This is a genomic window from Aquimonas voraii (assembly GCF_900101825.1).
Lineage (GTDB): Bacteria > Pseudomonadota > Gammaproteobacteria > Xanthomonadales > Xanthomonadaceae > Aquimonas > Aquimonas voraii.
In genome coordinates, this window is record NZ_FNAG01000007.1 from 113,215 (window position 1) to 164,467 (window position 51,253).

The window sequence follows — 51,253 nt, forward strand, 5'->3', positions numbered from 1 at the left end:
AATCCCGAGGAGCTGGGAGCGGCCGCGGTCGACTACCTGTTCTATTCCGGCTACGTCACCCTGGCCTACTGGTCCGCACGCGCGGTCGCCGCCGCCGATGCCGGCGGCCACGCCGACGACTTCCGCGTTGCCAAGCGCGAGACGGCGCGCTTCTTCTTCAAGCGCCTGCTGCCGCGCACGCTCAGCCACGCGGCGACCCTTCGCGCGGGCAGCGACAGCCTGATGGCGCTCGACGAAACGCTGTTCGCCATCGCCTGAGGCTTGGGGCGTGCCGGCAGCCGCCGGCCCGCCCTTCCCCCGTCCGCGCGGACGGGGTAAAACAGTGCTTCCTCCACTGCACGCTTGCACGCGAACCAATGCACATCCAGGCCGGTGACACCGAGCTTCTGATCCGTTCCGCCGAAGCCGACGACGACGAGTTCATCCTTGGGCTGGTCGAACGCCTCGTCGATTTCGAGCTGCCCAAGTGGCGCAAGAAGAACGTGGTCTCGGAAGGCATCCGCCGCGACCTGGTCAAGCATCTGGAGAACCAGCCCCCGGGTTCCTTCCTGTTCGTGGCCGAAGACGCCGGGAGCGGCAAGCGCCTGGGCTTCCTGCACCTGCAGACCGTGACCGACTTCTTCACCGGCCACCTCAACTGCCACATCTCGGACATCGCCGTCGCCAAGGGCGCCGACGGCCAAGGCATCGGCCGCGCGATGATCGGCTACGCCGAGGATTTTGCCCGCGAGCATCGCTGCGAGCGGCTCACGCTCGCCGTCTTCCCCGGCAATGCGCGCGCGCGCGAACTGTACGAGGGCGTCGGTTTCGGGGTCGAACTGCTGCGCATGGCGAAGCCGCTCTGAGCTCCCGCGGCAGCCACTGGAGCGCCAGCACCCAACGGTGCCTGCGCGCTCACCCACCGCTCGCCCAAAACCGATATGCTCCGGCCATCCTCGCGCGTGCCCGGGCAATGGCATGGCGCATGGCCTGCTGAGCGTGCGTCGCTACGCGTGCGGCTTTGAGCGACGTTCCATCTTCCGGCTATGGCCCGGCCTCGCCTCCGCGAGGCCGCGTCGTCCCTGAAGTCCGGAAGGAGCGCAGCATGCAGCGAGCGGCAGCCCAGCTTCACGCCCTGGAACGCACCCGCGTCCTCTCTTTGGATGCGCACGGACGCATCCTCGACTGGATGAGCTGGCAGGAGGCCGTCTGCCTCTATGTCCGCGAGGCAGTGGCCTGGACCCTCGGCCAACCCTGTGCCGTCGTCCATGGCGGCTACAGCCGGGCGAAGGGCAGCCAGAGCATCATCGAGTTGCACCCGATCGTCGCAGCCCGCGGACACGCCCGCCCCGCCGCCATCGACCCCTCGCCGACCCTCAACAACGGCGCGCTGTTCGCCCGCGACCGCCACCTTTGCCTGTACTGCGGCGGCCACTTCAACCGCCATGAACTGACCCGCGACCACGTCGTGCCGACCTCGCGCGGCGGCCGCGACGTCTGGACGAACGTGGTCTCCGCCTGCGTCGCCTGCAATCTGCGCAAGGGCAACCGGACCCCCCAAGAAGCCCGCATGCCGCTGCTGGCGGTGCCCTACCGGCCGAGCTGGGTCGAGCACCTGATCCTGTCGAACCGCAACATCCTCGCCGACCAGATGGAATTCCTGCGCAGTCACCTGCCCAAGCGCAGCTTGAATCCGCCGGTGAATTGACGCTCGCAGCGCTTTCATCAACACTGCGCGGCTGTTTCACGCGGCCCGACAGTGCCGGCGGCGCGCGCAGCAAAGACCGAAACCAGATTCCCGTGCGGCCCCGCCAGCGCCGCACGCCAGGGGGGAAAATCATGGCCCAGATCCGCAAGTTCAGCCTGTCCGGCTTCAGCCGGGCGGACGAGGCGAGCTTCAGCGAGCTGTTCAAATCCGCCGCGCGCCGCGCGGCGACGGGCGCCAGCCTGGTCGCCGAAGCCGAAGCCGAAGCCCTGATCATCGACGCCGATTCGATCTACGGGCAGATGGGCCTGATGCAGGCGCAGAACTCCGGCAAGCTGCTGATCGCGATCACCGCCGGCAGCCGCGTCGACGCCGACCACCGGCTCAGCAGCCCGGTCAGCGAAGAGGCTCTGGCCGAACTCCTTGGCAGGGTCTCCGCCGGAGCCTCGCGCCCGGACGCCACCGCGGGCGCACCGTCTCCGGCAGCGGCTGCGGCGTCCGCCACCAGTGCGCGACTCGAAGCCAGACCGAGCCCAGCTCCGGCGCCACGCGTGCAAGCGGCGGCCAAGGCTGCGCCGCCGCCCGCACCGGCACCGGCACCGGCACCGGCACCGGCACCCCAGGCTGCCACGGGCGGCGAAACCGCGAAAAGCGAAGCGCCGAGAGAGCGCAGCCTGTTCGAGCACCTGCAGCCGGGCATGCTCAGTCAGCCGGTGATGATCGAGCGCGGGGCGGCACCCCCTCTGGTGATCGACCCCGCCAACCGCAGCTATCTCGGCGGCGCTTCGCTCAAGCCCTATGTCGAGTACCTGTCCGCACCCATCCCGGCCCAGGCCATCAAGCCCGTGCCGACGTCACGCCTGACCGAACTGGAAGCACAGCTCGGCGGCCGCCAGCCGATCCAGCGCCTGCTGTGGCTGGCTGCCCTGCATGCCGGGGAAGGCCAGCTGATCGGCTTCGACCCCGCCACCCGCTTCAAGCTGGGCAAGTGGCCGCAGATCGAGCGCGAGTTCCCCAAGCACTTCCGTATCGCCACGGTGATGATGAAGGCCCCGGCCACGGTGGACGAGATCGCCGCCGCTTCGGGCGCCAGCCGTGAGGAGGTTTGCGACCTGCTGAACGCCTACCTCGCCACCGGCTTCGCCGAACCGGAACAGGTCCAGGCCAGCGTCGCGGCTGAGACCGCGCGAACCGGACTGCTGGATCGACTGCGTGGATTGAGGGGCTGAAGCGCCGGGATTGGGGATTGGGGATTGGGGATTGGGGATTTGCGAGCCCATGGTGCCACCCCGAGGTCTCTAGATTCCGCTGCGCTCGTCCACCCAGCCGGGTGTGTTTGATGCCCCAGGCTGAACGCGAGCACACCGCAGCTGCGCTTTGATCGAATCCCGAATCCCCAATCCCGAATCCCACGCGCCCCTCGGGGCGCGCCGCTGTTGCCCTCCCCCCCGCGAGGCCGGACAATTCGCGGATGATCGACCCCAATCGCTATCCCCTGCTGGCGCGCATCGACGCGCCCGCGCAGCTGCGTGAGCTCTCCGAAGACCAGCTGCCCCAGGCCGCCGCCGAACTGCGCGCCTACCTAATCGAATCCGTCGGCAAGAGCGGCGGTCACTTCGGCGCCGGGCTCGGCGTGGTCGAGCTCACCGTCGCCCTGCACTGGGCCTTCAACACACCCGACGACCGTCTGGTCTGGGACGTCGGCCACCAGTGCTACCCGCACAAGATCCTCACCGGCCGCCGCGACACGATCCACACGGTCAAGCAGAAGGACGGCGTCGCACCGTTCCCGAAGCGCGAGGAAAGCGCCTACGACACCTTTGGCGTTGGCCACAGTTCGACCTCGATCTCGGCCGCGCTGGGCATGGCCATCGCCTGTCAGGCCAAGGGCGACCCGCGCAAGGTCGTGGCCGTCATCGGCGATGGCGCGATGACCGCGGGCATGGCCTACGAGGCGCTCAACCACGCCGGGGGCATGGAGCCCCCCCCAAACCTGCTGGTCATCCTCAACGACAACCGGATGTCGATCTCCGAGAACGTGGGCGGCATGACCAAGATGTTCGGCCGCATCAGTGCCAGCCGCACCCTCAATGCCATGCGCGAGGGCGGCAAGAAGCTGCTGGGCTCGAAGCGCAGCAACCCGGCGGCGCGCTTCGTGCGGCGCTGGGAGGAGCACTGGAAGGGCATGTTCGTGCCCTCCACCCTGTTCGAGGAGATGGGCTTCCATTACACCGGGCCCATCGATGGTCACGACCTCGGTCAGCTGGTTGGCGCGCTGAACACGCTGAAGACCCTCGACGGCCCGCAGCTGCTGCACGTCATCACCACCAAGGGCAAGGGCTACGAGCTGGCCGAGGGCGATCAGATCGGCTACCACGCGGTCGGCCCCTTCGATCCGGACAAGGGTCTGGTGGCCAAGGGTGGCGCCAAGAAGCCCACCTACACCGACGTGTTCTCGGACTGGCTGTGCGACATGGCTGCCGCCGACCCGCAGCTGATGGGCATCACCCCGGCGATGCGCGAGGGCTCGGGCCTGGTGCGCTTCAGCAAGGAATACCCCGCCCGCTATTTCGATGTCGCGATCGCCGAGCAGCACGCGGTCACGCTCGCAGCAGGCATGGCCTGCGAGGGCGCGAAGCCGGTGGTGGCGATCTACTCGACCTTCCTGCAGCGCGCCTACGACCAGCTGATCCATGACGTCGCCCTCCAGGACCTCGACGTGCTGTTCGCCATCGACCGCGCCGGCGTGGTCGGACCGGACGGTGCCACGCACGCCGGCACCTTCGATCTGTCCTACCTGCGCTGCATCCCCAACATGCTGGTGATGGCGCCGGCTGACGAGAACGAGTGCCGGCAGATGCTGAGCACCGGCTTTCGTCATCAAGGCCCGGCGGCCGTGCGCTACCCGCGTGGCACCGGTCCCGGCGTGGCGGTTCTGCCAAACCTCGACACCCTGCCGATCGGCCGCGCCGACCTGCGCCGTCGCGGTCGCCGCCTCGCGATCCTGAGCTTCGGCGCCCTGTTGCCTGCGGCACTGGCGGCAGGCGAGTCGCTCGACGCCACGGTCGTCAACATGCGCTTCGTGCGCCCGTTGGACCGCGAGCTGGTGCTGGAGCTGGCGCGCAACCACGAAGCTTTCGTGACGCTCGAAGACAACGCCGTGCTCGGCGGCGCCGGCAGCGGCGTAGCCGAGCTGCTGGCTGCCGAAGGCGTGCAGCTGCCGGTGCTGCACCTTGGCCTGCCCGACGAGTACCTGGAGCATGCCGGCCGCGAGGAGCTGCTGGCCATGGTCGGCCTGGATGCGGCAGGCGTGCTCGCCAGCATCCGCGCGCGCTTTCCGGAAGTGGCGCCGGCCAAGGTGGTGGGCGGCTGAGCCTGGCGCTTCACCATGTTCCAACGAAAACGCCCCGCATCAGCGGGGCGTTTTCATTTGCAGCAATGCTGGTGCCGAGCTTCAGGCCGCCTTGGCCTGCTCACCCGGCGCGCTGGCGCGCATCAGGTGGTCGAAGGCGCCCAGCGCCGCGGTGGCGCCTGCGCCCATGGCGATGATGATCTGCTTGTAGGGCACGGTGGTGCAGTCGCCGGCTGCGTACACCCCAGGCAGCGAGGTCTTGCCGTGGGCGTCGATCTCGATCTCGCCGCGCGGCGACAGGTTGAGCGTGCCGCGCAGCCACTCGGTGTTCGGCAGCAGGCCGATCTGCACGAAGATGCCTTCCAGCTCGATGTGCTGGATCTCGAGACTGCCGCGGTCCCGATAGTTCAGGCCGGTGACCTTCTGGCCGTCGCCCAGCACCTCGGTGGTCTGCGCGTTCACGAGAATCTGGACATTCGGCAGGCTGCGCAGCTTGCGCTGCAGCACTTCGTCGGCGCGCAGCTTGCTGTCGAATTCGATCAGGGTGACATGGCTGACGATGCCGGCGAGATCAATCGCCGCCTCGACGCCGGAGTTGCCGCCGCCGATCACCGCCACGCGCTTGCCGCGGAACAGCGGACCGTCGCAGTGCGGGCAGTAGGCCACGCCCTTGTTCCGGTACTGCTCCTCGCCGGGCACGCCCATCTGCCGCCAACGCGCGCCGGTCGACAGCACCACGCTGCGCGCCTTGAGCGAGGCGCCGCTTTCGAGCTTGATCTCGACCAGACCATCGGCACCGGCCGGCATCAGCTCGGCGGCGCGCTGCAGCGGCATCACGTCGACCTCGTACTCCTTGACGTGCTGCTCCATCTGCGCGACCAGCTTCGGCCCTTCGGTGTGGTTGACCGAGATGAAGTTCTCGATGCCCAGCGTGTCCATCACCTGGCCGCCGAAACGCTCGGCGACGAGGCCCGTTCGGATGCCCTTGCGGGCCGCGTAGATCGCCGCGGACGCGCCGGCCGGGCCGCCGCCGACGACCAGCATGTCGAAGGCGTCCTTGGCGGCGATCTTCTCAGCCGCGCGAGCGACGGCACCGGTGTCGAGCTTGGCCAGGATCTCGGCGAGCGTCATGCGGCCGCTGGCCCAGGGCTGGCCGTTCAGATAGACGCTCGGCACGGCCATCACCTGGCGCTGCTCGACCTCGTTCTGGAACAGCGCGCCATCGATGGCGACGTGCTTCACGCTAGGGTTCAGCACGGCCAGCAGGTTCAGGGCCTGAACGACATCCGGGCAGTTCTGGCAGGACAGCGAGAAGTAGGTTTCGAACACGTAGTTGCCGGCGAGCGCCTTGGCCTGCTCGATGACCTCGGCCTCTTCGCGCGGCGGATGGCCGCCCACCTGCAGCAGGGCCAGCACCAGCGAGGTGAACTCATGGCCCATCGGCAGGCCGGCGAAAGCGACCGCGGTATCGGTGCCGGCACGACGGATCTCGAACGAGGGCACGCGCTCGGCGGCGAGCGTGCCGACCGTGACCTTGTCCGAGAGCGCAGCGATGTCTTCGATCAGGGCGCGCAGTTCCTGCGAGGACTCGCCAGCGTCGAGGGCAGCGTTCACCTCGATCGGCAGCTGCAGCTTCTCCAGGTAGGCGGCGAGTTGGGTCTTCAGGTGGGCGTCGAGCATGGCGGTACTCCTGGGGACGGGAGGCTCGGGGACAGGCGGGCTTGCGCCTGCGATCTCAAAGGACTGGAGACGGCAGGCGCAAACGCGCTTGACGGAGACGGGACAGGGCCCGGAGAACCCTGCCCCGACTCTCGCCGGGACAGGTGAGGCGGCACCGATGCGATGCCTCGGGCCCGGTCGCCGCGCCGGGATGCGGTCGCGGCGACGGGCCTCTTGGACGTGCTGCTTAGATCTTGCCGACCAGGTCCAGCGACGGAGCCAGGGTCTTGGCGCCTTCCTTCCACTTGGCCGGGCAGACCTGGCCGGGGTTGGCGGCGGTGTACTGCGCCGCCTTCAGCTTGCGCAGGGTCTCGGAGACGTCACGCGCGATCTCGTTGCTGTGCACTTCGGCGGTCTTGATCACGCCTTCCGGGTTGATGATGAAGGTGCCGCGCAGGGCCAGGCCTTCTTCTTCGATGTGCACGCCGAAGGCGCGGGTCAGCTGGTGGGTCGGGTCGCCGACCAGCGGGAACTTGGCCTTGCCGACCGCCGGCGAGGTCTCATGCCACACCTTGTGCGAGAAGTGGGTGTCGGTGGTGACGATGTAGACCTCGGCACCCGCCTTCTGGAATTCGGCGTAGTTCTCGGCGGCGTCCTCGACTTCGGTCGGGCAGTTGAAGGTGAAGGCGGCCGGCATGAAGATCAGGACCGACCACTTGCCCTTCAGGCTGGCGTCGGTGACTTCGATGAACTTGCCGTTGTGGAAAGCCTGGGCCTTGAAGGGCTGGACCTGGGTGTTGATGAGAGACATCTGAGATCTCCTGGGGTGGGGGTTGGGAAAGTTGGATGAATCGAACAGGACGCAATGGTAGGCAGGGCCTATCATTGGGTAAAGAAGATTGTGTGAATTGCTGCGATAGCGAAAACCTATCAAAGCAGCTGTGGAGGACTTGATAAGGGCGCTCTTCCGGCCCTCAGGCGAAAATCCCGAGAGCCATCACCCAGAAGACAGCCTCGGTAAGCCCAAGCCATAGGGCGCGTCAATGCTTCAGCGCAGCGTGGGCAGGGCGCTTGCTGGAGCGCAACAAGCGTCGGGGCCTGCGGCCAGAAGCGCCAAGGCAGACTCCCCCTGCGCCACCGCAAACCTGACGGCATGCCGTTAGAGACCCCCGGGTGGCGGGGCGAGCAGCGGCCAGGACTCAGCCGGCTTCCAGGCGGTAGCCGTGCTGATAGACGGCGTTCAGGCGCCAGCCGTGCTCGCCTGCAAGTTCCAGCTTCTTGCGCAGGCGGCTGATATGGGTGTCGACGGTACGGGTCGCGACGTCGCTGCGGATGTTCCACACGCCTTCCAGCAGGGCTTCGCGACTGACCACGCGACCACGGCGGCGGAACAGGAAGGCCGCGAGGTCGAACTCGCGCTCGGTCAGACTGATATCGCGGCCGTTCATGCTGATGCGCCGGCGGCTGTAATCGATCACGTAGGGCGGCAGTTCCTCGACGCTGGCCGCGTCCTGGCCGAGGCCCACGCGACGCAGCATGGCATCGACGCGGGCCAGCAGCTCGCCCTGACGAGGCGGCTTCGACAGGTAGTCGTCGGCGCCGGCGCGGAGGCCGGCGACCACGTCGGCTTCGTCGTTGCGCGCGGTCAGGAAGATCACCGGCAAGCGGGTGTGTCCGTCGCGGCGCAGCCAGGTGAGGATGTCGAGCCCACTCTCGTCGGGCAGGTTCCAGTCAAGGAGGAGGAGGTCCACCGACTCCATGCCGAGGCGTCGACGGAAATCGCCCGCATCCTCATAGTGGCGCACGGTGAAGCCGGCCTGCTCCAGCCAGAACCCGTAGAGTGCTGCCTGATCCGGATCGTCTTCGACCAGCCCGACCAAGCCTGCCGCTTCAGCCATGTACCCGCTCCCGAAAGCTGTGGCCCGGAGGTGCGCCGCGACCGGCGCCTGCAAAACGCAGACCAGCGGCTGAGATCGCGCGACGGAGGTCCGGGCTAAAAAAATGTGACGGCACTATAGCGGCTCACTCCGTCTCCTGCAGCAGTGACGAATAGCCCATACGGAAGTCACTGAATCGCGGGAGGAAACCGGCGCGAAGCAGGCGTTTCGGGAGGATTCTCCGGCCGCTGTCCGGCCCGGGCGCCAGACTCGGGGGCTGCCGCCCGAGGCGGGTGGCCAGCCAGGTCAGCACTTCATCCTCGCGTGTCGGGCAGCCATCGCTGACGATCACGCTCCCGGTCAATCCGGGACGATCCAGGCAAAACTCCAGCGCGGCGGCGGCATCCTCGGCATGGATACGGTTGCTCCAGTGCGGCCGGGCCGCGGTTTCACTGACCGCTCGCCGCAGCATCATCCGGCGCCCCGGACCGTAGATGCCGCTGAAGCGCAGCGCGAGCATGGAAGGCACACGCACCGCCAGCGCCTGCTCGGCCTCCAGCAGCACGCGCCCGTTGAAGCCATCGGGAACCGCCGGGGTATCGTCATCGATGAAGCGGCCGTCATCGCCGCCATACACCGCCGTGCTGGACGCGAACAGCCAGCGCGGGCAGCGCCCCCCCAGCGCGTCAGCCAGGTTGAGCGGCGCCATGATGTAGGCGCGGCGATAGCCGGCTTCATCACGGCTGTCAGGCGTGAGCGTGCACACCACCGCATCCAGGGCTTCGGGAAGCCCGTCCAGCGTCGTCGGGTCGAGCAGGTCGGCGCGCAGCAGGGTGAGGCCAGGCAGCCCCTCGCAGGGTGATCGGCGCAGTCCGAAAACCGTGTCGCCGCGCGCCAGCAGCCTGCGCGCCAGCCGCTGCGCGAGATCACCGAAGCCTGCGAGCAGGATGCGCCGACTCATGGGGCGATGAGGCCGAGGGCGCTCCGCGCTCAGGCCGCGGCCGGCTCACCTGGGCCCGCGGCCGGCGGCGGTCGCCGAGGCGTCTTCGGCAGATAGCGCAGCCAGATCAGCCAGACCGCCAGCGCATCCAGCACGATCAGCGCCTGCCACAGGTAGAGATGGAACCAGTCGAAGGCGACCTGGCTCCACTGGCCCATGTAGAACAAGCTGATGATGCGCACCAGGTTCAGCGCCTGGATGCAGAAGAAGCCGATCACCGCCCCGATCAGTTTGTGCTTCCAAGGCGAGGGAAAGGCGATCAGCGCCGAGATCAGGATGATGACCGCCTCGATGCCGTCGCAGCCCGGCGCGATCGCCACCGCGAAGCCATTGGTCGTGCTCTGGATGATCACGCCCTCGGCATGCACGTTCGGGTCGAACATCATGATGAGGTGGGCGCTGATGTCGGCCAGCACCCCGGTGAAGGGCTCGGTGACGTACTTGGTGCCGAAGGTGCTGATGCGCGCGGCGAACAGCGTGACCAGCAGGCCCATGAAGATCAGGAAGAAGCGGAGCATCGGGAACACCCGGGTAAGACCAGCCGGCGATGCTAGCATCCGCCCATGAATCCCGCGTCGAACCTCATCCTCGTCGGGCCGATGGGCGCCGGCAAGAGCACGATCGGGCGGCGCCTGGCCAAACGCTTCGGCCTGTCCTTCATCGATCTCGACCGCGAGATCGAGCAGCGCTGCGGCGCGCGCATTCCGCTGATCTTCGAGCACGAGGGGGAGGCCGGCTTCCGCGAGCGCGAACATGCGGCGCTTGCGGACGTGCTGGCGAGCCATGCCGCGGGCCTGCTCCTCGCCACCGGCGGTGGCGCCATCCTGAGGGCCGACAATCGCGCCCTGCTGCGCGCCGGCGGCTTCGTGGTCTGGCTGCGTACGAGCGTCGCCGAACAGCTGAAACGACTGCGCAACGACGGCAGCCGCCCGCTGCTGACGGTGCCGGATCGCGACCAGCGGCTGGCCGCCATGGCCGAGTTGCGCGACCCCCTCTATCGAGACGCCAGTGATCTCGTGTTCGAATCGAACCAGCCGCATGTCGGCGCTGCCGCCGATCGCCTCGCCCGCGTGCTCGACCGCCGCTGGCAGCGCCCCGCTACATCCCTGCCTCTTTCCGGACTCGAATCCCGTGCGCAGCCTTGAGGTCAAGCTCGCCGAGCGCAGCTATCCGATCCACGTGGGCCCCGGCCTGCTGCAGGACGCTGCACTGTGGCGTCCGCTGCTGCCCGGCCGGCAGGTGCTGGTGATCAGCGACGACCACGTCGCCCGCCACTACCTGCAGCGCGTGCGCGCCGGCCTCGACGGACTCGACCACGCCAGCTTCGTGCTGCCTCCCGGCGAGGAGGAGAAGACGCTCGCCCGCTTCGGCGAGGCCATCGATGCGCTGGCCGGGCTGCGCGCCAATCGCGATGCCTGCGTGATCGCGCTCGGCGGTGGCGTGGTCGGCGACCTCGCCGGCTTCGCTGCGGCCTGCTGGATGCGCGGCATCGCCTTCGTGCAGATGCCGACCACCCTGCTGGCCATGGTCGATTCCTCGGTCGGCGGCAAGACCGCGGTCGACCTGCCGCAGGGCAAGAACCTCGTCGGCGCCTTCCACCAGCCGCGCGCGGTGATCGCCGACACCGACACCCTCGCCACCCTGCCCGATCGCGAGCTGCGCGCGGGCCTGGCCGAGGTGGTGAAGTACGGAGCTATCTTCGATGCGGGCTTTCTCGACTGGCTGGACGAGCATGCCGATGCGCTGCTGGCGCGTGACGCCGATGCCCTGGCCGAGGCCATCCTGCGCAGCTGTCGCTACAAGGCCGACGTGGTTGCCCGCGACGAGACCGAACAGGGCGAGCGCGCCCAGCTGAACTTCGGCCACACCTTCGGCCATGCGCTGGAGACCGCCGGCGGCTACGAGCGCTTTCGTCACGGCGAGGCGGTGGCCCTGGGCATGGTGATCGCGGCACGGCTCTCGGCGCAGCTCGGTCGCGCGCCGGCTGCGGACGCGCAGCGACTGTCGGACCTGCTCGCTCGCTTCGGCCTGCCGGTCGAGATCCCGGCCGGGTTCGATCCGGCCTACCTGCTGCAGCTGATGCGGCTGGACAAGAAGTCCCTGTCCGGCCGGCTGCGCCTGATCCTGTGGCGGAACGCGGGCGCGGCCGAGATCGTGTCCGGCGTCGAGGACGCAGCCATTCTCGCAGCGCTCGCCGACAGCGCAGGCTGACCCTCCGAGCCAGTTCGCGGGCCGCGGCCAGAGGCTTGCGCGCGCCCTCCGCAGTGACTCGGTTCATTCATTGAACAGTTGAGCGAGGTCCAGAAGGCCGGGCATGGCCATGCTGCAATCGTCTGGCCGATCCTTGGAGCCCCCGCATGCCCGCCGCCACGCCTCGGACAGCGCCCACCGCCGCCGGAACGCCCCCGCCCTGGCACGCGCTGAGGTCTGACCAGGCCCTGCAGGCCTTGGCCAGCAGCAGCGAAGGCATCGACAGCGCGGAAGCCTCGCGCAGGCTGGCGGCACAGGGTCCCAACCGGCTGCCCGAACCGCCCCGCCGCAGCGCGCTGCGGCGCCTGCTCGTACAGTTCAACAACCTGCTGATCCATGTCCTGCTGGCGGCGGGCTTTGTGGTACTGCTGCTCGGGCACACCGTGGATGCCGCGGTCATCTTCGGCGTGGTGGTGCTGAACGCCGTGATCGGCTTTCTGCAGGAGGGCCGCGCCGAGAATGCGCTGGCGGCGATCCGCGGCCTGATCGATCCGCGCTGCCAGGTGCTGCGCGACGGCCAGCGCGTCTCGCGGCCGGCGGAAGACCTGGTCCCGGGCGACGTGGTGCTGCTGGAGGCCGGCGACCGGGTCCCGGCCGACCTGCGCCTGCTGCTGGCCAACCGCCTGCGCATCGACGAAGCCCTGCTGACCGGCGAATCGGTCGCCGCCGAGAAGACCATGGTTCCGGTGCCCGCCAACAGCGCGCTCGGCGACCGTCGCTGTCTGGCCTTCAGCGGCACCCTGGTCGCGACCGGCAGCGCGCGCGGCCTGGTGGTTGCGACCGGCGCCGCCACCGAGCTCGGCCACATCAGCACCTTGCTCGGCGCGGTGCAGACCCTGCGCACACCCTTGGTCGAGCGCATGGACCGCTTCGCCCGCCAGCTCACGGTGTTCATCCTGGTCGTCTCGGTGCTGGTGCTGCTGCTGGCGGTCTGGCTGCACGGTACCGACTGGACCGAGGCCTTCCTTGCCGTGGTGGGCCTTGCGGTGGCGGCGATTCCCGAAGGCCTGCCCGCGGTCATGACCATCACCCTGGCCATCGGTGTGCAGCGCATGGCCGCGCGCCACGCCATCGTCCGCCAACTGCCGGCGGTGGAGACGCTGGGCTCGGTGACGGTGATCTGCTCGGACAAGACCGGCACGCTGACCCGCAACCAGATGAGCGTCGAGCGCCTGCTCGCGGCCGAAGGTGAAGCCCGCATCGAGGGCCTCGGCTACGCGCCACACGGCGAGGTGCACTGGCAGGGCGCCGATCCGCCGGCCGAAATCGCTGCCCGCGCCGCGCGCGTGGCCCTGCTCTGCAATGACGCCCGCCTGCTGGCCGAGGAATCCGGCGACTGGGGGGTGCTCGGCGATCCGATGGAGGGCGCGCTGCGCGCCTTCGCGCAGCGGCTTGGACTCGACGAGACCGCCGAGCAGAACGCCCACCCTCGGCTCGGTGAGCTGCCCTTCGACAGCGCGCATCTCTACATGGCCACCGAGCACCGCATCGGCGACGCGCGCATGGCCCTGGTCAAGGGCGCGCCCGAGCGCGTGCTCGCGCTGTGTGCCGAGGTTGCCGTTGAAGATGACGCGCGCCCGCTGGACACCGAGCACTGGCGGCGGCGGATCGAGACCCTCGCGGCCGGCGGCCTGCGCGTGCTGGCCCTCGCGGAAGCGCCGCTGGAGGAAGGCCTGGCGCTCGAGCATGCCGCATTGCCCGGCCGCTGCCGCCTGCTCGGCCTGGTCGGCCTGATCGACCCGCCGCGCGAGGAGGCCGTCCAAGCCGTCGCCGAATGCCGCAGCGCCGGCCTGCGGGTGAAGATGATCACCGGCGATCACGCCGCCACCGCGCTGGCCATCGCCCGCGAGCTCGGCCTGCATCAGAGCCCGCGGGTCATCACCGGCCCCGAGCTGGACGCGCTGGACGCAACCGATTTCGCCGAGGCCGCGCGCGCCATCCAGGTGTTCGCAAGGGTCACGCCCGAACACAAGCTGCGCCTGGTCGAGGCCTTGCAGGCGCAGGGCGAGGTGGTGGCGATGACCGGCGATGGCGTCAACGACGCGCCGGCGCTCAAACGCGCCGAGGTCGGCGTGGCGATGGGCATGAAGGGCACCGAGACCGCCAAGCAGGCCGCCGAAATGGTGCTGGCCGACGACAACTTCGCCACCATCGTCGCCGCCGTACGCGAGGGCCGGGTGATCTTCGACAACCTGCGCAAGGTCATCGCCTGGACTCTCCCGACCAATGGCGGCGAGGCGCTGGCCATCCTCGCCGCGCTGCTGTTCGGCCTGGCCCTGCCGGTGACCGCCGTGCAGATCCTGTGGATCAATCTCGTCACCGCGGTCGCGCTGGGCCTGACGCTGGCCTTCGAGCCGGCCGAGCCCGGGGTCATGCAGCGCGCGCCGCGCGGCCGCAGTGCGCCCCTGCTCGACGGTTTCCTGCTGTGGCGGCTGGTCTTCGTCTCGCTGCTGGTGGTGATCGCTGTCTTCGGCGTGTTCCACGCCAGCCAGGCCGCCGGCTACAGCCTGGAGCTGTCGCGCACGCTCGTGGTCAACACCATCGTGGTGCTGGAGGTCTTCTACCTGTTCGCGGTGCGCTACATCGGCGGCAGCTCGCTGAGCTGGCAGGGCGTTCTAGGCACCCCGGCGGTGCTGATCGGCGTCGGCTGCGTGGTGTTGGCACAGCTGGCCTTCACCTACCTGCCCGCGCTGCAGGCCCTGTTCCACACCGAGGCCGTATCGCTGCGCGACGGCCTGCTGGTGATCGGCATCGGCGTCCTGCTGCTGGCGGTGCTGGAGATCGAGAAGTGGCTGTTCCGGCATCTGGGGCACAGCCGCAGCGGCTAAACTGCGCGCCATGCGAATCTTCCTGCAGCAGCCGCCGGCCGCCGGCGAGCCCACCCGCTACCTCAAGCTCACGCTGGAAAAAGACCTGCTCGGCAGCTGGTGGCTGCACCGCGAGAGCGGCCAGGTCGGCGGCCGCGCCAGCACCAAGCGCGAGGTCTATCCCGGCCAGACCGAGGCGCTCGCCGCCTTCGAGGCCGCCCGCGATGCCCAGTTGAAGCGCGGCTTCCGCATCACCTTTTCCGAAGGCGCGGAGGCGCCGCGTCGATGACTTTCGAACCCCTGAAGAACGACCGCTTCCTGCGCGCCCTGCGCCGTGAACCCGTGGACTGCACGCCGATCTGGATCATGCGCCAAGCCGGCCGCTACCTGCCGGAATACCGCGCCAGCCGCGCCCGCGCGGGCAGCTTCCTGGCCATGGCCAAAAACCCCGACTTCGCCTGCGAGGTCACCCTGCAGCCGCTGGAGCGCTTCCCGCTGGACGCGGCCATCCTGTTTTCCGACATCCTGACCGTGCCTGACGCGATGGGCCTCGGCCTGTATTTCGCCGAAGGCGAAGGGCCGAAGTTCGAGCGCCCCGTGCGCAGCGAGGCCGACATCGCCAAGCTCGCCGTGCCCGACATGGCGCAGGACCTCGGCTATGTGATGGACGCGGTGACCCTGATCCGCCGTGAACTTCATGGGCGCGTGCCGCTGATCGGGTTCTCCGGCAGCCCGTGGACCCTGGCCTGCTACATGATCGAAGGCGGCGGCTCGGACAATTTCTCGAAGATCAAGGCGATGGCGCTGAACGCGCCGGCCGCCCTGCACCGCCTGCTGGAGGTCACCACGGATGCCGTGATCGCCTACCTCGCCGCGCAGCGCGCCGCTGGCGCACAGGCCCTGCAGGTCTTCGACACCTGGGGCGGGGTCCTGAGCCCGCGCCTGTACCGCGAGTTCTCGCTGCGCTACCTGAAGCGCATCGCCGAAGCCCTGGACCGCGGCGAAGGGGCGGAGCGCACGCCGCTGATCCTGTTCGGCCGCGGCAACGGCGCCTACCTCGGTGAACTGGCCGACACCGGCGCCGAGGCCCTAGGCGTGGACTGGCTGACCGATCTTTCCGAGGCACGCGCGCGCACCGGCGGCCGCGTGGCGCTGCAGGGCAATCTCGACCCCTGCGTGCTCTATGCCGAACCCGAAGTCATCCGCAGCGAAGTCGCGGCGACGCTGGCCTCTTACGGCGAAGGCCCCGGCCATGTCTTCAACCTGGGTCACGGCGTCTCGCCGGACATGAACCCGGAGCACGTGGCCGCGCTGGTCGAGGCGGTGCATACACTCAGCGCCAGGCCGCGCTGAGCGCCCTGCTTACGCGCCGTGGCAGCGCTCCTCCTGTCCACCCGGCTCGGCTCACTGTTCGCGAGTCCGGCGCATGCCCGGACTCGCTGGCGCAGGATCACGCGCTTGCATGCGTGATCTGCGGGGCGCGCCTTCCTGGGCGCGCAGACGCACTCGATCCCCCAGCCGTGTCCTAGGCGTCGGCGCGAAGTGCGGCGCGCAGGGCCTCGGCCTCCGCCGGCTTGCGCAGGAAGCGATCGAAGCCCGCGCGCGCGGCCTGGGCCTCGCTTTCGGCATCCGCGCGGGCGGTCAGCGCGACCAGGCGCGGGACCCGCCCCTTCAGCAGCCCGGCAAGCTCGAAGCCATCGACGGCCGGCAGATCGATGTCGAGCACCGCGACATCGAAAGCCTGCGTCTCCAGCAGCGGCAGCGCTGCGAGGGCGTGCGCGGCGCGCTGCACGCGGCAGCCCCAGGCCTGCATCAACCCGACCAGCGCTTCGGCCACATCGGGATGGTCCTCGACCAGCAGCACCCTGAGGCCCAGCGCCGTCGGCGCGATCTCAGGTTCGGGCGCGGGCTGGCTCGCGGTCGCGGGGCCGTGCACCGGCAGGCTGAGTTCGAGGGTGAAGCAGCTGCCAATGCCGGGCTCGCTGCTGGCGCCGACCCGCCCGCCCATGGCCTCGGCCAATTGGCGGCTGATCGACAGGCCGAGGCCACTGCCGCCGTGCTCGCGGGCGGTGCGCTCGCCATCGACCTGCGCGAAGGGCTGGAACAGAGCGGACAGCTGCGAGGCGCTCAGGCCCGGCCCGGTGTCCTGCACCGCGAAGCACAGCCGGAGGCGCCCATCGGTCTCGAACCCGTTCGCCGTCAGCGCCAGCTGCACCCGCCCCTCGCGGGTGAACTTGATCGCATTGCCCAGCAGGTTCAGCAGGATCTGCTGCAGGCGCAGCGGATCGACCTCGACCCGCAGCGCGGCCGCGGGGTCGAGCTGCAACGCGAACTGCAGGCCCTTCGCCTGCGCCAGCGGACGCTGCAGCTCCGCCACCTCGGCCAGTAGACCCGGCAGGTCGACCGGCTGCGGAAGCAGCTCCAGCCGACCGGCCTCGATCCGCGCCATGTCCAGCGCCTCGTTCACCAGCCGCAGCATCATCTGGCCGGACCGGCGGACCGCCTCGGCCTGGCGCCGCTGCTCGGGACTCAGAGGCGAAGCCAACAGCAGGGCGTTCATACCGAGCAGGCCGGCCATCGGCGTGCGCACCTCATGCCCGAGGGTGGCGAGGAAGCGGCCCTTGGCCTCGGAGGCCTCCTGGGCCAGGCGCTGGGCCTGTTCCGCCATGCGCAGACGGTAGCGGGCAGCCAGCCGGCGTCGATAGCCCAGCACCGCCAGCGCCGTGCTCGCCAGCGCCAGCAGGGCATAGGCCAGCCAGGCGGCGGGCGTCCACCACCAGGGCGAGGCGACCATGATGTCGCGACTCTGTACCGGCAGCCAGCGACCGTCCGCGCCCGCGGCGCTCACGTGCAGGCGGAAGCGACCCGCCGGCAGCTGCGCGTAGGCGCGCTCGGGCACGTTGCCGGTCTCGATCCAACCAGGGTCGACGCCTTCGAGCTTGAAACGGTAGGCATGCGTGCGCGGATCGGCGAAGGACAAGAGTCGCAGGCCGATGCGCAAATCGCGATCGCCGTGGCGGAGCTGGATCGGTCCCGCCGGCAGCTCGATGCGCTCGCCCCTGCGGATCACCGAGGCCTCATGCCAGTGCAGGGGCGAGGGCTTGGCCGGGCCACGCAGGCGCGCGGGGTCGAACACCACCACGCCGCCCAGGGTCAGCGCCGCGATGTAGCCGTCGGCGGTCAGCAGTGGCGCCTGACGGTTGCGGAACTCGCTGCTCGGCAGGCCATTGCGCTCGGTGAACTGGCGCAGCTCGGCGAGTTCGCCCTCGCGCGGTGGCCGATAGCGGAACAGGCCGCGCCCCGTGGTCAGCCAGACTTCGCCCTCGGGCAGCACGACCAGCCCTCCGGACTCGACCTCGGGCAACCCGGCCTGGGCGCCGATGCCCTCGATGCGCGCCAGCGCAGATCCATCCCAGCGATGCCGTTCCAGGCCGGTCAGGTGGTGCAGCCAGAGCTCGTCGCCGCCGCTGAAAGCGAAGCCGAAGATGCGGGTCGCTGGCGAGCCGGGCACCGGCACGAACTCGCCGCCCTCCGGCGGGCGGCGATACAAGCCGCCGGGGCCGGCCCACCAGATCGCGCCGTCCGGTGCACGCGCCAGATGCTCGGTCTCGACCAGGGCGCCGCCGGACTCGGGGCCGCCGAACCCGCGCAGCACACGCCCCTGCGGATCGCGCAACTGCAGCCCCCCGCCAATCACGCCCAGCCAGATGCCCTCGGGCGTTTCCAGCAAATGGTCGACCTCACCGCTCGGCACGGGATCCTCGCCGGCGGTGCCGAAGCGCTGTTCGCGACCGTCGGCGAAGCGGATCAGCAGGCCATCCATGAGGCCCAGCCAGAGGCTGCCGTCAGCGCGCTCCAGCACCGCGCGTGGACGGTTGGGCGGCAGGTCATCGCCTGCCCGCAGGGTACGGATCTCACCGCTGACAAGGTCGAGACGCTCGAGCTCGAAGGCATGCCCCACTACCAGCAGGCCGCCGTCGCGCGCCTCGGCCAGGCTGAGCGGCACCGAGCCACCGCGTTCGGGCTCGCGACGCAGCACGCTGAAATCGCGCCAGGCCGGCGGCAGGCGTGCCAGACCACCGCCGTCGGACGCAAACCACAGGCCGTCCTCATGATCGCGCAAGATCGACATCACCATCCGCCCGGGGAACGCCCCGCGCAGGCCGGGCTGCACCTCGGCGGCGATCCAGTCGTGCCCGCGCAGGCTTTGCAGCCCGGTCGACATTCCAACCCAGAGGTGGCCGTCGCCCTCGTCGAGGATCGAAAGCACGTTGGCGCTGGGCAAGCCACTCCAACGCTCGAAGCGGGCCGTCTCGCCGACCAGTTCCAAGCGCCAGAGCGCATCCGTGGTACCCACGTGAAGGCCGCCGTCGGCGCGCTCGGCGAGCTGCCAGACCCAATGCCCGCGCGCCGACTCGGACGGCGGGCGATGGCAGTCGAAACCCGCACCGCGCGGCCGGCACAGGCCGCCGGTCGTGCCGATCCACAGCGTGCCGTCGCGGGCATGCAGCAAGGACAGCACGGTGTCGCCGCCGAGGCTGTCGGCGCGCGCCGGATCGTGGCGGAACACCTCCAACTCGCCGCGCGCGATGTGCATGCGGTAAAGCCCGGTGCGGAAGCCGCCGAACCAGAGGCTGCCGTCGCCATCGCTGCTGATCGCGAACACGTCGTCGGCTTCGATGCGCGGATCGGTGCTGCGATTGAAGTGGCGGAAGCGCGCCGGGCGCTGCGATTCCAGCCGGCTCAAACCACCGCCCTCGGTGGCCACCCAGAGCCGGCCCTCGCGATCCACATGCAGGGCCTGGGCATTGTTGGCCGGCAGCGAGTACGGGTCGTCGGAAGCGTGGCGGAAGATCTCGAAACCGACGCCGTCGTAGCGGGCCAGGCCCTCGACGCTGCCGATCCACAGGAAGCCCTCGCGATCCTGCGCCAGCGCGTACACCTTGCTGGAGGGCAGGCCGTCGGCGGTGCCGAAGCTGTCGAACAGGGGCGTCTCCGGCAGCGGCGGCGCCGCCCAGGCGGACGCGCCGACAACAAGGAGAAGACTCAAGGCGCAGAGGCAACGCGGAAAGCGCATCGGTTCAAGACCTGATCAATCGCTTGAGCGCGCATCCTGCCACAGGCCCTGCTGCAACGCGCCGTTGCAGCAGGGCAACGGGCCCTGATGCCACGGTGACGGCCGCGGTCCGTAGAATCGACCCGCCGCCTCCACGAGACCGTATCCGCGTGCGCCGACCCGGTGATCCCCTGCGACTGCTGCTGGCCCTGCTCGCCCTCGTGGCAACGGCGGCCCTGCTGTACCTGGGCCTGGCCCTGCTGGAGCGCAGCCTCGACGTATGGGCGCAGCTGCAGGCGCTGCCGGCTTGGATCCGCGGCGCGCTGCTCGCTGTATTGGCAGTGTTTGGTGCGGCCGGCGCCTGGCTCGCCCTGCGCCTCTTGCGCGGCGGCCCGGGCCGGGCGCCGCGCGCCGAACCGATCGATCGCGCGCGCATCGAAGCGCGTCTCGAAGCGCTCGAGGCGCTGGGCGAGCCGGCCGATTTCGCCCGCGGCGAGCTGACGGAGCTGGACGCAAGGCGTGCCCGCGGGGTGCTGCAGCTGGCCCTGTTCGGCGACATCTCCGCCGGCAAGAGCAGCCTGCTGCGCGCGCTGGTGCCGGGCGCTGAAGTCGCCGTCGACGTGCGCGGCGGTTCGACCACCGACGTCCGCCATCACCGCGCCCTGTTCGAAGGCCATCCGCTTGAGCTCGCCGACGTGCCCGGCACCCACGGTGCGGACGGCCAACCGCTGTCGGAACTCGCCCGTGCCGAGGCCGCGCGAGCGCACGCCCTGCTGTATGTCTGCGAGGGCGACCTGACCCGCGGCCAGGATGCCGACCTGCGCGCGCTCGCCCGCTTCGGCCGCCCGCTGTTCCTGCTGCTGAACAAATCCGATCGCTACGCCGACGGCGAGCGCACCGCCCTGCTGGCGCATCTGCGGCAGCGCTATGCGGACCTTGGACTGCGCGTGCTGGCGGTCAGCGCTGGACATCGCGAGCAGCTGCAGCGGATCGAGACCGACGGCCGCGAGACCACGGTCGAACGCGAACGCCCCGCCGATCTCGGCGAGCTGCCGCAGGCCCTGCGTGCGCTGGCGCGCATCGAAACCGGACAGCTCGAGCCCGCTCGCGAAGCGGCAACGCTGGCCGCGCTCGACGCGCGCATGGCCGCCGCCGAGCTGGCGGCGCGCGGGCGCGAAGCCGAGGCCATCCTGCGCCGCTACACCCGCCGCGCGCTGGTGGCAGCACTCGCCACCGTTGCCCCCGGCACCGACCTGATCATCCAGGGCGGGCTGGCCGCGGCGATGCTGCACGAGCTCGCCCGACTGCACGGCCGCAGCCTGCGCGATCTCGACGTCGATGCCTTCCTGAAGGCCGCCGGCGGCCGCGTGCGCAGCCATAGCGCGGTGCTGCTGGCGATCGCCGGCAATGCGCTGAAGGCCTTTCCCGGTCTGGGCACGCTCGGCGGCGGCCTCGTTCATGCGGTCGCCTATGGCCTGCTGTTCGATGCGCTGGGACGGGCGGCCGCCGAGGCCCTCGCCCAGGGCAGTGCGCTCGACCGCAGCGCCACCCTGGATGCCTTCGAGAAGCAGCTGGCCGCGCCGCGCGCAGAAGCCCTGAAGCGGCTGGCGGCGCTGGGCATCGAAGCGATTCGCGGCGAACGTGAGGTGCAGCGATGAAAGGCATCGTCAGCGCAGCGATCCTTCTGGCCGCGGCCTGCGCCGCCCAGGCCGAGCGCTATGTCATCGACCCGGTGCACAGCCGCGTGCTGATCCGCGTGTCCCATGCCGGCTTCGCCCAGGCCATGGCCACGCTGTCAGCACCGCGGGGCTTCATCGACTACGCCCCCGAAGCGCCTGAAACCGCCACGGTCGAGGTTGAGCTGCCGCTCGATCGGCTCGACTTCGGCGATGCCGACTGGAACCGCCGCATGGCGCGGCGCGACTATTTCGACAGCGAACGCCATCCGACCGCGCGCTTCATCTCGACCACAGTGCAGCCGGGCGCGAACGGGGAACTCCGCATCGAGGGACAGCTCGAACTGCGCGGGGAGCGCGTGCCGGTCACCCTGGCCGCGCGCATCAACCGCCTCGGCCGCGATCTGCCCTACGTCCCGCGCCACAGCCTCGGTGCCTCGGCCACCGCCACCCTCGACCGCCGCGACTTCGGCATGGACCGGCATGCCGGCGCAGTCGGCAACGCGGTCGAGGTGTGGATCGAAGTCGAAGCCCGCCGGCAGCGTCGCAGCGAGCGCGATGGCGACGAGCGCGGCAGCGCAAGCGCAGGCAAAGCCGACGCGCGCGATGCGCCGGACAGCGCTGACCCGAACGAGGCCAAGGCGCCGACTCCGGCGGACTCAGCACCCGCAGCTCCACCGCCACCCGACACCGACGAGGCCCACGACCATGCCACTGCGCAGCACTGACGCCACCTGGGGCTGGGGCAGCCAGTTCTTCCACTGGGCGACCGCGCTCGCCATCCTCGCCACCGCCTTCGTCGGCCTCACCATGGAGGACGTCGATGCGCTCTGGTACTACAGCCTGCACAAGTCGCTGGGCATGAGCGTGCTCGGCCTCGTGGTGCTGCGCCTGCTCTGGCGGCTGGTCGACCGCCGCCCGCCCTACCCCGCCGGCATGCCTGCCTGGCAGCGCCTGGCCTCCAGCGGCGCGCATGCGCTGATCTATGTCGCCATGCTGGTGATGCCGATCTCCGGCTGGCTGTACAACTCCGCCGCGCGCCGGCCGCTCGACTGGTTCGGCGTGTTCAAGATCCCCAGCCTCACCGCACTCGACCGCGAGACCCAGACCTACAGCCTCATCGGCTTCGACGCGCCGGGTTTCATCGACACGCCGCAAAAACTGCGCGCGCTGGCCGGTGACGTGCACGAGAGCCTGTTCTATGCCGGCGCGGTGTTGATTGCGCTGCACGTGGCCGCCGCGCTCAAGCACCACTTCTTCGATCGCGATGCGACCCTGGCGCGGATGCTGCCGGGCCTGTCCTCGCCCGCAGCGCCGGCGAGCCCGGCGTCGGCGAGCGACGCCGGCCCGTCGGCGCAGCCCGAGGCTGCGTCCACGGCACACCCCACGCGCGTATCCGAAGCGGGCGCGGACGCCGCCAAGCGCACTCCCGCCCCCTGACGCCCCATCCCCCCTTTGCCCAAGGAATCCGCATGAACCGGCTGTTCGCCCTGTTGCTGCTCACCGCTGTCGCCCTGCCCACCCTCGCCAGCGACTGGACCGTCGACCCCGCGGCTTCGAAGCTCGCCTTCGTCGCCGAATACAGCGAAGGCCCCATCGACGGCCGCTTCAACCGCTTCACCCCCAGCATCCGTTTCGATGCCGCGGATCTCGCGTCGGCGCGTTTCGATGTCGAGATCGAACTCGCCAGCGTCAGCACCGGCGATGAGGAGTGGGACGGCTATCTGGTCGGCGAGGATTTCTTCAACGTCGAAGGCTTTCCCAAGGCGCGTTACCACGCCGAGCGTTTCGAAGCGCGCGACGGCGGCTTCGTCGCGCTGGGCACGCTGGAGCTGCGCGGCGTGCAGCAGCCGGTCGAACTGGTCTTCAGCTTCGAGACCGAAGGCGACAGCGCCACGCTCAAGGGCAGCGCCCAACTCGACCGCATCGCCTTCGGCGTCGGCGGCGGTGACTGGGAGGACCCCGACACCATTGCCCACGGCGTCAAGGTCGAGACCGAGCTGAAGCTCAGCCGCTGATGGCCTCGCGCCTGAGCCGCTGGATGCAGCGCCTCGCCGCCCCTTTCCGGCGCGGCGAGGAGGCCACGGCCAAAGCCGAGGGCGACCCCCTGCTGCGCGCGGCCGACAGCCTGCGCAGCCTGCTTGACGACCCCGCGATTCCGGCCGAGATCCGCAGCGAGCTGGCGGCGGATTACGCCGAGGTCGAAGCCATGCTCGGCCGACTGGAGCAGGGCCAGATCCACCTCGCCGCCTTCGGCCGGGTCAGCGTCGGCAAGAGCTCGCTGCTCAATGCGCTGGCCGGCACCCAGGCCTTCGAGACCGGTGTCCTGCACGGCACCACCACCGCGCGCGGGCAGCAGGCCTGGCGCGAAGCCGCCGCCCATGGCGTGCAGCTGATCGATACGCCGGGCATCAACGAGCTCTCGGGCGAAGCGCGCGAGAAGCTGGCCTTCGAGGTGGCGCGGCGCTCCGACCTGATCCTGTTCGTGGTCGATGGCGACCTCACCCAGGTCGAGCTCGACGCCCTGCGCCTGCTCGCTGCCCAGCAGCGCCCGCTGCTGCTGGTGCTCAACAAGGCCGACCGCTACCGCGCCGACGAGCTCGACACCTTGCGTGCGCGCCTGCTCGAACACACCCGCGGCATCGTTCAGCCCGAGAACCTGCTGCTGGCCCGCGCCCAGCCCGCGCCGGAGCGCGTGCTGCGGGTCGACGCGCAGGGTCGCGAACAGCTCGACACGCGGCCGCGCGAGGTCGATGTCAGCGAAGTGCGCGCGCGCGTGTTTGCAATTCTGGAATCCGAGGGCAAGGCCCTGGCCGCGCTGAATGCCGCGCTGTTCGCCGGCGACCTCGCCGACAGCGTCGGCGAGCGCCTGACCCGCCTGCGCGCCGAGCTGGCCGCGCGCATTACCCGCAGCTACTGCCTGGCGAAAGGCGTGGCCGTGGCGTTGAACCCGGTGCCCGTCGCCGACCTGCTCGCCGCGGCGGCGCTCGACGTCGCCCTCGTCGTGCATCTGTCGAAGATCTACGCGCTGCCGATGAGCCGCGCCGAAGCCAGCCGCCTGCTGGCGACGGTCATCGCCCAGCTGGCGGCCCTGATGGGTGCGATCTGGGGCGTGCATCTGGTGGCCTCGGCGCTGAAGGGCATGAGCGCCGGCCTCTCCACCGCCCTCACCGCTGCCGCCCAGGGCGCCCTGGCTTGGTACGCCACCCTGCTGGTCGCACGTTCGGCCGAACGCTATCTGGCCCAGGGCAAGAGCTGGGGCGACAAGGGGCCGAAACGCGTGGTCGCCGAAATCGTTGAAGGCCTGGACCGCGACTCGGTGCTGCGCGAAGCGCGCAAGGAGATCCTGCGCAGGTTGCGCAAGCGCGGGGATTAGGAGCGAAACGGCGCTCGCCGAGCATGGGTCCGCATGCCGCTGGGCGCCCGGGCACTCTGCGCCAGCGCGAGGGCATCGGGGATTGGAAGCCCGTACCCGGCCACTTTCGCGAATCCCGAATCCCGAATCCCGAATCCCGAATCCCGAATCCCGAATCCCGAATCCCGAATCCCGAATCCCGGCTTCAAAAAGTGAGGGCGAAGCCGGTCGCCCGGCTTCGCCCTCTGGCCAGACTGTCGCAGCCCCCGCGAACGACAGTCGTGCTCGGTGCGGAAGTGCGGCTTCGGGTGCCGGCTTCCGATGATCAGGGCGTCCCTGCCCGCTCCGCTTCCTCCCCCTGAGCGCTGCGCTGACCCAATCCCCCGACCGGCCAGCGCGGCGCGTCGACTCAGTTGTACGCCGACTCGCCGTGGGCGCTCAGGTCGAGACCCTCGCGCTGCTCGTCGTCGCTGACGCGCAGACCCAGCACCACACGGATCAGGCTGAGCGCCACGAAGGTGACGACCGCCGACCAGACGATGGTGATGATCACGGCCTCGGCCTGGATCAGCACCTGCGCGGCGATCGAGAAGTCCTCGGCGCCACCGCCGCCCAGACTGGGCGCTGCGAAGACGCCGGTCAGCAGCGCACCGACGATGCCACCCACGCCGTGGACGCCGAACACATCCGCGGTGTCGTCGACATTGAGCAGGCGCTTCAGGCCGGTGACGCCCCAGAAGCACACCACGCCGGAGATCAGGCCGATGACGATCGCGCCCATCACCCCCACGCTGCCGCAGGCCGGCGTGATCGCCACGAGACCCGCCACGGCACCCGACGCGCCACCAAGCATGGAGGCCTTGCCGCGCAGGATGCCCTCGGCCGCCGACCAGGCCACCACCGCTGCCGCCGTCGCCATCAGCGTATTGATGAAGGCCAGCGCGGTGCCACCATTGGCTTCGAGGTTCGAACCGGCGTTGAAGCCGAACCAGCCGACCCACAGCAGGGAGGCACCGACCATGGTCAGCACCAGGTTGTGCGGCGTCAGATGTTCACGCCCATAGCCGAGACGCTTGCCGACCATGTAGGCCGCGACCAGGCCCGCCACGCCGGCGTTGATGTGCACCACGGTGCCGCCGGCGAAGTCCAGCGCGCCCTTCTCGAACAGGTAGCCGCCGCCGGCCCAGACCATGTGTGCGATCGGCAGGTAGCAGAACGAGAACCACAGCACCGCGAACACCAGCACCGACAGGAACTTCATGCGCTCGGCAAAGGCACCCACGATCAGCGCGCAGGTGAGCCCGGCGAAGGTCGACTGGAAGGCCACGAAGATCAGCTCGGGAATCATCACGCCGTCGGTGAAGGTGGCCGCCAGCGAGTCCGTGGTGATGCCCTTCAGGAACAGCGCATCGAGGCTGCCGATCCAGGCGTTGCCGCCAACGAAGGCGAGGCTGTAGCCGTAGACCGCCCACAGCACGAGGATCAGCGAGAACACGGTGGTGACCTGCATCAGCACCGACAGCATGTTCTTGGAGCGCACCAGGCCACCGTAGAACAGGGCCAGACCGGGCACCGCCATCATCACCACCAGCAGGGTGGCGACCAGCATCCAGGTGATGTCGCCCTTGTCGACGGTGGGCGCGGGCGCAGCCTCTTCAGCGGCTGCAGCCGGCGCGGGCTCGGCCGCTGCCGCCTCGGCGACGGGTGCGGGCGCTGCTTCCGCGGGTGCGGCCTGCTCCGCAGCGGGTGCAGGTTCAGCAACAGGTGCGGCGTCCTGCGCAATGGCGAAGTGGGTGAATGACAGCAGCGCCGCCAACAGCAAAGGCGACAGCGCGCGACGCAGACGGGCGGACAGGTGGCTCGTGGTCATGGGTTTCTCCTGTGCGCGCGGATCAGACCGCGTCCGTGCCGGTTTCGCCGGTGCGGATGCGGACCACCTGTTCGATGGGCGTGACGAAAATCTTGCCGTCACCGGTCTTGCCGGTGCGGGCGGCCTGGCTGATCGCCTCGATGACGACTTCAACCCGATCCTCGGACACGGCCGTTTCGATCTTCACCTTGGGCAGGAAGTCGACGACGTACTCGGCGCCGCGATAGAGCTCGGTGTGGCCCTTCTGGCGACCGAAGCCTTTGACCTCGGTGATGGTGATGCCGGACACGCCGGCCTGCGACAGCGCTTCACGCACTTCGTCGAGCTTGAACGGACGGATGATGGCGGTGACCAGCTTCATCGGCGGATCTCCTGATGCTGCCTGCGCATGGGCGCTCCCCTTGTGTGTGAATCCCCGACGAGGGCTTCAGCACAGGGCGTGCCAGCTCCTGCAGTGCAGCACAAATCTCCCCAAGTCTCTGTTTTTTAGACTTATGACGCGTAGGGCATAGCAGCAAATTGCCCCAGTTTGGTGCAGCCCCGCAGGCAGCTCACCGTACTGGGGCGAATTGCCGGGGCACTCACTGGACCTTTGCCCTACCGACGCTCGCCGTGTCGATGGCTACCATCGCGGGCATGAGCACCCTGCTGATCGCCGACGACCACCCGCTGTTCCGTGCTGCGCTCACCCAGGCCGTGCGCGGCTTGGACGATTCGCACATGGTGCTGGAGGCCGACAGCCTGGATGCCGCGCGCGCGCAGCTCTTGGCGCATCCCGGGATCGACCTGCTGCTGCTCGACCTCAACATGCCGGGCAGCCAGGGCCTGATGGGCCTGGCTGCCCTGCGCGGCGAGTTCCCCGGTGTGGTCGTGCTGATGGTGTCCGCGCAGGACGACCCCGACATCGTGCGCCGCGCCCTTGCGTACGGCGCTGCCGGCTATGTACCCAAGAGCCTCGATCTGGAGGGCATCCGCGCCGCGCTTGATGCCGTGCTGTCCGGCGAGACCTGGCTGCCGCCCGCGCTGAAATCCGCCGTCGAAGCCCAGCCCGCGCGCGACGAAGACCGCGACATCTCCAGCCGCCTGGCGCGGCTGACCCCGCAGCAGATCCGCGTGCTGCAACTGCTGGCCCAAGGCCGGCTCAACAAGCAGATCGCCGACGCGCTTGGCATCCAGGAGCGCACCGTCAAAGCCCACGTCAGCGCGATCTTCGAGCGTTTGGGCGTGCGCAACCGGACGCAGGCCGGGGTGCTGCTCGGATCGCTGGAGTTGGGGCGGTAGGTTGGAAGCTGGGATTGGGGATTCGGGATTGGGGATTCGACAGAGCTCTCGTCTTGGCGCTCCCCTTGCCGCAAGGGCAGTTGTTGTTTGCCCACCCGACGCCACCAACTGCGCAAGCGCTGCGCCTGTCTGGAAAAATCACCCAGGACCAGGCACAGCGGAGCACAGGCGCAAGGCACTCGATCCCCCGCGCGCTAGCATCGGCGAACGCCCGCTTCTACGAATCCCCAATCCCGCTTCGCCTGAGCGATCCGCTCAGGCAAAGTAAGGCATCTCACCCTTCGCATGATCCGTCGCGTCGCGCACCGCGCGCACTTCCGGTACGCGCTGCATGAGCGTCTTCTCGACGCCATTCTTGAGCGTGTAGTCGACCTGCTTGCAGCCCTGGCAGCCGCCGCCGAAGCGCAGCACGACGATGCCGTCGGCGGTGATCTCTTCAAGGCTGACGCGGCCGCCATGGCTGGCCACGCCGGGGTTGATCTCGGTATCGATGACATGCTGCACGCGCTCGACCAGGCTGGCCTCGGCACCGGGCGGCACGCCCTTGATGCGCGGCGCGCGTACGGTCAGCTGGCCGCCGGTGGCTTCGCTGACGAAGTCGATCTCGGCGTCGGTGAAGTACTCGGCACTGGCCGCGCGCAGATAAAGAACGAAGCCCTCGCACTGCACTTCCCACTCATCACCGTCGAGATCGACCGCCTCGACAAACTCCAGCTTGGCGTCGGCGCTGGGCGTGCCGGCGCGCACGGCCGAGAGTCGGATGCCGGCGATGTCACCGCCCTGCTGCTGGATCAGACGGACGAAATACTGCTGGGCGGCGGTGGTGATCTGGATCATGGCGCGACGGCACCCGCGGAAATGGGACCGAAATGGTACCGCATGCTCCGGGACGCTTCGTGAGCCGGATCAAGCCCAGCGCAGGACGAACCGATCGCGGCCCTGGATGGGATCCACACGCGCATCGGGCGCTTGCCGACCGCTGGCTATACTCCGCGGCCTTGCTTCCAACGGATGCGACACGCCATGACCACGCTCGCCGAACTCGCCGCCCAGCGCTGCCGCCCCCTGCGCGGGGCCGAACACTTGGTCGATGCCGGCCGTATCAATGCGGCGCTGGCCGCCCTGCCCGGCTGGGAACGAGTCGAAGACGGTGCAGCGATCCGCAAGACCTTCGCCTTCGACGACTACTACCGGACCATGGCCTTCGTGAACGCGCTGGCCTACATCGCCCACGCCGAGGATCACCACCCCGACCTGTCGGTGCACTACAACCGCTGCGTGGTGCGCTATTCCACCCACGATGTCGGTGGGCTGTCCGATAACGACCTCATCTGCGCGGCCAAGGCCGAGCGGCTGTTCGGCGCCGGCTGAAGGCCGGGTCGGCCCGACATGCCGCCGGGGCCCAGGTTCGGAAAGCTCATCGCCGCACTCAGGCTCGGTGCCATGCTGCTCGGCCTGCTCTGGCTGCTGTCCTGGGTCAGCGCGGCGCAGCTGGAGGCCGAGGCCCGCGCGCAGTCCGCGCTGTATGCCGACGATGGGTCGCCCTTCCACTGGAACTTCCGCGATCCCGAGGTATTGGTTGGTCCTGTGCTGGGCGGGCAGCTGCGCCCGCGCGGCAGGTACTCGGCCGACGCCCTGAGCCTCACCCTGACCCACGGCGACGCCAACCTCGGCCTGCGTTTTTCCGGCCGGCGCGTCGATCCGCACACGCTGCCGCGCTTGCGGCTGAGCCTTGGCAGCGCTCAGCCGCTGCAGTGGCGACTGGCGGCGACCAGCGACCTGCGCCCCGACCTGCCGGTCGGCCCGTGGATGCCCTGGCCTCCCGCCTCCGGAGCCGGCACGGCGGAGGGATTCGACCCGGCTTCGAACACCTTCGAAACGGATCTCGGCCCACTGCTGCCGCCGCTGGATGCGCCGATCGCCCAGCTGCGCCTGCATCTCAAGGGCGTGCCGGGCCAGACGGTCGAACTGCGTGCGCTGAGCCTGCACCCGCGCTGTGTGGAGGAGCGCTGCCTGCCGCCGCGCCGGGAACTGCCGCATCGCCTGCTGCCTTCGCAGCTGCTCGCCGACCGCGATGCCGCCCTGCTCGATTCGCCGCAGTCGCGGGTCGGCGCAGACGCACCGGAATGGCTGGTGGGCGGCGTGCTGGCGATGCGCGCGCTGACCCTTCCGCAGGCCGTCGTGCTTGCGCTGCTGGTGCTGGGTTGCGCGCTGTCGGCGCGCTGGCTGGCGCCACCGGGGCGTCGGCGGCTGGCGCTCGCGATGGGCGCGGGCCTGCCCATCCTGCTGCTGTCGCTGGGCCTGCCGCGCTTCCCGCCACAGCCAGCCGACGGCGTGCTGATCCTCGGCTGGGTGCTGGCGCTGTGGTGGCTGCGCCCGCTCGGACCGCGCACGCAGTGGGAACGGACGCCCACCTCGACGCCTGGGTCCACGCTGCTGGGTACACGTCGCGCCTGGCGCTCGGCGCTGGTGGTCACCGCCGCGGGGCTGGTGCTGCTCGGCCTGCTGAGCCTGGCGGGCGACGGGCCCGAGGCCGCCGGCCTCGACGTCGAGCGGGCCCGACGCTATCTGGGCTGGGCCGCGCTGCAGCAGGCCTGGCTGGCGCTGTTCCTGCTGCCGCATCTGCGCGAACCCGGCAAGGACGTGCAGACGGCCGCGGTGGCCGGGCTGCTGTTTGCCGCCCTGCATCTGCCGAACGCCGAGCTGATGGCGCTCTGCCTCTTCGGCGGCTGGGCCTGGGTCAGGATCGCGCTGAAGCACGGCAGCCTGCTGCCGCAGATCCTGTCGCACGCGTCGCTGGGACTGGCGGCCAGCGCGCTGCTGCCGCAGGCCGTGCTGCGCTCGCTGGAAGTGGGCGGCCGCTATGTATTCGCGCCGCTGTAGAGCGGCTCAGCGGTCAAGCGCGTCCAGCACGGCCTGCAGTTCGGCAGGCAGCGGCGCGCTGAGCGAGTACGGTTCAGTGCCGTCCTTCAGCGCGAACTTCAGACTCGCCGCGTGCAGGAACAGGCGCTTCAGGCCTACGGACTTCAGCGCCTTGTTGGCCTCGCGCTCGCCGTACTTCTCGTCCATCGCCACCGGATGGCCGCTGTGTTGGGCATGCACGCGGATCTGATGAGTCCGGCCGGTGTCGATCCGCACCTCGGTGTAGCTGTGACCACCGTGCAGGGCGAGACGGCGGAAATGGCTGAGCGAGGCCTTGCCCTCGACCGGGTCGACCCTGACCATCCGCTCGCCGCCCTGCAGCTCGAACTTGCGCAGCGGCGCGTTCACGCTGAAGGGCTTGGGGCCGATATCACCCACCAGCAGGGTGAGGTAGCGCTTCTCCAGCTTGCCCTCACGGATCAAGCGCTGCAGTTCGGTCAGCGCCGAGCGCTTCTTGGCCACCACCAGCAGGCCCGAGGTGTCGCGATCCAGGCGATGCACCAGTTCCAGCGGCTCGCCCGGTCGCAGCTGGCGCAGCAGTTCGATGGCGCCGAAGCTGATCCCGCTGCCGCCGTGGGTGGCAATGCCGCTGGGCTTGTCCAGCGCGAGCAGGGCGCGGTCCTCGAACACGATGCTGTCGCGGATCCGCTCCAGCTGGCTGCGCGGTGCCTCCTGTGGGGCCTCCGGCTCGGCCAGGCGTACCGGCGGAATGCGCACGGTTTCGCCGCCTTCGAGCCGGGTATCGGGTTTGGCGCGGCCGCCGTTCACCCGCACCTCGCCGGTGCGCAGAATGCGGTAGATCAGGGAGCGCGGCGCGCCCTTGAGCTGGCCCAGCAGGAAGTTGTCGAGACGCTGGCCGGCGCGGTCGGCCGGCACCTGCACCAGGCGAACGCCGCCCGCTGTGGGCAGCTTGGCGGTTTCGTTTGCTGCGGCCACACCCGGCTTGCTAGACTTCACGCGCGATAAGGTCCTGATTTTTCAGCGCCCTTGTCGTTTCCGGGGCTGCTCCATGGCTCACTCGGCGGCTCGCGCTCCGTGCATCGGAGGGCGCGTAGGCCGGGTGTCGATCCGCTACAAGGCGGGCGTGCATGGTAGCGGCTGCGGCGGTATCCAGCTTGATCAGGATGTACGCGGCAGGGGGCGAGGCCCCTGCGCTGCGCGGGGCCAGGGATGGCTCCGGTACGAAATCGGCGCACGTTGCTGGCCCTGCGGGGCGGCGTCTCGCCTGTTTCGAGTGACCAAGAGTCGAGTGCGCGCCGCCCTCGTTGGCGGGCGCCGCGCGATCACGGTCGCCGGTGGCGGGAAGGATCCCGCGCCGGCATTCGCAGCATCGCGGCAGCCGCTGCAGCCACCGCTTCCCTCGCTGGGCGAGGTTCTGGCCGGGTGTGCAGCGGAACGGTGATCGGAACGGGCGCGGCGGGGCTCCCGCAGCGCGGTCCGGTCGGTGGTACCCAACGGCAAGAACAACGTGTGGCGCTCCCGCGGGCCTTGATGGGCCCGACAACGGTCGCAGCGCTGGTGACTCCGCTTCGGGCGCGCGGCCTTCGCGTGCCTTGGCCGGGATTTCCGGCGTTCCCCGCGTGAGCGCGCGAGGAATGACGTCCAATGAAGAGAATGCTGATCAACGCGACTCAGGCGGAAGAGTTGCGTGTGGCCATCGTCGACGGCCAGAGCCTGTACGACATCGACATCGAACAGCCCGCGAAAGAGCAGAAGAAGTCCAACATCTACAAGGGCCGCATCACCCGGCTCGAGCCTTCGCTGGAGGCCGCCTTCGTCGAGTACGGCGGTGAGCGCCACGGCTTCCTGCCGCTGAAGGAGATCTCCCGCGACTACTTCCTGCCCGGCACCGACCCGAACAAGCACGGGATCAAGGAGCTGCTGAAGGAAGGCCAGGAAGTCGTCGTCCAGGTCGACAAGGAAGAGCGCGGCAACAAGGGCGCGGCGCTGACCACGTTCATCTCGCTGGCCGGCCGCTACATGGTGCTGATGCCCAACAGCCCGCGCGCCGGCGGCGTCTCGCGCCGTATCGAGGGTGAGGACCGCCAGGCCCTGAAAGAGGCCATGGACAAGCTGAACATCCCCGACGACATGGGGATCATCATCCGCACCGCCGGCGTCGGCCGCGACGCCGAAGAGCTGCAGTGGGACCTCGACTACCTGCTGCAGGTCTGGCGCGCCATCACCGACGCCGCCCTCGCCAAGCCGGCGCCCTTCCTGATCTACCAGGAGTCGCGCCTGATCGTGCGCGCCCTGCGCGACTACCTGCGCGCCGACATCGGCGAGATCCTGATCGACTCCGAACCCATGTTCCAGGAGGCGAAGGACTTCGTTGAGCAGGTGATGCCGCACACCCTGCGCAAGCTTAAGCTCTACAAGGACAACATCCCGCTGTTCAACCGCTACCAGATCGAGTCGCAGATCGAGAATGCCTACGAGCGCCAGGTCCGCCTGCCCTCCGGTGGTTCGATCGTGATCGACCAGACGGAAGCGCTGACTGCGATCGACGTCAACTCGGCGCGCGCCACCAAGGGCGGCGACATCGAGGAGACCGCCTTCAACACCAACCTCGAGGCCGCCGACGAGGTCGCGCGCCAGCTGCGCCTGCGCGACCTCGGTGGCCTGGTGGTGGTCGACTTCATCGACATGGAGTCGAACCGCCATCAGCGTGAGGTCGAGGAGCGCCTGAAGAACGCGCTGAAACACGACCGCGCGCGCGTGCAGATCGGCCGCATCTCGCGCTTCGGCCTCCTGGAAATGTCCCGCCAGCGCCTGCGCCCGAGCCTCGGCGAGTCCAGCCAGACCGTGTGTCCGCGCTGCGCCGGCCACGGCCGCATGCGCAGCGTCGAATCGCTGAGCCTGTCGATCCTGCGCCTGATCGAAGAACAGGCGATGAAGGACAACACCGGACAGGTGCTGGTGCAGGCGCCGCACGAGATCGCCAACTTCCTGCTCAACGAGAAGCGCCGCGGTCTGCTGGAGATCGAGCAGCGCCACGACGTGCCGGTGGTGATCGTCGCCGACGACCAGCTGGAGACGCCGCACTTCAACGTGCAGCGCATCCGCGAGGGCGAGCTTGGCGAGGAAACCTCGAAGCCCAGCTACTACCGCACCTCGCCGCGCAAGCAGGAGGTGCACGCGCTGACGCGTGCGAACCTGAACATTCCGCCACCGCCCGCGGTGAAGGCTGTCAAGCCGGCCAGCCCGGCACCGATCCGCGAGGAGCGCGAGGACGAGGAGCGCCCGAAGCCAGCTCCGCAGGCACAGAAGCCGCAGCAGGTCGCGCAGACGCCGCGCCCGCAGCAGCAGGCGCAGCCCGCGAAGAAGCCCGGCCTGTGGTCACGCCTGCTCGGCGCACTTGGCCTGGGTGCCGCCGAAGCCCCTGCCGCGCCGCCGGCCCGCGACGGCAAGCGTGAGGGACGCGACGGCCGCAACCGCGACCGCGACCAGCGCCGCGAGGAGCGCCGCAACGAGCGCGGCGACAATCGCAGCGAGAATCGCGGCGACAGTCGCAGCGAGGCGCGCGGCAACTCGGAAGGCCGTAGCGGCAAGCCGCAGAAGGGCCAGCAGGCCGCCCAGGGCGGCAAGCCGCAGGACGAGCGCGGCCAAGGCCAGCGCCAGCCGCAGCCGCCGCAGGAGGAGCGCAACGAAGGCGGCCGCAACCGCCAGGGCAAGCCGCAGGAGAACGCGCGGCCGGACAAGCAAGAGCGCGCGGAGAAGCCGGAGCGCAGCGAGCGCAACGAAGGCCGGCGTGAGCGAGGCGAGAGCGCAGCCAACGATGCGCGCCCGCCGCGCGCGGATGCCCGACCAGCGGAAGCCCCCAAGCCAACGGTCGCAGCGGAGGCAAGCGCGTCCATGGCGGCGGCTGCCGTCGTCGCTGAAGAAGCGGTCAGCGCAGAGGTTGTGGCAAGCACCGCGCCTGATGTGGCCAATGACGCCGCCACCGAGGCTGGCGCCGGCGGCCGGCGCCGTCGCGGTCGTCGCGGCGGTCGTCGTCGTCGTCGCGAAGCCGGTGCCAACGGCGAGGCCGGAGGCAGCGACCAGAGCCTGGGCTTGGACGAGGACGAGGGCGACGAGGTCGGCGGCGTCGATGCGGCAACGTCGGCCGATGCGCCGAAGCCGCAGGCGAGGGCCGAAGTACCCGGCGCAGCCGATGACAGCGGCGAGGCCGAGGGCGACAGCGCGGTGGCGCAGGCGCCGGAAGCCCCGGCCAAGGGTGAAGCCCCGCCCTTCGTGCCGGTGCCCCTGCCCCGCCCCGCCGCGGTCGCAGCGGCCGCGGCGACAGCCGCGACGCTGGCACCCGCGGCCGAGTTCGCGGAAACCACGAGCGCAGCGCCGGTGCAGCCCGCGGCACTCACTCCTGCGGCGACCGCCCCCGTGCAGGTCGAAGCGACGGTCCCCGCGTCCGAGCAGGCTGCGCCGAGCGTGACCGTGGCGACACCCGTCGCGCCCATCGCCGAGGCCCAGCCCGTCGAAGCCGCAGCGCCGGCCGTGACGGCCGAGCCCACGCCCGAACCGGCCGCTGCGCCCACCGCTGTGGCGCCCATCGCGCCGGTGGCTCAGGTGGAAGCGATCGCCGAGCCTGTCACGCCCCCGGAGGCCATCAGTGCCCCCTCGGTCGAGTCAGTCCCTGCGGTGTCGCAGGAAGCCCCGCCCGCCCGCGTGGAAACCATCGAGTCCGAGCCGAGCGCACCGGTGCCGGCGGGCGTCGAAGGCTCCACCACAGAGATGGAGCCCGTCGCGGCGGCAACGGTGGAGGCCGAGGCCGCGCCGCGGGTGGAAGCTCCGGTAGCCGCGGAAACGGCTGCTTCCAGCGAAGCCGAAACGCCCGCGGTCGAGGCCGACGCCAGCGCTGAGGCGCCTGCCCCCGACGCGGCACCGCGGCAGGAACGCCTGATCTGATCCCGCGCGCCCAAGCCGCGGCACACGCAGACGGCCTGGGATTCCCGGGCCGTCTGCTTTTGCGCCGCAGCGAACGCTCGCTGCGCCCAATCGGAGCCAATTGCCATGGGCAACGAGCGCTCTCGCATCCGCCCCGAGTTTCTCGCGTCCAGGAACAGCGGGGAACGCAAGCGAACGCCGCCCCGACACCCGCGCCGGATGCGCGGGGCATACAGATCGAATACAGCGATCAGCACACGGCTTCGCGAGGGCTGCCCCCAGCCGCGGCCTGCAGCGACTCAGTTCGCGTTGGGATCCACCAGGCCGTGCTGGCGGGCGATCCGGGCCAGCGAGACCACGTCACGCACGCCGAGCTTGTCGAACACGCGGTACTTGTGGGTGGCGACCGTCTTCGCGCTCAGGCTCAAGCGCTGCCCGATCTCGGTCATCTTGCGCCCCTGCACCAGCAGCAGGGCGACCTCGAGTTCGCGCGGCGTCAGCGTCTGCACTGCCGAAGGCGTGCCGCTCAGCCCTTCCATGGCGATCTGTCGCGCGATCGACGTGCCGATGTAGCGACGCCCGGCCGCGACCTCGCGTACGGCAGTGAGCAGTTCGGGGCCCGGCGCCCCCTTGTCGAGATAGCCGTAGGCGCCCGCAGCCAGCACCCGCTTCGGAATCGGGCCTTCGTTGAGCACCGAGACCATGATCAGCCGCACATCAGGCAGGCTGCGGGCAAGACGCTCGGTCACTTCCAGTCCCGACAGGCCCGGCATGTGGAAGTCGCAGAGCACCACGTCGGGCTTCAGCTTGCGCAAGAGCGGCAGGGCCTCGTCGCCGCTGCCGGCCTCGCCGACCACCTGCAGGTCGGGCTCGGCCTCGAGGATCATGCGCACCCCCGCACGCATGAGGCCATGGTCATCCACCAGAACAATCCGGATCATTCTGCTCCTCCCCAGGGCGGGCGCTTGGCAAGGCCCGGTCCATCACGGTCGCGCCGAGCGAACTGCCGCCAGGCGGAATCAGAACATGAATGCAAATGGACTGTCAGGCAAGCCCCGTGAGCGTCGAACGCGTGGGGCCGGCGTGTGGCCGCGGCAGCCGCCGGCAACAGCGCCTCGGGTCGGGCCATCGGACGCTGCGGCCCAACGGGCCGGCGATCACCAGACCAGGTCGTCCGGCACCGCGAAGCGCGGGTCGGCGTAGTCGTCGCCGCCTTCGACCGCATTGGGGTCGACCTGCAGGGCCACACAGTCGGGCATCAGCGCGCGCGCTTCGTCGGCATGCGCCAGCGTGACCAGGTGATAGCGCCCGCCCGCGGAGACGATGGCCAGCTCGCCGGCATTCAGCGCCTTCAGCTGCTCGGACGTGACATAGACGCGACGGATCTTGCCGGCGTGCTCGAAGTGCCGCGGCAGCTCGGCGCTGGCGGCGTTCAGCGACGCCTTCTGCATCAGCTCGAACAGCTTCTGCCGCGCCTCGCGCCGGCGCGCGGCCTCGGCCTGACGCTCGCGCTCAAGGCGCTGCTGCTCCTCGCGCTCGACGCGCTGGCGCAGGGCGTAGGCCTTGGCCAGATCGATCTCCTCCTGGCTGCGCGGCACCGCCTTTTGGCCACCGCCCGCTTGGGAACGCCCGTGCGCGGACTTGGCCGGCGCCGGCTTGCCTTGGCCACGGGAGGGCTGCCCCGGCGAGCCGGCGCGCGGTGAACGCTGCGGCTCGCGCGGCTTGGCGGGTTCGGGGGCCTTGAAACCCAGCTGCATCAGCTGGTCGCGCAGGGAAGTGGTCATTGCGGGCGGAATTTTGAGTGGCGCCGCGACTTCAATAGTGCGGCGGCGGCGGCTCCTGCGCCGGATCGGCATACAGCAGGCCGCGCAGGGATTTCAGGTCGGTGAGCATGAGCTCCAGGCGCCGCTCGAGCTGCTCGATGCGCAGGTTCTGGTCGGTGATCACCGCGTTCAAGCGCTGCATCGTATCGTCCTGGAAGGCCACCCGCATCTCCAGCTCGACGATGCGCTCCACCAGCTCATGCATGATCCACCTCCGTGCGGCTGGCCAGAGAGCGCCCACGGCCGATTCCGTAGTAAGCAAGCCCCGCGCGCTCGACCGTGGCGGGGTCCCAGATGTTGCGGCCGTCGAACACCGCAGGTGACTTCAGGCTGCGCGCGATACGACGGAAATCCGGGCTCCAGAACGCCTTCCACTCGGTCACCAGCACCAGCGCATCGGCGCCATCCAGCGCCGCATAGGGCTCAGCGACGAGGCTGAGGTCGGCGCGCTCGCCGTAGAGCCGGTGGGCTTCGTCGCGCGCCTCGGGGTCGAAAGCCGCAACGCTGGCGCCGTCCGCCCAGAGCTGTTCCATCAGCCGGCGACTCGGCGCCTCGCGCATGTCATCGGTATTGGGCTTGAAGGCCAGCCCCCACAGCGCGATGCGGCGCCCGCGCAGGTCGCCGAAGTGGCGCTTCAGCAGGGCGTGCAGCTTGTCCTTCTGTGCGTGGTTGACCTCTTCGACCGCGCGCAGGATGCGCGCATCGAAACCCTGGGCTGCCGCCGTGCGGTGCAGGGCCTGCACATCCTTCGGGAAACAGCTGCCGCCGTAGCCGGCGCCGGGGTAGATGAAGGAGAAGCCGATCCGCGGGTCCGAGCCGATGCCGATGCGGACCTTCTCGATGTCGGCGCCGAGGCGCTCGGCCAGGTTGGCCATTTCGTTCATGAAGCTGATCTTGGTGGCCAGCATGGCGTTGGCCGCGTACTTGGTCAGCTCTGCCGAACGCAGATCCATCACCACGATGCGCTCGTGGTTGCGGTTGAAGGGCGCATACAGCGCGCGCAGCCGCTCGATCGCCTCCGGGCTTTCACAGCCGATCACGATGCGGTCGGGGCGCATGCAGTCCTTGACCGCGTCGCCCTCCTTCAAGAATTCGGGATTGGACGCGACCTCGAAGGCCAGCGTCGAGCCGCGCTCGGCCAGCGCCGCGGCGACGGCGCTGCGCACGCGATCGGCGGTACCGACCGGCACGGTCGACTTGGTCACCACCAGGGCCTCCCGCTGCAGGTGCAGGCCGATGGTGCGCGCCACCGCCAGCACATGGCTCAGGTCGGCGCTGCCGTCTTCGTCCGGCGGCGTGCCGACCGCAATGAACACGATGTCGACGTCGACCAGTGCGGCGGCGGCATCGGTGGTGAAGTGCAGTCGTCCTGCGCGGCTGTTCTCGATCACCATCGGCTCGAGACCGGGCTCGAAGATCGGCACGCGCCCGGCGCGCAGGCCCTCGACCTTGGCGGTGTCGATGTCGACGCAGGTGACGGAATTGCCGACTTCGGCCAGACAGGTGCCGGTCACCAGGCCCACATAGCCGGTGCCGAATACGGTGACGTTCATGGGCTCACTCCTGAGTTGATCCAGCGGCGTCGATACCAGTCCCAGACGCTGCCTGCGCCGGCTTGGCCAAGGCCTCGCAAGCCCGCTGCAGGCGCGCCAGGCCCAAAAGAAAACGGCCGACGAGGCATCGCCGGCCGCCTTCCTCCCGTGGCTGCGCGGATTACTGCGCGGCGACGATTTCGATCAGCTCGACCTCGAACTTCAGGGTCGCGTTCGGACCGATCGGACCGGGCGTGCCGTTCTCGCCGTAGGCCAGCTCGGAGGGCAGCCACAGGGTGTACTTGCTGCCGACCGGCATCAACTGCAGGGCCTCGGTCCAGCCGGGGATGACCTGGTTCAGGGCGAACTGGGCCGGCTGGCCGCGATCGACCGAGCTGTCGAACTTGGTGCCGTCCAGCAGGGTGCCGGTGTAGTGCACCTTGACCGTGTCGGTGGCGGCCGGACGCGGACCATCGCCTTCCTTCTCGACCTTGTACTGCAGACCCGACTCGGTGGTCTTCACGCCCGGCTTGGTCTTGTTCTCGGCCAGGAAAGCCTCGCCAGCCTCACGGTTGGTCTTGGCCGCGGCCTGCATCTCGGCCTCGCGCTTCGCCTGCAGTTTCTGGCCGAAAGCCTGCTGCACGGCCATCGCCTCTTCCTGGCTGAGCGCCGGCTCTTCGCCCGACAGGCCGGTCTCGATGCCGCGCATCAGCACTTTGAGGTCGACCTCATCCTTGATCTGCACCAGCGAGCCGGCGATCTGCAGGCCGATCACGTAGCTGATCTTGTCCTTCTCGGTTTCCAGCTTGTCGTTCGCGACCGCGAAGGACGAAAACCCGACCACAGCGGCGGTGGCCGCGGCGAGCAGGGTGGTGCGCAGGGAATGCTTCATGGGTTCTCCAACAGGATGGGCGCCGTGAGTCCGACGGCGACGGGGCGCGGTATTGTGGGCTGGCCCCCTCGGGGGCGCAACGCCGGCACCACGGATGCGCGTCGGGGCGAAAGGTTCCCGGAGGCGATTTCAGGCGAACAGCGCAGTCACCGCCAGCACGTGACAGCCGAGCACCACGGCGGTCAAGAGGGCGCGCAGCCGTCGGAACCAGGCCGGGGCAGGCAGGCGGTCGGCCGGTCCGTCGAGCCACCATTGGCCAACGAAGCCGCAGGCCAGCAGCAGCAGAGCGGCGGCCGGCGGCGCCTGCAGCGCAGCCCAGGCCCACAGGCTCGGCAGCACGGCCCAGACGTACTCCACGGGGCGGTCGGCGGAGAGCCCGCGCCCCCAGCGGACACCGCCCAGGAAGGACAGGATCAAGGCCGAGTAGCCAAGCAGGGCCGGCTGCGCCAGCGCACGCCAGTCCGGCGACCACACAGACACCGACAGCAGCAGGAAGGGCAGCAGCCCAGCCAGGCCCAGCCACACCGCCATGCGTTCGGACGCGCGCACCTTCACTTGGGTCTCTCCTTGCCTTGGTTCATTCTGCCGCGCATTCCAACCCACGGAGCCCGACCTTGGAAACACTCTCTGAACTTGAGCGCCTGCGCGTCCTGCATCCCGCGCAGCTCGCCGCGGGCAGCGCCGAGGAGGCGGACGCGCTGGCGCGCTTCGCCGCCTTCTTCCAAAGCTTCGCCGGCGATCGCATCGAGCGCCTGCTGCCTGCGACCTATGCGGACGACGTCTACTTCAACGACACCTTGAAGCCAGTGCGCGGCCGTGCCGCTCTCGCCCACTACCTGCACGACAGCGCCGATGCCGTCGAGGACTGCCGGGTGCAGGTGCTGTCGAACACGCGGACGGCGGAAGGCGAGTACCTGGTGCGCTGGCGCATGGTCATCCGCTTCAAGCGCTTCCGTCGCGGCGTGGACACCGCGACGGTGGGCATGTCGCACCTGCGCTTCAACGCGCAGGGACTGGTTGTCTATCACCAGGACTACTGGAACGCCGCCGACGGCCTTTATGAGCACATCCCATTGCTCGGCAGCCTGATCCGCCTGGTCAAGCGCCGACTGTAGTCATCGGTACGGGCCGATCCGCAGATCAGGAACCGCCAAGCAGCTTTTCGATCTCGGCGCGCAGGGCCGGATCGTCCGGACGCGTGCGGCTGCCGAAGCTGGCCACCACCTCGCCCTCGCGGTTCAGCAGGTACTTGTGGAAGTTCCAGCCCGGCGCCTGACCTGTGGCCTCGGTCAACTCCCGATAGAAGGGCACGGCCTGCTCGCCCTTGACCGAGACTTTCTCGAACATCGGGAACTTGACCGCGTAGGTGTTGGTGCAGAACTCGGCGATCTGCGCCTCATCGTCGAATTCCTGGTCCATGAAATCGCCAGACGGGAAACCGAGCACGGCGAAGCCGCGGCCCGACAGCTCCTGGTGCAACGCTTCGAGACCCTCGTACTGCGGCGTGAAGCCGCACTTGCTGGCGGTGTTCACCACCAGCAGCACCTGGCCCTCATAGCGCTCGCAGAGGCTCACCGGCTCCTTGCCGGCCAGAGGGCGGAAGCTCTCACCCTCGAGGACGCCACAGGCGGCCAGAGCCGTCAGGGGACTGGCGAGGGACAGCGAGAGCAGCAGGGCGGCGGGCTTGAAGCGCATGGCGAGGGGTCCGAGAGCAGGGAAACAGCCGCCGAGGCTACGCTGCGGGTGTCAGCGTGGAGTGAAGCCGGCCCCATGTCGCCTTCGCGTCTCGTTCTGCGTATACACAGTGTCGACGCGCGAGGACGACCGCGCGACCCCAACGCCCTGCCCCACGGAGATACTCCATGATGGATTTCAGCCTCGGCCAGATCCTCGGCCTGCTGCTTCGCACCCTGCCCTTCCTGCTGCTGCGGCTGGCCGTATACCTCGGCATCACCCTGGCCTACGTGATCGCCACCGGCGGTGGCGCCGGCATCGGCTATCTGTTCGGCAAGGTCGCTGCCGACCCCGGCGCCGGCAGCGCCTGGGGCGCCTTCATCGGTTTCGGCCTGATCAGCGGCGTGCTTTATTGGGCGCGCGAATACCTGCTCTACCTGGTCAAGGCCGGGCACATCGCCGTGCTGGCCGAGTTGCTTCAGGGCAAGGAGATTCCAGGCGGCCGCGGCCAGCTGGAGCACGCTTCGGCCGTGGTCAAGGAGCGCTTCGTCGAAAGCTCGGTGCTGTTCGGCGTGGACCAACTCATCAAGGGCATCCTGCGGGTGTTCAACCGCGCCATGCTGATGATCGCGAACTTCCTGCCGATCCCTGGCCTCGACGGCCTGGTCAAGTTCGTCAACACCGTGATCAACACCTCGCTGACCTACGTCGACGAAGTGATCCTCGCCCATGCCATCCGCACCGGCAGCACCAATGCCTGGGCCTCGGCGCGCGACGCCGTGGTGCTCTACGCGCAGAACTACAAGACGATGCTGAAGAACGCGGTCTGGCTGACCTTCGTCATCTGGGGCCTGACGCTGGCGATCTTCCTGCTGGTGATCGGGCCGGTGGCGCTGATCGCGAACTTCTTCCCGGGCCTCGCCGGCTTCTGGACCTTCGCACTCGCCATCGTCACCGCGATCTGCCTGAAAGCCGCGCTGGTGGATCCGCTGGCCATGGCCGCGCTGATGCAGGTGTTCTTCAAGGTCACCGAAGGGCAGACGCCCGATCCGCAGTGGTCAGCCAAGCTCGAAGGCATGTCGGACAAGTTCAAGGAACTGAAGGACAAGGCCGGGCTCACGCCACCGCAGACGGTGCCCGGCGCGCCCGCCGCAGCGCCGCCGCCCCCGCCCGCGCTCTGAAGCCCCGGCCAGCACCGTGATAGTCCTGAGGCCCCGCTCGCGGGGCCTCAGGCGCTTCGGCAGGGCGATCCGCGGCACGCGTTAGGCGCCATAATCCGGCCCCCGCCCCGCGCGGCCCCACGCCGTCCAACCGCCGAGACCCTGCATGAAGCTGTTCGCCCGCTTTCGCCGCCCGCTGTGGGAACACCCTGAAACCCTGCGTCGCGCCGAGGCCGTGCGCTCGGAGACCGCGCCCGAGCTGGTCCGCCTGCTGCCGCAGATCGCCGCCAGCGACAGCGCCGCCGAAGTGCGGCGCGCAGCCATCGCCCGTATCGACAGCGCCGACACCCTGCTGGGCCTGTTGCCGGCCGAAAAGGACAGCGGCTGCCGCGAGGCCATCCTTGGCCGCGTCCGCGCCCGCCTGCTGGATGCCAAAGTGCCCGCCGCCGAGCGCCAACAGCTCGCCAGCCATTCCGCCTTGCCGGCCGAGCTGGCCGAGACCATGGCGGAATCGGCGCCCGAGCCCGAACTGCGCGAAGCAGCGGTGCTGCGACTCAACAAGCCCGGCCTGCTGCAGCGGCGCTGCCTGAAGGACCCGGACCCGGCCCTGCGTCTGCGGCTGCTGGAGCGCATTTCCGATGAGGCCACGCTGGACCGGATCGCCGAAGCGGCGCGCGGCCAGGACAAGGCGCTGTCGCGCCGCGCCCGCGAAAAAGCCGATGCGCTGAAGCTCGCGCGTGGAGACGCTGGCGCGATCAACCAGCGCGCCCTGCAGCTCGGCAGCGCCTTCGACGCACTCGCGCGCAGCCTGCCGACCGATGCCGACGAGCAGCTCGCCTCGCTGGAGACCGAAGTCGAGCAGCTGGCGCCGCGGCTCGACGCGGCCCTGCTGCGTCGCCTGCAGGGCCATGCCGCCAGCGCTCGCGCAGCGGTCAATGCGCTGAAGACAGCCCACCTGCCGAAGCCCGAGCCGCAGCCCGCCGCCCTCGAAGCGGCGCTCATCGAAGCCGGCGCCGTCGATGAAGCGGCGACGGCAGCCGCGACAGTCGCGGCCGAGCCGGCGGACGACGCGGTGGGCGAGGCTTCGGCAGCCGACACCGCGAGGGTGACTCCGGTCGATGCCGACGGGGCCGCCAACCCAGCGAACGACACCATCACGGTCACGCCTGCGCCCGCAGCCGCCGCCCAGCCGCCCGACGAAGCGTTGCGCGAAGCACTCAGGCAGGGCCTCGCTGGCGTCGAGGACCAGCGCCTCGGCATCGCCAAGCCCGCGCTGGAAGCCGCCCGCGCGCGGCTGGCCGCCGGCGTCAAACCCACGCCCGGTCAGCGCGACAAGCTGCGCGAGCTGGAAGCCGGCGTCGCCGACATGGAGCGCTGGCAGCGCTGGGCCGGCAACAAGGTGCGCGCGCGCCTCTGCGATGAGGTCGAGGCCTTGATCGGTTCCGGCCTGCATCCCGATGCCGTTGCCAACCGGGTCAAGGAGCTGCAGGACGAATGGGCCAAGGTCGAAGCGGCGGAGCCCGACCATGGCGAACACGCGACCGGGATCGGCAAGCGCTTCCGCGCGCTCTGCCACCGCGCGCTGGCGCCGGCGCGACCCTACTTCGAGCAGCGCCGCGCCCTGCGCTCGCAGAAGGCCAGCGAGATCGACGCCGCCATCGCCGCACTGGCGACCGACATCGAGCAGGCGCCGGACGATCTCAAGCCCCTGCGCGAGCGTGTCGTTGCCGCGCTGCGCCAGCTGGATGAAGTCGAGCCGCGCGCCCGCGCTGCTCTGGGCAAGCGCCTGCGCGCCCAGCTCGATCAGCTCGACGCCCTGCGCGATGCACGCAACCAGGCGGCAGTCGAGGGCAAGCAGGCCCTGCTGGAGCGCCTGCGCTTCGCCGCCCGCGGCGACGCCACCCAGGCCATCAACGTCGCCAAGGCGATCCAGCAGGAGTGGCGCACCGCGCCGCGCGCGGACCGCAAGACCGAGGACCGCCTCTGGGCTGAGCTGCGCGGCATCGTCGACCCGCTGTTCGAGGCCGCGCGTGCCGGCGCGCAGGCGCGCACCGAAGCCCTGGCCGCGGTCGAAGCCGAGCGTCGCGGACTGGTCGAGGCCGTGCAGGCCCTGGCGCAGGCCGAGGACCTCGGCCAGATCGACGCCCAGCTGGCCGAGCTTGAAGCGCGCTGGCAGGCGCAGCAGCCGCAGCTCGAAGAGGCAGCGGGCGATGCGCGGCCCGGTCGCAACCCGCGCGATCGTTCGCAGCCCGAACGGGGCGAGCGTGGCGATCGCCAGGACCGCCGCCCGCGCCCGCCGCGCGCGGCCGAAGGCAGCCTCGAGCGCGAGTTCGAGAAGGCCGTGGAGCGCCTGCGCGCCGCCCAGAAGACACAGCGTGAGGCACGCGCGAAGCAGTCGCTGCAGTCCCTCCTCGATGCCGCCCTAGACCCTTCGAAGGAAGAGGCGCTTGGCGAATCGGAGCGTCGTGAACTGAGCACCGCCCGCAGCCGCGATGTCAGCGGCGAGAGCCGCGAGGACGCGCTGATCGGCCTTGAACTCGACGCCGGCATCGACAGCCCCGCCGACGCCGCCGCACGCCGTCGCGAACTGCAGATGCAGCGTCTGGCCGAGCGCATGGGCAGCGGCAGCGCGCGCCCCGACGCGCGTGCGGCGCTGCTGGCTTGGGCCGCACATGCGCCGCAGGCCGATGCCGCGCAGAACGCCCGCGCCGCGCGCGCACTGAACGCCCTGCTGGGATGAGCTTCGATCTGCTGGTGCGCAACGCCGCGTTGGCCGACGGCCGGCGCGGCGTCGATGTCGGCGTGCGCGGCGGTCGCATCGCTGCGATCGCGCCGAACCTGCCGGCCGAGCACGTCGGCGAGGTCATCGACGCGCGCGGTCGCCTGCTCAGCGCGCCCTTCGTCGACGCCCACTTCCACATGGACGCCACGCTCTCGCTGGGTCTGCCTCGGCTGAACGCCAGCGGCACCCTGCTCGAAGGCATCGCGCTGTGGGGCGAGCTGAAGCCCGATCTCACCGTCGAGGCCGTGGTGCGGCGCGCGCTGGCCTACTGCGACATGGCGGCCGCGCAGGGCCTGCTGCACATCCGCAGCCATGTCGATGTCTGCGACCCGCGCCTGCTCGCCGTCGACGCTCTGCTGGAGGTCAAGCGCCAAGTCGCCGGCTACGTCGACCTGCAGCTGGTCGCCTTTCCGCAGGACGGCTACCTGCGCGCGCCGGGCGCCATCGAGAACCTCGAACGCGCGCTGGACCGCGGCGTCGAGGTGGTCGGCGGCATCCCGCACTTCGAACGCACGATGGCGGACGGCGCCGACAGCATCGCGCGCCTGTGTCGTCTCGCCGCCGAGCGCGGCCTGCGCGTCGACATGCACTGCGACGAGAGCGACGACCCGCACTCGCGCCACGTCGAAACGCTCGCCGCCGAAACGATCCGCTACGGCCTGCAGGGCCGGGTCACCGGCTCGCATCTGACCTCGATGCACAGCATGGACAATTACTACGTCTCCAAGCTGCTGCCGCTGATGGCCGAGGCGCGACTCTCTGCGGTGGCGAATCCGCTGATCAACATCACCCTGCAGGGCCGCCACGACAGCTACCCCAAGCGTCGCGGCATGACCCGCGTGCCCGAGCTGCTGGCCGCCGGCATCGACGTCGCCCTGGGGCAGGACTGCTGCATGGACCCCTGGTACAGCTTCGGCAGCGCAGACATGCTCGAAGTCGCCAGCATGGCCGTGCACGTGGCGCAGATGACCTCGCAGGACGGCATCCGCGCCTGCTTCGCCGGCGTCACCGACACCGCCGCGCGGGTGCTCGGCCTCGACGACTACGGCCTGCGCGAGGGCGGCCCGGCCGACTTCGTCCTGCTGCAGGCGGCCGACCCCTTCGAAGCGATCCGCCTGAAGGCCGCCCGACTTGCCGTGGTGCGGCGCGGACGCGTGATCGCACGCGCGCCGGAGCGGCGCAGCACGCTGGATCTTCCCGGCCGCCCGGCGCAGGTCGCGCTGGAGTTCGTGCCGGGCAGTCTTTGAGGTGCAAGCACCAAGGCGACTCCCGGTCGGGAGTTTGCGCCCGATCGAGGGATCGCACCACGAACGTGGGCCAGACGACAGACAGCTCACGAGCCATGCAGTCCGCGAGGCCAGTGTCCAGCTGCGGAGGGCGAGCACCCACCCTGCGCGCCGCGACTGGAACGGGGGCCCTCAGCCGCTGACCGCGCGTCGCCGCGTGCTGCGCGATTGCAGCACATCGGCCAGGCTTTGAGTGAGGCTCAGGCGCGCGGACTGCAGGCGCTGCGGGTCGAGCAGGGGCCACAGCGGCTGCGGTGCGGATTCGATGAAATCCAGCGCCTGGGTCAGGGCACGGCGCACGGCGGCCACCGCTTCCGGCACCTGGCGATGGTCGATGTCGCCGCGACAGCGCAGCGCGCCGCACTCGCAGTGGAAGGCCTCGCTGGGGCCCATGAACAGCGTGGCGTAGTCGTTGCTCAGCTGTTCGCCCGGCTCGATATCGCGCAGTGCGATCTCGAAGCCGAATTCGGTACCGCCGCAGTTGGGGGCGCAACTGTGGTTGACGTAGCGGCCGTGGTCCCACAGCAGCACACGGTGACGGCGGCCGTCGCTGAAGGTCCAGCGATCGACCAGCGGCGCCCAGCAGGCCGGAAGCACGGCGATCTCGGACTCCGGTATGGCCTGATCCAGCGCATCCATCACCCAGACGAGCGTGCCGCGCGGGATGTGCTGGGTGGCGATCACGCCCTCGCCGACGACTGCATCGATCGGCACGCATCGCGTATGCGGATGCATCATGGGCTCTGACCCTCCGCTGCCGGCACGTGGTAGGCGCGGGCCGAGGGCACCTCGACCGGAGTCCCCGAACGCAGCGCCGCCAGCAGCGGCAGATCGCGTGGGCCGGCTTTCGCATAGGGCAGCAGCGGTTGCGGCACCGTTCCCGCGAGTTCGAACGCCGCTCGAGCCTCGGCATCCCAGCGCTCGAAGAAGCGTTCGGCATCGTCGCGGCGGATCTCGCCCCGACAACTCAAGGCACCGCAGCGGCAGGCCATCGGCTGGACCAGATTCAGGGTGCCGTACTCGCAGGTGAGCTCCTCGCCGGGCTGGATGTCGCGCACCGCGATCTCGAAAGCGTCGCCGATACCACGGCTGGCCGGTGCGCAGGAATGGTTCATGTAGCGACCGAAGTCCCAGCAGAACACGAAGTCGCCATCGGCGGCCTGATAGGCGTAGCGGTCGACCTGCTGGCGCAGCAGCGCCGGCAGGGTCTCGCGCTCGGCGGCGCTCAGGATGCGGTCGAAGGGGTCGAGCACCCACAGAAAGGTGCCGCGGGGAATGAACTCGGTGGCGAACACGCCGTAGCCGATCTCGGCTGAGATGAAACGAAGCTCCGAACTGGGGTGGATCACGGGTTCTCCCGCGCCGGATAGCGCTGACACAGCAGCACTGGAATGCGCTCGGGCCGCGCGATGACGCCTGCCCTGGAGCAGGCGCTGCGGAGACAGAGCTGGGTGCCTGCCCCCTGCGGCTGCTTGCACCGGTTCCGTCCGGAGCCCGCGACCGCTGCGTGCCGATCCCTGTGGACCGGTCTCGTGCTGCCCCCTGGTGGGCCAGCACGGGTGCTGCGCTGCGCGCGACGCAGTGCCTGCCGCGCGCTGAGGGAAAGAGTGGAGATTTCACTCGCGCTTGACTAGGGGGGTTGTGGGGCCCGGCACGTTTGGGTGGATGCGGCGATTCAGGCGGCTGCGTGGCGGTCCGCCGTGCGATGCCCGTGGGCGTGGCCGCGTGAGCTGCCGGCGCCCGCGCGCCCACGCGGATGTACCCGCCCACGCGACTGGCGTCGCCCTCGCGGGCAAGCCGCCCACGCGCGCTCCGCGCGCCCACGGGGCATGCCGCGTGACTCCCGCCACATCCCGGGCGGGGCGCCAGCGCTTAGGGTGCGCGGTCCCGATCCGATTCCCGGATGACGCTTGACGGGCCACGCGCCCGAGGAGAGCCCCCCGTATGAACCTACCCTTCCGCTCGCTGCTTTCCGCAGCCATCCTCACTGCGCTCGCCGCCTGCTCAGCCCCCAGCGGCGACAGCGCGTCCGCTTCAAAGGCCGCGCCTGCAGCCACGACAGCCGCCGCACCGCAGCCGATCGCCATCGATATGGCCGCGATCAAGACCCAGCCGATCAGCTTCCGCGCGGCCGACCTCAACCCGGACGTCACGGCCTGCACCGACCTGAACCTGCACACCAACCAGACCTGGCTGGCCGCCAATCCGGTGCCGTCCGACCGCAGCAGTTGGGGCAGTTTTGAAGTGCTGGGCGAGCGCTCGCTGGAGATCCAGCACGCCATCGTGCAGGCCGCCTCGCAGTCGAACTCAGCCCCCGGCAGCATCGAGCAGAAGGTCGGCGACTTCTTCGGTTCGGGCATGGACACCGCCGCCATCGAGGCCGCCGGCATCGAGCCGCTGAAGCCGCGGCTCGCCAAGATCGACGCCATCACCGACACCGCCGGCATCGCCGGCTACCTGCGCGACGCCTACGCGGTCGGCCAAGGGCCGCTGTTCGGCTTCTACGCCAATGCCGACCTCAAGAACTCCGAGATGGTGATCGGCTACACCAACCAGGGCGGCCTGTCGCTGCCGGAGCGCAGCTATTACCTGGAGGATCGCGAGGACTTCGTGGCCGCGCGAGAGGCCCTGCTGACCTATGCCGCCACCGTACTGCAGCTGGCCGGTGCCGATGAGGCCAGCGCCAAGGCGCAGGCGCAGCAGGTGCTGGAGTTCGAGACCCTGCTCGCCAAGGCCTCGCTGGACCGCGTGAGCCTGCGCGACCCGGCCACCCGCTACAACCCGGTCTCGATCGAGCAGGCCGATGCGGTGACGCCGAACTTCCCCTGGGGCGCCTTCTTCGACGCCGTCGGCGTGGCGCGCCCCGAGATGTTCTCGCTGGCCATGCCCGACTTCTTCCGCGAGTTCGACCGCATGCTGGTCGAGGTGCCGGTACAGCAGTGGCAGACCTGGCTGCGCTTCCGCGTGCTGAACGATGCCGCGCCCTACCTCGGCAAGGCCTTCGAGGACGCCAACTTCGCGCTCTACGGCAAGACCCTGCGCGGCCAGCAGGAGCAGCAGGAGCGCTGGAAGCGCGTGCTGAACGCGGTCAACGGCAGCATGGGCGAGGCGCTGGGCCAGCTCTACGTGGCCGTCGCTTTCCCGCCGGAATCCAAGGCCAAGATGCAGCAGCTGGTCGCCAACCTGTCGGAGGCGCTGAAGGAGCGCCTGCAGAATCTCGACTGGATGGGCGACGAGACCAAGACCAAGGCGCTGGAGAAATGGGCCAGCTTCACGCCGAAGATCGGCTATCCCGACAAGTGGCGCAGCTGGGACGGCCTCAACGTCGGCCGCGGCAGCTATGTCGCCAACCTGGAGGCGGCGGCCGCCTTCAACTACCGCTTCATGCTCGACAAGATCGGCAAGCCGGTCGACAAGACCGAATGGGGCATGAGCCCGCAGACGGTCAACGCCTACTACCGCGCCTCGGCCAACGAGATCGTGTTCCCGGCGGCGATCCTGCAGCCCCCCTTCTTCGACCCCAACGCCGACGACGCGCTGAACTACGGCGGCATTGGCGCGGTGATCGGCCACGAGATGCTGCACGGCTATGACGACCAGGGCAGCAAGTTCGACGCCGTTGGCAACTTCGCCAACTGGTGGACCGACCAGGACCGCGAGCGTTTCAACGCCCGCACCGACAAGCTGGTCGCGCAGTTCAACGCCTACGAGGCCCTGCCCGGCCTCAACGTCAACGGCCGACTGGCGCTGGGCGAGAACATCGCCGACCTGGGCGGACTGACGGTCGCCTACGCGGCCATGCGCCGCGCCCAGGGCGAGGGCTACACCGACCCGATGGTCGAAGGCCTGTCGCAGAGCCAGCGCTTCTTCCTCAACTGGGCCACCGTCTGGCGCCGCGGCTTCACCACCGAGGCGATGAAGCTGCAGATCACCAATGGGCCGCACGCGCCGGGCATGTTCCGCGCGGTCGGCGCGCCCTCCAACATGCCGACCTTCCATGAGGCCTTCGGCTGCCAGCCCGGCGACCGCATGCGCCGCGAGGGCGAGGAGCGCGTGGCGATCTGGTAAGCCAGCGTCACCAACGACGGCAGAGCGAACGGCCCGGGCAACCGGGCCGTTCGCGTTTGCAGGCGACAGACTGCCGACATTCCCGCAGCGGACGTATTGGAGGCGCCTCGCTACAGTCGTGGCATGGCCGGTGCGCACGGGCGCCGCGGGCCGCAGGCTCGGCCCCCTGGGAATGGTTGCGCGACCGCGAGCGAACCGTCGGCGATCAGCGGCAGCCCCAACGGGGTCGTGCATGACACGTTTCGTGCCTGGCCCACGTTCTAGGGGGACGTCCGTGGGTGCAAGGCCGGAATGGCTGCGGGGATTCGAAGCGCTGGCGCCGTGGCCATCGCTCGCAGCCCCGCGGCCTCACGGCTCGCCCCGGAT

The 51,253-nt window shown here is 69.8% G+C and carries 43 protein-coding genes (1 of these 43 cut by a window edge); 24 read left to right on the forward strand and 19 right to left on the reverse strand.

What is annotated here, in order from left to right; all coding sequences use genetic code 11:
* From BLP83_RS12345 to dxs, 5 genes are all read left to right on the forward strand, one after another.
* Positions 1-258 carry the 3' portion of an acyl-CoA dehydrogenase C-terminal domain-containing protein gene (locus BLP83_RS12345; protein WP_091243198.1) on the forward strand. The gene continues 1,539 nt to the left of window position 1, outside the view, so the window shows 258 of its 1,797 coding nt (coding positions 1,540-1,797); its start codon lies off the left edge, out of view; it ends in the stop codon at positions 256-258.
* Positions 259-356: 98 nt separating this feature from the next.
* Positions 357-845: a GNAT family N-acetyltransferase gene (locus BLP83_RS12350; protein ID WP_091243200.1), complete on the forward strand. Its 489-nt coding sequence runs from the start codon at positions 357-359 to the stop codon at positions 843-845.
* A 239-nt stretch (positions 846-1,084) separates the two neighbouring features.
* Complete coding sequence (locus tag BLP83_RS12355; protein WP_091243202.1) at positions 1,085-1,687, forward strand: HNH endonuclease; 603 nt, start codon at positions 1,085-1,087, stop codon at positions 1,685-1,687.
* A 131-nt stretch (positions 1,688-1,818) separates the two neighbouring features.
* Entirely contained in the window at positions 1,819-2,913 is a 1,095-nt protein-coding gene (locus BLP83_RS12360; protein ID WP_091243205.1) for a hypothetical protein, read from the forward strand.
* 242 nt (positions 2,914-3,155) lie between these two features.
* On the forward strand, positions 3,156-5,057 hold the full coding sequence (dxs, locus tag BLP83_RS12365; RefSeq protein ID WP_091243207.1) for a 1-deoxy-D-xylulose-5-phosphate synthase: 1,902 nt from the start codon (positions 3,156-3,158) through the stop codon (positions 5,055-5,057).
* A gap of 81 nt (positions 5,058-5,138) precedes the next feature.
* Here dxs and ahpF read toward each other — a convergent pair whose 3' ends face one another.
* From ahpF to xrtH, 5 genes are all read right to left on the reverse strand, one after another.
* On the reverse strand, positions 5,139-6,716 hold the full coding sequence (gene ahpF / locus BLP83_RS12370; protein WP_091243210.1) for an alkyl hydroperoxide reductase subunit F: 1,578 nt from the start codon (positions 6,714-6,716) through the stop codon (positions 5,139-5,141).
* 226 nt (positions 6,717-6,942) lie between these two features.
* On the reverse strand, positions 6,943-7,506 hold the full coding sequence (gene ahpC / locus BLP83_RS12375) for an alkyl hydroperoxide reductase subunit C (RefSeq protein WP_091243213.1): 564 nt from the start codon (positions 7,504-7,506) through the stop codon (positions 6,943-6,945).
* Between the two features lie 388 nt (positions 7,507-7,894).
* Positions 7,895-8,593 (reverse strand): response regulator transcription factor, encoded by a 699-nt coding sequence (locus BLP83_RS12380; RefSeq protein ID WP_218121248.1) that lies wholly within the window; start codon positions 8,591-8,593, stop codon positions 7,895-7,897.
* Positions 8,594-8,717: 124 nt separating this feature from the next.
* Positions 8,718-9,533, reverse strand: coding sequence for an NAD-dependent epimerase/dehydratase family protein (locus BLP83_RS12385; RefSeq protein WP_091243215.1), 816 nt, complete (start codon positions 9,531-9,533; stop codon positions 8,718-8,720).
* A 29-nt stretch (positions 9,534-9,562) separates the two neighbouring features.
* On the reverse strand, positions 9,563-10,090 hold the full coding sequence (gene xrtH, locus BLP83_RS12390; protein WP_091243216.1) for an exosortase H: 528 nt from the start codon (positions 10,088-10,090) through the stop codon (positions 9,563-9,565).
* Between the two features lie 45 nt (positions 10,091-10,135).
* Here xrtH and BLP83_RS19100 point away from each other — a divergent pair, with 45 nt between their 5' ends.
* From BLP83_RS19100 to hemE, 5 genes are all read left to right on the forward strand, one after another.
* Positions 10,136-10,717, forward strand: a complete 582-nt coding sequence (locus BLP83_RS19100; protein WP_091243218.1) for a shikimate kinase — start codon at positions 10,136-10,138, stop codon at positions 10,715-10,717.
* Positions 10,704-11,783: a 3-dehydroquinate synthase gene (aroB, locus tag BLP83_RS12400; RefSeq protein WP_245680035.1), complete on the forward strand. Its 1,080-nt coding sequence runs from the start codon at positions 10,704-10,706 to the stop codon at positions 11,781-11,783. The genes BLP83_RS19100 and aroB overlap by 14 nt, the downstream gene beginning before the upstream one ends.
* A 146-nt stretch (positions 11,784-11,929) precedes the next feature.
* Complete coding sequence (locus tag BLP83_RS12405; RefSeq protein WP_091243223.1) at positions 11,930-14,650, forward strand: HAD-IC family P-type ATPase; 2,721 nt, start codon at positions 11,930-11,932, stop codon at positions 14,648-14,650.
* 10 nt (positions 14,651-14,660) lie between these two features.
* Complete coding sequence (locus BLP83_RS12410) at positions 14,661-14,918, forward strand: WGR domain-containing protein (RefSeq protein ID WP_091243225.1); 258 nt, start codon at positions 14,661-14,663, stop codon at positions 14,916-14,918.
* Complete coding sequence (gene hemE / locus BLP83_RS12415) at positions 14,915-15,982, forward strand: uroporphyrinogen decarboxylase (RefSeq protein WP_091243227.1); 1,068 nt, start codon at positions 14,915-14,917, stop codon at positions 15,980-15,982. Before BLP83_RS12410 ends, hemE begins: the two co-directional genes overlap by 4 nt.
* 172 nt (positions 15,983-16,154) lie before the next feature.
* Here hemE and BLP83_RS12420 read toward each other — a convergent pair whose 3' ends face one another.
* Positions 16,155-19,679, reverse strand: a complete 3,525-nt coding sequence (locus tag BLP83_RS12420) for a hybrid sensor histidine kinase/response regulator (protein ID WP_176764172.1) — start codon at positions 19,677-19,679, stop codon at positions 16,155-16,157.
* A gap of 176 nt (positions 19,680-19,855) precedes the next feature.
* Here BLP83_RS12420 and BLP83_RS12425 point away from each other — a divergent pair, with 176 nt between their 5' ends.
* From BLP83_RS12425 to BLP83_RS12445, 5 genes are read left to right on the forward strand one after another with little or no spacing between them, the layout of a single operon-like run.
* Positions 19,856-21,343, forward strand: coding sequence for a GTPase (locus BLP83_RS12425; protein ID WP_176764173.1), 1,488 nt, complete (start codon positions 19,856-19,858; stop codon positions 21,341-21,343).
* The gene (locus tag BLP83_RS12430; protein ID WP_091243234.1) at positions 21,340-22,089 is read left to right on the forward strand and encodes a YceI family protein; all 750 of its coding nucleotides are present in this window, start codon (positions 21,340-21,342) and stop codon (positions 22,087-22,089) included. The genes BLP83_RS12425 and BLP83_RS12430 overlap by 4 nt, the downstream gene beginning before the upstream one ends.
* Entirely contained in the window at positions 22,070-22,801 is a 732-nt protein-coding gene (locus BLP83_RS12435) for a cytochrome b (RefSeq protein ID WP_176764174.1), read from the forward strand. Before BLP83_RS12430 ends, BLP83_RS12435 begins: the two co-directional genes overlap by 20 nt.
* Before the next feature lie 32 nt (positions 22,802-22,833).
* A complete protein-coding gene (locus tag BLP83_RS12440; RefSeq protein ID WP_091243237.1) occupies positions 22,834-23,379 on the forward strand; it encodes a YceI family protein in 546 nt (181 codons plus the stop codon).
* Complete coding sequence (locus BLP83_RS12445; protein ID WP_091243240.1) at positions 23,379-24,737, forward strand: GTP-binding protein; 1,359 nt, start codon at positions 23,379-23,381, stop codon at positions 24,735-24,737. Before BLP83_RS12440 ends, BLP83_RS12445 begins: the two co-directional genes overlap by 1 nt.
* A 388-nt stretch (positions 24,738-25,125) precedes the next feature.
* Here the strand turns inward: BLP83_RS12445 and BLP83_RS12450 are convergent, their stop codons facing one another.
* Entirely contained in the window at positions 25,126-26,586 is a 1,461-nt protein-coding gene (locus BLP83_RS12450) for an ammonium transporter (RefSeq protein WP_091243241.1), read from the reverse strand.
* Positions 26,587-26,608: 22 nt separating this feature from the next.
* On the reverse strand, positions 26,609-26,947 hold the full coding sequence (locus BLP83_RS12455) for a P-II family nitrogen regulator (protein ID WP_091243244.1): 339 nt from the start codon (positions 26,945-26,947) through the stop codon (positions 26,609-26,611).
* Between the two features lie 275 nt (positions 26,948-27,222).
* Between BLP83_RS12455 and BLP83_RS12460 the strand changes: the two genes are divergently transcribed.
* Positions 27,223-27,867, forward strand: a complete 645-nt coding sequence (locus BLP83_RS12460) for a response regulator (protein ID WP_091243246.1) — start codon at positions 27,223-27,225, stop codon at positions 27,865-27,867.
* 255 nt (positions 27,868-28,122) lie between these two features.
* Here BLP83_RS12460 and BLP83_RS12465 read toward each other — a convergent pair whose 3' ends face one another.
* The gene (locus tag BLP83_RS12465; RefSeq protein ID WP_091243250.1) at positions 28,123-28,704 is read right to left on the reverse strand and encodes an NfuA family Fe-S biogenesis protein; all 582 of its coding nucleotides are present in this window, start codon (positions 28,702-28,704) and stop codon (positions 28,123-28,125) included.
* 186 nt (positions 28,705-28,890) lie between these two features.
* Between BLP83_RS12465 and BLP83_RS12470 the strand changes: the two genes are divergently transcribed.
* The gene (locus BLP83_RS12470; RefSeq protein ID WP_091243254.1) at positions 28,891-29,238 is read left to right on the forward strand and encodes a 4a-hydroxytetrahydrobiopterin dehydratase; all 348 of its coding nucleotides are present in this window, start codon (positions 28,891-28,893) and stop codon (positions 29,236-29,238) included.
* Positions 29,239-29,310: 72 nt separating this feature from the next.
* Positions 29,311-30,750 (forward strand): CPBP family intramembrane glutamic endopeptidase, encoded by a 1,440-nt coding sequence (locus tag BLP83_RS12475; RefSeq protein ID WP_176764175.1) that lies wholly within the window; start codon positions 29,311-29,313, stop codon positions 30,748-30,750.
* A 6-nt stretch (positions 30,751-30,756) separates the two neighbouring features.
* Here BLP83_RS12475 and BLP83_RS12480 read toward each other — a convergent pair whose 3' ends face one another.
* A complete protein-coding gene (locus BLP83_RS12480; protein ID WP_091243259.1) occupies positions 30,757-31,725 on the reverse strand; it encodes an RluA family pseudouridine synthase in 969 nt (322 codons plus the stop codon).
* Between the two features lie 669 nt (positions 31,726-32,394).
* On the opposite strand from BLP83_RS12480, the gene rne reads away from it, so the two are divergent.
* Positions 32,395-35,691: a ribonuclease E gene (rne, locus tag BLP83_RS12485; RefSeq protein WP_091243261.1), complete on the forward strand. Its 3,297-nt coding sequence runs from the start codon at positions 32,395-32,397 to the stop codon at positions 35,689-35,691.
* A gap of 278 nt (positions 35,692-35,969) precedes the next feature.
* Here the strand turns inward: rne and BLP83_RS12490 are convergent, their stop codons facing one another.
* From BLP83_RS12490 to BLP83_RS12515, 6 genes are all read right to left on the reverse strand, one after another.
* Positions 35,970-36,611, reverse strand: a complete 642-nt coding sequence (locus BLP83_RS12490; protein ID WP_091243264.1) for a response regulator — start codon at positions 36,609-36,611, stop codon at positions 35,970-35,972.
* A 216-nt stretch (positions 36,612-36,827) separates the two neighbouring features.
* Positions 36,828-37,454, reverse strand: a complete 627-nt coding sequence (locus tag BLP83_RS12495; RefSeq protein ID WP_091243266.1) for a DUF2058 family protein — start codon at positions 37,452-37,454, stop codon at positions 36,828-36,830.
* A gap of 31 nt (positions 37,455-37,485) precedes the next feature.
* Complete coding sequence (locus tag BLP83_RS12500; protein WP_091243268.1) at positions 37,486-37,698, reverse strand: SlyX family protein; 213 nt, start codon at positions 37,696-37,698, stop codon at positions 37,486-37,488.
* On the reverse strand, positions 37,691-39,046 hold the full coding sequence (locus BLP83_RS12505; RefSeq protein ID WP_091243271.1) for a UDP-glucose dehydrogenase family protein: 1,356 nt from the start codon (positions 39,044-39,046) through the stop codon (positions 37,691-37,693). The genes BLP83_RS12500 and BLP83_RS12505 overlap by 8 nt, the downstream gene beginning before the upstream one ends.
* Positions 39,047-39,206: 160 nt before the next feature.
* A complete protein-coding gene (bamJ, locus tag BLP83_RS12510; protein WP_091243274.1) occupies positions 39,207-39,917 on the reverse strand; it encodes a BamJ family beta-barrel-assembly machinery protein in 711 nt (236 codons plus the stop codon).
* Positions 39,918-40,046: 129 nt separating this feature from the next.
* A complete protein-coding gene (locus BLP83_RS12515) occupies positions 40,047-40,472 on the reverse strand; it encodes a DUF3429 domain-containing protein (protein WP_091243276.1) in 426 nt (141 codons plus the stop codon).
* A gap of 59 nt (positions 40,473-40,531) precedes the next feature.
* Between BLP83_RS12515 and BLP83_RS12520 the strand changes: the two genes are divergently transcribed.
* Entirely contained in the window at positions 40,532-41,032 is a 501-nt protein-coding gene (locus BLP83_RS12520; RefSeq protein ID WP_176764176.1) for a nuclear transport factor 2 family protein, read from the forward strand.
* Positions 41,033-41,057: 25 nt separating this feature from the next.
* Here BLP83_RS12520 and BLP83_RS12525 read toward each other — a convergent pair whose 3' ends face one another.
* On the reverse strand, positions 41,058-41,612 hold the full coding sequence (locus BLP83_RS12525) for a glutathione peroxidase (protein ID WP_091243280.1): 555 nt from the start codon (positions 41,610-41,612) through the stop codon (positions 41,058-41,060).
* Between the two features lie 167 nt (positions 41,613-41,779).
* Here BLP83_RS12525 and BLP83_RS12530 point away from each other — a divergent pair, with 167 nt between their 5' ends.
* From BLP83_RS12530 to BLP83_RS12540, 3 genes are all read left to right on the forward strand, one after another.
* The gene (locus BLP83_RS12530) at positions 41,780-42,772 is read left to right on the forward strand and encodes a hypothetical protein (protein ID WP_176764177.1); all 993 of its coding nucleotides are present in this window, start codon (positions 41,780-41,782) and stop codon (positions 42,770-42,772) included.
* 145 nt (positions 42,773-42,917) lie between these two features.
* Positions 42,918-45,491, forward strand: a complete 2,574-nt coding sequence (locus BLP83_RS12535) for a DUF349 domain-containing protein (protein WP_091243283.1) — start codon at positions 42,918-42,920, stop codon at positions 45,489-45,491.
* The gene (locus BLP83_RS12540; RefSeq protein WP_091243284.1) at positions 45,488-46,780 is read left to right on the forward strand and encodes an amidohydrolase family protein; all 1,293 of its coding nucleotides are present in this window, start codon (positions 45,488-45,490) and stop codon (positions 46,778-46,780) included. The genes BLP83_RS12535 and BLP83_RS12540 overlap by 4 nt, the downstream gene beginning before the upstream one ends.
* A 171-nt stretch (positions 46,781-46,951) precedes the next feature.
* On the opposite strand, the gene BLP83_RS12545 is transcribed toward BLP83_RS12540, so the two are convergent.
* Positions 46,952-47,554 carry an SET domain-containing protein gene (locus BLP83_RS12545; protein ID WP_176764178.1) on the reverse strand — a complete coding sequence of 201 codons (603 nt, stop codon included), beginning with the start codon at positions 47,552-47,554 and terminating at the stop codon, positions 46,952-46,954.
* Positions 47,554-48,168 (reverse strand): SET domain-containing protein, encoded by a 615-nt coding sequence (locus tag BLP83_RS12550; RefSeq protein WP_091243290.1) that lies wholly within the window; start codon positions 48,166-48,168, stop codon positions 47,554-47,556. The genes BLP83_RS12545 and BLP83_RS12550 overlap by 1 nt, the downstream gene beginning before the upstream one ends.
* Positions 48,169-48,763: 595 nt before the next feature.
* Here BLP83_RS12550 and BLP83_RS12555 point away from each other — a divergent pair.
* Positions 48,764-50,887: a M13 family metallopeptidase gene (locus BLP83_RS12555; RefSeq protein WP_091243292.1), complete on the forward strand. Its 2,124-nt coding sequence runs from the start codon at positions 48,764-48,766 to the stop codon at positions 50,885-50,887.
* The last annotated feature ends 366 nt before the right edge of the window (positions 50,888-51,253 follow it).

What these genes read in the sequence shown, in the direction of transcription:
- BLP83_RS12350 (WP_091243200.1), top strand. Translation starts at nt 357, where the DNA reads ATGCACATCCAGGCCGGTGACACCGAGCTTCTGATCCGTTCCGCCGAA.
- BLP83_RS12430 (WP_091243234.1), top strand. Translation starts at nt 21,340, where the DNA reads ATGAAAGGCATCGTCAGCGCAGCGATCCTTCTGGCCGCGGCCTGCGCC.
- BLP83_RS12380 (WP_218121248.1), bottom strand. Translation starts at nt 8,593, where the DNA reads ATGGCTGAAGCGGCAGGCTTGGTCGGGCTGGTCGAAGACGATCCGGAT.
- BLP83_RS12525 (WP_091243280.1), bottom strand. Translation starts at nt 41,612, where the DNA reads ATGCGCTTCAAGCCCGCCGCCCTGCTGCTCTCGCTGTCCCTCGCCAGT.
- BLP83_RS12355 (WP_091243202.1), top strand. Translation starts at nt 1,085, where the DNA reads ATGCAGCGAGCGGCAGCCCAGCTTCACGCCCTGGAACGCACCCGCGTC.
- ahpF (WP_091243210.1), bottom strand. Translation starts at nt 6,716, where the DNA reads ATGCTCGACGCCCACCTGAAGACCCAACTCGCCGCCTACCTGGAGAAG.
- BLP83_RS12455 (WP_091243244.1), bottom strand. Translation starts at nt 26,947, where the DNA reads ATGAAGCTGGTCACCGCCATCATCCGTCCGTTCAAGCTCGACGAAGTG.
- BLP83_RS19100 (WP_091243218.1), top strand. Translation starts at nt 10,136, where the DNA reads ATGAATCCCGCGTCGAACCTCATCCTCGTCGGGCCGATGGGCGCCGGC.
- BLP83_RS12530 (WP_176764177.1), top strand. Translation starts at nt 41,780, where the DNA reads ATGATGGATTTCAGCCTCGGCCAGATCCTCGGCCTGCTGCTTCGCACC.
- BLP83_RS12360 (WP_091243205.1), top strand. Translation starts at nt 1,819, where the DNA reads ATGGCCCAGATCCGCAAGTTCAGCCTGTCCGGCTTCAGCCGGGCGGAC.
- ahpC (WP_091243213.1), bottom strand. Translation starts at nt 7,506, where the DNA reads ATGTCTCTCATCAACACCCAGGTCCAGCCCTTCAAGGCCCAGGCTTTC.
- BLP83_RS12410 (WP_091243225.1), top strand. Translation starts at nt 14,661, where the DNA reads ATGCGAATCTTCCTGCAGCAGCCGCCGGCCGCCGGCGAGCCCACCCGC.
- BLP83_RS12450 (WP_091243241.1), bottom strand. Translation starts at nt 26,586, where the DNA reads ATGACCACGAGCCACCTGTCCGCCCGTCTGCGTCGCGCGCTGTCGCCT.
- dxs (WP_091243207.1), top strand. Translation starts at nt 3,156, where the DNA reads ATGATCGACCCCAATCGCTATCCCCTGCTGGCGCGCATCGACGCGCCC.
- BLP83_RS12440 (WP_091243237.1), top strand. Translation starts at nt 22,834, where the DNA reads ATGAACCGGCTGTTCGCCCTGTTGCTGCTCACCGCTGTCGCCCTGCCC.
- BLP83_RS12435 (WP_176764174.1), top strand. Translation starts at nt 22,070, where the DNA reads ATGCCACTGCGCAGCACTGACGCCACCTGGGGCTGGGGCAGCCAGTTC.
- BLP83_RS12405 (WP_091243223.1), top strand. Translation starts at nt 11,930, where the DNA reads ATGCCCGCCGCCACGCCTCGGACAGCGCCCACCGCCGCCGGAACGCCC.
- BLP83_RS12475 (WP_176764175.1), top strand. Translation starts at nt 29,311, where the DNA reads ATGCTGCTCGGCCTGCTCTGGCTGCTGTCCTGGGTCAGCGCGGCGCAG.
- BLP83_RS12500 (WP_091243268.1), bottom strand. Translation starts at nt 37,698, where the DNA reads ATGCATGAGCTGGTGGAGCGCATCGTCGAGCTGGAGATGCGGGTGGCC.
- BLP83_RS12445 (WP_091243240.1), top strand. Translation starts at nt 23,379, where the DNA reads ATGGCCTCGCGCCTGAGCCGCTGGATGCAGCGCCTCGCCGCCCCTTTC.
- BLP83_RS12540 (WP_091243284.1), top strand. Translation starts at nt 45,488, where the DNA reads ATGAGCTTCGATCTGCTGGTGCGCAACGCCGCGTTGGCCGACGGCCGG.
- hemE (WP_091243227.1), top strand. Translation starts at nt 14,915, where the DNA reads ATGACTTTCGAACCCCTGAAGAACGACCGCTTCCTGCGCGCCCTGCGC.
- xrtH (WP_091243216.1), bottom strand. Translation starts at nt 10,090, where the DNA reads ATGCTCCGCTTCTTCCTGATCTTCATGGGCCTGCTGGTCACGCTGTTC.
- BLP83_RS12495 (WP_091243266.1), bottom strand. Translation starts at nt 37,454, where the DNA reads ATGACCACTTCCCTGCGCGACCAGCTGATGCAGCTGGGTTTCAAGGCC.
- BLP83_RS12460 (WP_091243246.1), top strand. Translation starts at nt 27,223, where the DNA reads ATGAGCACCCTGCTGATCGCCGACGACCACCCGCTGTTCCGTGCTGCG.
- BLP83_RS12490 (WP_091243264.1), bottom strand. Translation starts at nt 36,611, where the DNA reads ATGATCCGGATTGTTCTGGTGGATGACCATGGCCTCATGCGTGCGGGG.
- BLP83_RS12535 (WP_091243283.1), top strand. Translation starts at nt 42,918, where the DNA reads ATGAAGCTGTTCGCCCGCTTTCGCCGCCCGCTGTGGGAACACCCTGAA.
- BLP83_RS12385 (WP_091243215.1), bottom strand. Translation starts at nt 9,533, where the DNA reads ATGAGTCGGCGCATCCTGCTCGCAGGCTTCGGTGATCTCGCGCAGCGG.
- BLP83_RS12555 (WP_091243292.1), top strand. Translation starts at nt 48,764, where the DNA reads ATGAACCTACCCTTCCGCTCGCTGCTTTCCGCAGCCATCCTCACTGCG.
- rne (WP_091243261.1), top strand. Translation starts at nt 32,395, where the DNA reads ATGAAGAGAATGCTGATCAACGCGACTCAGGCGGAAGAGTTGCGTGTG.
- BLP83_RS12465 (WP_091243250.1), bottom strand. Translation starts at nt 28,704, where the DNA reads ATGATCCAGATCACCACCGCCGCCCAGCAGTATTTCGTCCGTCTGATC.
- bamJ (WP_091243274.1), bottom strand. Translation starts at nt 39,917, where the DNA reads ATGAAGCATTCCCTGCGCACCACCCTGCTCGCCGCGGCCACCGCCGCT.
- BLP83_RS12505 (WP_091243271.1), bottom strand. Translation starts at nt 39,046, where the DNA reads ATGAACGTCACCGTATTCGGCACCGGCTATGTGGGCCTGGTGACCGGC.
- BLP83_RS12470 (WP_091243254.1), top strand. Translation starts at nt 28,891, where the DNA reads ATGACCACGCTCGCCGAACTCGCCGCCCAGCGCTGCCGCCCCCTGCGC.
- BLP83_RS12545 (WP_176764178.1), bottom strand. Translation starts at nt 47,554, where the DNA reads ATGCATCCGCATACGCGATGCGTGCCGATCGATGCAGTCGTCGGCGAG.